Annotated in this window: 52 protein-coding genes (2 of these 52 running past the window's edge); 20 read left to right on the top strand and 32 right to left on the bottom strand. The window is 64.4% G+C overall.

Annotated elements, in window-relative coordinates; translation table 11 throughout:
* A protein-coding gene (locus NPS58_RS05760) for a Zn-dependent hydrolase (RefSeq protein WP_274114334.1) crosses the window boundary here: on the bottom strand, positions 1 to 316 show its 5' portion. The gene continues 968 nt to the left of window position 1, outside the view; the window shows 316 of its 1,284 coding nt (coding positions 1-316); its start codon is at positions 314 to 316; its stop codon lies beyond the left edge, outside the window.
* 42 nt (positions 317 to 358) lie between these two features.
* On the bottom strand, positions 359 to 1,846 hold the full coding sequence (locus tag NPS58_RS05755; RefSeq protein ID WP_274114332.1) for an NCS1 family nucleobase:cation symporter-1: 1,488 nt from the start codon (positions 1,844 to 1,846) through the stop codon (positions 359 to 361).
* Positions 1,847 to 2,192: 346 nt separating this feature from the next.
* Here NPS58_RS05755 and hydA point away from each other — a divergent pair, with 346 nt between their 5' ends.
* The 3 genes from hydA (at position 2,193) to preA (ending at position 6,382) form a co-directional block, all read left to right on the top strand.
* The gene (gene hydA, locus NPS58_RS05750) at positions 2,193 to 3,638 is read left to right on the top strand and encodes a dihydropyrimidinase (RefSeq protein ID WP_274114330.1); all 1,446 of its coding nucleotides are present in this window, start codon (positions 2,193 to 2,195) and stop codon (positions 3,636 to 3,638) included.
* 102 nt (positions 3,639 to 3,740) lie between these two features.
* Entirely contained in the window at positions 3,741 to 5,108 is a 1,368-nt protein-coding gene (locus tag NPS58_RS05745) for an NAD(P)-dependent oxidoreductase (RefSeq protein ID WP_274114328.1), read from the top strand.
* Complete coding sequence (gene preA, locus NPS58_RS05740; protein WP_274115366.1) at positions 5,105 to 6,382, top strand: NAD-dependent dihydropyrimidine dehydrogenase subunit PreA; 1,278 nt, start codon at positions 5,105 to 5,107, stop codon at positions 6,380 to 6,382. The genes NPS58_RS05745 and preA overlap by 4 nt, the downstream gene beginning before the upstream one ends.
* A 66-nt stretch (positions 6,383 to 6,448) precedes the next feature.
* On the opposite strand, the gene NPS58_RS05735 is transcribed toward preA, so the two are convergent.
* Positions 6,449 to 7,078, bottom strand: coding sequence for a LysE family translocator (locus tag NPS58_RS05735; protein ID WP_274114327.1), 630 nt, complete (start codon positions 7,076 to 7,078; stop codon positions 6,449 to 6,451).
* A 142-nt stretch (positions 7,079 to 7,220) separates the two neighbouring features.
* Here NPS58_RS05735 and NPS58_RS05730 point away from each other — a divergent pair, with 142 nt between their 5' ends.
* On the top strand, positions 7,221 to 7,586 hold the full coding sequence (locus NPS58_RS05730; RefSeq protein WP_274114325.1) for a DUF2784 domain-containing protein: 366 nt from the start codon (positions 7,221 to 7,223) through the stop codon (positions 7,584 to 7,586).
* Here NPS58_RS05730 and tam read toward each other — a convergent pair.
* On the bottom strand, positions 7,567 to 8,331 hold the full coding sequence (gene tam, locus NPS58_RS05725; protein ID WP_274114323.1) for a trans-aconitate 2-methyltransferase: 765 nt from the start codon (positions 8,329 to 8,331) through the stop codon (positions 7,567 to 7,569). The two genes, NPS58_RS05730 and tam, sit on opposite strands and share 20 nt — an antisense overlap.
* A 126-nt stretch (positions 8,332 to 8,457) precedes the next feature.
* Between tam and NPS58_RS05720 the strand changes: the two genes are divergently transcribed.
* Entirely contained in the window at positions 8,458 to 8,937 is a 480-nt protein-coding gene (locus NPS58_RS05720; RefSeq protein ID WP_274114321.1) for a GNAT family N-acetyltransferase, read from the top strand.
* A 6-nt stretch (positions 8,938 to 8,943) separates the two neighbouring features.
* Here the strand turns inward: NPS58_RS05720 and NPS58_RS05715 are convergent, their stop codons facing one another.
* Complete coding sequence (locus NPS58_RS05715) at positions 8,944 to 9,564, bottom strand: TetR/AcrR family transcriptional regulator (protein WP_274114319.1); 621 nt, start codon at positions 9,562 to 9,564, stop codon at positions 8,944 to 8,946.
* A gap of 161 nt (positions 9,565 to 9,725) precedes the next feature.
* Between NPS58_RS05715 and dkgB the strand changes: the two genes are divergently transcribed.
* On the top strand, positions 9,726 to 10,529 hold the full coding sequence (dkgB, locus tag NPS58_RS05710; RefSeq protein ID WP_274114317.1) for a 2,5-didehydrogluconate reductase DkgB: 804 nt from the start codon (positions 9,726 to 9,728) through the stop codon (positions 10,527 to 10,529).
* Here dkgB and NPS58_RS05705 read toward each other — a convergent pair.
* Entirely contained in the window at positions 10,526 to 10,780 is a 255-nt protein-coding gene (locus tag NPS58_RS05705) for a DUF2790 domain-containing protein (protein ID WP_274114316.1), read from the bottom strand. The genes dkgB and NPS58_RS05705 overlap by 4 nt on opposite strands.
* Positions 10,781 to 10,947: 167 nt before the next feature.
* On the opposite strand from NPS58_RS05705, the gene NPS58_RS05700 reads away from it, so the two are divergent.
* Both NPS58_RS05700 and NPS58_RS05695 read left to right on the top strand, forming a co-directional pair.
* Complete coding sequence (locus tag NPS58_RS05700; protein WP_274114314.1) at positions 10,948 to 12,390, top strand: PLP-dependent aminotransferase family protein; 1,443 nt, start codon at positions 10,948 to 10,950, stop codon at positions 12,388 to 12,390.
* A gap of 90 nt (positions 12,391 to 12,480) precedes the next feature.
* Positions 12,481 to 12,918, top strand: coding sequence for a carboxymuconolactone decarboxylase family protein (locus tag NPS58_RS05695; RefSeq protein WP_274114312.1), 438 nt, complete (start codon positions 12,481 to 12,483; stop codon positions 12,916 to 12,918).
* A gap of 206 nt (positions 12,919 to 13,124) precedes the next feature.
* Here NPS58_RS05695 and NPS58_RS05690 read toward each other — a convergent pair whose 3' ends face one another.
* Positions 13,125 to 13,781, bottom strand: coding sequence for a CoA transferase subunit B (locus tag NPS58_RS05690; RefSeq protein WP_274114310.1), 657 nt, complete (start codon positions 13,779 to 13,781; stop codon positions 13,125 to 13,127).
* A gap of 36 nt (positions 13,782 to 13,817) precedes the next feature.
* Positions 13,818 to 14,516: a CoA transferase subunit A gene (locus tag NPS58_RS05685; protein WP_045183840.1), complete on the bottom strand. Its 699-nt coding sequence runs from the start codon at positions 14,514 to 14,516 to the stop codon at positions 13,818 to 13,820.
* A gap of 137 nt (positions 14,517 to 14,653) precedes the next feature.
* Between NPS58_RS05685 and NPS58_RS05680 the strand changes: the two genes are divergently transcribed.
* Both NPS58_RS05680 and NPS58_RS05675 read left to right on the top strand, forming a co-directional pair.
* A complete protein-coding gene (locus NPS58_RS05680) occupies positions 14,654 to 15,559 on the top strand; it encodes a LysR family transcriptional regulator (RefSeq protein WP_274114308.1) in 906 nt (301 codons plus the stop codon).
* Positions 15,547 to 16,374, top strand: coding sequence for an aldo/keto reductase (locus NPS58_RS05675; RefSeq protein ID WP_274114306.1), 828 nt, complete (start codon positions 15,547 to 15,549; stop codon positions 16,372 to 16,374). The genes NPS58_RS05680 and NPS58_RS05675 overlap by 13 nt, the downstream gene beginning before the upstream one ends.
* A gap of 16 nt (positions 16,375 to 16,390) precedes the next feature.
* Here the strand turns inward: NPS58_RS05675 and NPS58_RS05670 are convergent, their stop codons facing one another.
* From NPS58_RS05670 to lexA, 4 genes are read right to left on the bottom strand one after another with little or no spacing between them, the layout of a single operon-like run.
* A complete protein-coding gene (locus NPS58_RS05670) occupies positions 16,391 to 19,498 on the bottom strand; it encodes an error-prone DNA polymerase (RefSeq protein ID WP_274114304.1) in 3,108 nt (1,035 codons plus the stop codon).
* The gene (locus NPS58_RS05665; protein WP_274114302.1) at positions 19,474 to 20,886 is read right to left on the bottom strand and encodes a Y-family DNA polymerase; all 1,413 of its coding nucleotides are present in this window, start codon (positions 20,884 to 20,886) and stop codon (positions 19,474 to 19,476) included. The genes NPS58_RS05670 and NPS58_RS05665 overlap by 25 nt, the downstream gene beginning before the upstream one ends.
* Positions 20,887 to 20,892: 6 nt before the next feature.
* Positions 20,893 to 21,510 carry a translesion DNA synthesis-associated protein ImuA gene (imuA, locus tag NPS58_RS05660; RefSeq protein WP_274114300.1) on the bottom strand — a complete coding sequence of 206 codons (618 nt, stop codon included), beginning with the start codon at positions 21,508 to 21,510 and terminating at the stop codon, positions 20,893 to 20,895.
* Positions 21,510 to 22,130, bottom strand: coding sequence for a transcriptional repressor LexA (gene lexA / locus NPS58_RS05655; RefSeq protein ID WP_274114299.1), 621 nt, complete (start codon positions 22,128 to 22,130; stop codon positions 21,510 to 21,512). Before lexA ends, imuA begins: the two co-directional genes overlap by 1 nt.
* A 77-nt stretch (positions 22,131 to 22,207) precedes the next feature.
* Between lexA and NPS58_RS05650 the strand changes: the two genes are divergently transcribed.
* Positions 22,208 to 22,918, top strand: coding sequence for an HAD family hydrolase (locus tag NPS58_RS05650; RefSeq protein ID WP_274114297.1), 711 nt, complete (start codon positions 22,208 to 22,210; stop codon positions 22,916 to 22,918).
* 105 nt (positions 22,919 to 23,023) lie between these two features.
* Complete coding sequence (locus NPS58_RS05645) at positions 23,024 to 23,887, top strand: LysR family transcriptional regulator (RefSeq protein ID WP_274114295.1); 864 nt, start codon at positions 23,024 to 23,026, stop codon at positions 23,885 to 23,887.
* Here NPS58_RS05645 and NPS58_RS05640 read toward each other — a convergent pair.
* Together NPS58_RS05640 and NPS58_RS05635 are read right to left on the bottom strand one after the other, a co-directional pair.
* The gene (locus NPS58_RS05640) at positions 23,861 to 25,012 is read right to left on the bottom strand and encodes an HPP family protein (protein ID WP_274114293.1); all 1,152 of its coding nucleotides are present in this window, start codon (positions 25,010 to 25,012) and stop codon (positions 23,861 to 23,863) included. The two genes, NPS58_RS05645 and NPS58_RS05640, sit on opposite strands and share 27 nt — an antisense overlap.
* Positions 25,013 to 25,221: 209 nt before the next feature.
* Positions 25,222 to 25,608, bottom strand: coding sequence for a GFA family protein (locus tag NPS58_RS05635; protein ID WP_274114292.1), 387 nt, complete (start codon positions 25,606 to 25,608; stop codon positions 25,222 to 25,224).
* 89 nt (positions 25,609 to 25,697) lie between these two features.
* On the opposite strand from NPS58_RS05635, the gene NPS58_RS05630 reads away from it, so the two are divergent.
* Positions 25,698 to 26,366 (top strand): class I SAM-dependent methyltransferase, encoded by a 669-nt coding sequence (locus tag NPS58_RS05630; protein ID WP_274114290.1) that lies wholly within the window; start codon positions 25,698 to 25,700, stop codon positions 26,364 to 26,366.
* Positions 26,367 to 26,527: 161 nt separating this feature from the next.
* On the opposite strand, the gene ttdB is transcribed toward NPS58_RS05630, so the two are convergent.
* From ttdB to NPS58_RS05615, 3 genes are all read right to left on the bottom strand, one after another.
* On the bottom strand, positions 26,528 to 27,136 hold the full coding sequence (gene ttdB / locus NPS58_RS05625; protein ID WP_274114288.1) for a L(+)-tartrate dehydratase subunit beta: 609 nt from the start codon (positions 27,134 to 27,136) through the stop codon (positions 26,528 to 26,530).
* Complete coding sequence (gene ttdA / locus NPS58_RS05620; protein ID WP_274114287.1) at positions 27,133 to 28,032, bottom strand: L(+)-tartrate dehydratase subunit alpha; 900 nt, start codon at positions 28,030 to 28,032, stop codon at positions 27,133 to 27,135. Before ttdA ends, ttdB begins: the two co-directional genes overlap by 4 nt.
* 63 nt (positions 28,033 to 28,095) lie before the next feature.
* Positions 28,096 to 29,448 carry a dicarboxylate/amino acid:cation symporter gene (locus NPS58_RS05615; RefSeq protein WP_274114286.1) on the bottom strand — a complete coding sequence of 451 codons (1,353 nt, stop codon included), beginning with the start codon at positions 29,446 to 29,448 and terminating at the stop codon, positions 28,096 to 28,098.
* 161 nt (positions 29,449 to 29,609) lie between these two features.
* Between NPS58_RS05615 and NPS58_RS05610 the strand changes: the two genes are divergently transcribed.
* Positions 29,610 to 30,521, top strand: a complete 912-nt coding sequence (locus NPS58_RS05610) for a LysR family transcriptional regulator (RefSeq protein ID WP_274114284.1) — start codon at positions 29,610 to 29,612, stop codon at positions 30,519 to 30,521.
* A 131-nt stretch (positions 30,522 to 30,652) separates the two neighbouring features.
* Positions 30,653 to 31,795: a GGDEF domain-containing protein gene (locus NPS58_RS05605; RefSeq protein ID WP_274114283.1), complete on the top strand. Its 1,143-nt coding sequence runs from the start codon at positions 30,653 to 30,655 to the stop codon at positions 31,793 to 31,795.
* A 10-nt stretch (positions 31,796 to 31,805) separates the two neighbouring features.
* Here NPS58_RS05605 and NPS58_RS05600 read toward each other — a convergent pair whose 3' ends face one another.
* Positions 31,806 to 32,285, bottom strand: coding sequence for a VOC family protein (locus tag NPS58_RS05600; protein WP_274114282.1), 480 nt, complete (start codon positions 32,283 to 32,285; stop codon positions 31,806 to 31,808).
* A gap of 16 nt (positions 32,286 to 32,301) precedes the next feature.
* A complete protein-coding gene (locus NPS58_RS05595) occupies positions 32,302 to 33,072 on the bottom strand; it encodes an AraC family transcriptional regulator (RefSeq protein ID WP_274114281.1) in 771 nt (256 codons plus the stop codon).
* 110 nt (positions 33,073 to 33,182) lie between these two features.
* Between NPS58_RS05595 and NPS58_RS05590 the strand changes: the two genes are divergently transcribed.
* Entirely contained in the window at positions 33,183 to 34,400 is a 1,218-nt protein-coding gene (locus NPS58_RS05590; protein ID WP_274114280.1) for an MFS transporter, read from the top strand.
* Between the two features lie 50 nt (positions 34,401 to 34,450).
* Here NPS58_RS05590 and NPS58_RS05585 read toward each other — a convergent pair whose 3' ends face one another.
* Positions 34,451 to 38,626 (bottom strand): autotransporter outer membrane beta-barrel domain-containing protein, encoded by a 4,176-nt coding sequence (locus NPS58_RS05585; protein WP_274114279.1) that lies wholly within the window; start codon positions 38,624 to 38,626, stop codon positions 34,451 to 34,453.
* A 151-nt stretch (positions 38,627 to 38,777) separates the two neighbouring features.
* Here NPS58_RS05585 and NPS58_RS05580 point away from each other — a divergent pair, with 151 nt between their 5' ends.
* From NPS58_RS05580 to NPS58_RS05570, 3 genes are all read left to right on the top strand, one after another.
* The gene (locus tag NPS58_RS05580; RefSeq protein WP_274114278.1) at positions 38,778 to 40,505 is read left to right on the top strand and encodes a response regulator; all 1,728 of its coding nucleotides are present in this window, start codon (positions 38,778 to 38,780) and stop codon (positions 40,503 to 40,505) included.
* 96 nt (positions 40,506 to 40,601) lie between these two features.
* Positions 40,602 to 41,396, top strand: a complete 795-nt coding sequence (locus NPS58_RS05575) for an SDR family NAD(P)-dependent oxidoreductase (RefSeq protein ID WP_274114276.1) — start codon at positions 40,602 to 40,604, stop codon at positions 41,394 to 41,396.
* Positions 41,397 to 41,602: 206 nt separating this feature from the next.
* Positions 41,603 to 42,376 (top strand): ParA family protein, encoded by a 774-nt coding sequence (locus NPS58_RS05570; RefSeq protein ID WP_274114274.1) that lies wholly within the window; start codon positions 41,603 to 41,605, stop codon positions 42,374 to 42,376.
* Positions 42,377 to 42,406: 30 nt separating this feature from the next.
* On the opposite strand, the gene NPS58_RS05565 is transcribed toward NPS58_RS05570, so the two are convergent.
* From NPS58_RS05565 to NPS58_RS05540, 6 genes are all read right to left on the bottom strand, one after another.
* Positions 42,407 to 42,883 (bottom strand): cysteine hydrolase family protein, encoded by a 477-nt coding sequence (locus NPS58_RS05565; protein WP_274114272.1) that lies wholly within the window; start codon positions 42,881 to 42,883, stop codon positions 42,407 to 42,409.
* A gap of 121 nt (positions 42,884 to 43,004) precedes the next feature.
* Complete coding sequence (locus tag NPS58_RS05560; RefSeq protein ID WP_274114270.1) at positions 43,005 to 43,979, bottom strand: biotin-dependent carboxyltransferase family protein; 975 nt, start codon at positions 43,977 to 43,979, stop codon at positions 43,005 to 43,007.
* Positions 43,976 to 44,848, bottom strand: a complete 873-nt coding sequence (locus tag NPS58_RS05555; RefSeq protein ID WP_274114269.1) for a 5-oxoprolinase subunit B family protein — start codon at positions 44,846 to 44,848, stop codon at positions 43,976 to 43,978. The genes NPS58_RS05560 and NPS58_RS05555 overlap by 4 nt, the downstream gene beginning before the upstream one ends.
* Complete coding sequence (locus tag NPS58_RS05550; protein ID WP_274114268.1) at positions 44,845 to 46,218, bottom strand: acetyl-CoA carboxylase biotin carboxylase subunit; 1,374 nt, start codon at positions 46,216 to 46,218, stop codon at positions 44,845 to 44,847. The genes NPS58_RS05555 and NPS58_RS05550 overlap by 4 nt, the downstream gene beginning before the upstream one ends.
* A gap of 10 nt (positions 46,219 to 46,228) precedes the next feature.
* Complete coding sequence (locus tag NPS58_RS05545; RefSeq protein WP_274114266.1) at positions 46,229 to 46,474, bottom strand: acetyl-CoA carboxylase; 246 nt, start codon at positions 46,472 to 46,474, stop codon at positions 46,229 to 46,231.
* Positions 46,475 to 46,567: 93 nt separating this feature from the next.
* A complete protein-coding gene (locus NPS58_RS05540; protein ID WP_274114264.1) occupies positions 46,568 to 47,326 on the bottom strand; it encodes a 5-oxoprolinase subunit PxpA in 759 nt (252 codons plus the stop codon).
* 125 nt (positions 47,327 to 47,451) lie between these two features.
* Here NPS58_RS05540 and NPS58_RS05535 point away from each other — a divergent pair, with 125 nt between their 5' ends.
* The gene (locus NPS58_RS05535; protein ID WP_274114263.1) at positions 47,452 to 48,369 is read left to right on the top strand and encodes a LysR family transcriptional regulator; all 918 of its coding nucleotides are present in this window, start codon (positions 47,452 to 47,454) and stop codon (positions 48,367 to 48,369) included.
* Positions 48,370 to 48,428: 59 nt separating this feature from the next.
* Here NPS58_RS05535 and NPS58_RS05530 read toward each other — a convergent pair whose 3' ends face one another.
* The 6 genes from NPS58_RS05530 to NPS58_RS05505 form a co-directional block, all read right to left on the bottom strand.
* Entirely contained in the window at positions 48,429 to 48,623 is a 195-nt protein-coding gene (locus tag NPS58_RS05530) for a heavy-metal-associated domain-containing protein (RefSeq protein WP_274114262.1), read from the bottom strand.
* 91 nt (positions 48,624 to 48,714) lie between these two features.
* On the bottom strand, positions 48,715 to 48,966 hold the full coding sequence (locus NPS58_RS05525) for a hypothetical protein (protein ID WP_274114260.1): 252 nt from the start codon (positions 48,964 to 48,966) through the stop codon (positions 48,715 to 48,717).
* 1 nt (position 48,967) lies between these two features.
* On the bottom strand, positions 48,968 to 49,987 hold the full coding sequence (locus NPS58_RS05520; protein WP_274114258.1) for a 2Fe-2S iron-sulfur cluster-binding protein: 1,020 nt from the start codon (positions 49,985 to 49,987) through the stop codon (positions 48,968 to 48,970).
* 58 nt (positions 49,988 to 50,045) lie between these two features.
* Complete coding sequence (locus NPS58_RS05515; protein ID WP_274114256.1) at positions 50,046 to 52,601, bottom strand: heavy metal translocating P-type ATPase; 2,556 nt, start codon at positions 52,599 to 52,601, stop codon at positions 50,046 to 50,048.
* 58 nt (positions 52,602 to 52,659) lie between these two features.
* Entirely contained in the window at positions 52,660 to 54,153 is a 1,494-nt protein-coding gene (locus tag NPS58_RS05510) for an efflux transporter outer membrane subunit (RefSeq protein ID WP_274114254.1), read from the bottom strand.
* Positions 54,150 to 56,915, bottom strand: partial view of an efflux RND transporter permease subunit gene (locus NPS58_RS05505; RefSeq protein WP_274114252.1) — the 3' portion only. Its footprint extends 411 nt past the window's final position; only the last 2,766 of its 3,177 coding nucleotides appear in the window; the start codon falls outside the window, past its right edge; it ends in the stop codon at positions 54,150 to 54,152. The genes NPS58_RS05510 and NPS58_RS05505 overlap by 4 nt, the downstream gene beginning before the upstream one ends.

The raw sequence follows: 56,915 nt of genomic DNA, 5'->3' as shown, positions 1-56,915 counted from the left end.
AGCAACCGTCGAACTTGCCGCCGGTGGGCTGGGTGTCGATATGGCTGCCGGTCATCACCGGCGGCAGTTGCGGGTTGCGCCCCGGGCGGCGGGCAAAGATATTGCCCACGCCGTCGATACTCACCGTGCAGCCCGCCTCCTGGGTCCATTTGACAAACAGGTCGCGGGCCTGGCGGTCCAGGTCGGTCAGGGCCAGGCGGCACACACCGCCTTTGACCGTGGCGCCCAGCTGGGCCAGGTCCATCAGTGACTGCCAGAGCCGCTCGCCGTTGATATGCCGCAAGCTCGATTGCAGAACGTCCTGTGTGCTTTGCATGGGTTACCTCCATCAGGTGCCTGGCCTCTGTGGGCCATGGCGTTACACAGTGGGTTTGAAGCTGGCCGTGCGCGCCGCCTTGAGCGTGCCCAGGGCGTAGTAGATCAAGCCCCCAAGGGCCGAGCCGGTGAACCAGCCAAAGTCGTAGAACCAGCTGAAAGCCTGGCTTTGCAGCGACAGCAGGGTCAGCGCCACCGGCACACCGAAGGCGATGAAGCCGGCGACGTTCCAGGCCGGGTAGACGTCGTCCCGGTACAGGCCGGCCAGGTCCAGGGTCTGCCTGCGAATCAGGAAGTAGTCCACCACCATGATCCCGGCAATCGGCCCCAACAGGCTCGAGTACCCCAGCAGCCAGTTGGAATAGACGCTTTCAAGGCTTACATCGCTGACGATCCAGCCGAGCTTTTTCAGCAGCTCGTGACCCATCAGCAGCAAGCCGACCAGGCCGGTCAGCAGCACCGCCGTGGTTCGCCCGATCCACTTGGGTGCCAGGTTCTGGAAGTCATTGGTGGGCGACACGATGTTCGCTGCGGTGTTGGTCGACAGCGTGGCGATGATGATCAGCGCCATGGCCAGGGCCACCCACATCGGGCTCTGGATATGCCCGATCAGGTTGACCGGGTCGGAGACAGTCTCGCCCACCAGCGAGGTGGAAGCTGCGGTGAGCACCACGCCCAGGGCGGCAAACAGGAACATGGTCAGCGGCAGGCCGAATATCTGTCCCAGGATCTGGTCTTTCTGGCTCTTGGCGTAGCGGCTGAAGTCGGGAATGTTCAACGACAGGGTCGCCCAGAACCCCACCATCGCCGTCAGCCCGGCAAAGAAGTAGCCATACACACTGGCGCCTTCGGGGCGTTTGGGCGGCTGCGCCATCAGCTCGCTGATCGACACGTTGGGCAAGGCCCACACCAGCAGGCCGGCGCCCACCAGCACCAGCAAGGGGGCGGACAGGGTCTCGAGCCACTTGATCGACTCCGCGCCCCGTAGCACCACCCAGAGGTTGAGGCACCAGAACAACATGAAACCGATCACCTCGCCGGTTCCGCCCAGGGCTTTCCAGTCCGCTGACAGCGAGCCGAGGAACAAGTGAATGGCAAGCCCGCCGAACATCGTCTGGATACCGAACCAGCCACACGCCACCAGGGCGCGGATCAGGCATGGCACGTTGGAGCCAATGATGCCGAATGAGGAGCGCAGCAATACCGGGAAGGGAATGCCGTACTTGGTGCCGGGAAAGGCATTGAGGGTCAGCGGTATCAGCACCACGGTGTTGGCCAGCAGGATCGCCAGCAAGGCCTCGCCCACCGTCAACCCGAAGTAGGCGGTGAGCACCCCGCCGAGGGTATAGGTCGGCACGCAGATCGACATGCCGACCCACAGTGCGGTGATATGCCATTTGTTCCAGGTGCGGTCGTGCACCTTGGTCGGGGCGATGTCGTGGTTGTAGCGCGGGCTGTCGAGAACGTCGCTGCCGGCCTCGAGTTCATATAAGCCGTCGCGCTCGCTCACTTGCGATCTGGTCTGCTGCATGGCCGCTCCACTGTTGTTGTGTTTTTTGCTCATCCGCAGGATGGCTGGAGTACTTGCACGGGCATTGCGGGCAATCACGGGTGCCCATGTGAAATCTTGACCATTTCCACAACCTGTCAAGAACGACAGGACCACTGGTCGTTTTCCCAGTCGACCAATAAATTGATTAAACCGTTAAAAATCAAATTATTATGATGTTTATAAGCTTATTTATTAATTATTTGCCCTATCCATAATCGCCGACTAGATTCATTTCCTGTCAGCGATGACAGGTTTTTGACCTACGCTGTCATGAGTACAAAACCTAGAACCGGTAACAACCGGTCAAGCCTGCGAGGAGCATCTGATGACGCTTTTGATTCGTGGCGCCACCCTGATTACCCATGAGGAAAGTTATCGCGCCGACGTGCTCTGTGCCGACGGGGTGATCAAGGCCATCGGCACCAACCTCGAGATTCCCACCGGCTGCGAAATACTCGATGGCAGCGGCCAGTACCTGATGCCCGGCGGCATCGACCCCCACACCCATATGCAGTTGCCTTTCATGGGCACCGTGGCCAGCGAGGATTTCTACAGCGGCACCGCGGCAGGCCTTGCCGGCGGTACCACCTCGATCATCGACTTTGTGATCCCCAACCCGCAGCAGTCGCTGCTCGAAGCCTTTCACCAATGGCGCGGCTGGGCCGAGAAGTCGGCCTCCGACTACGGCTTTCATGTCGCCATTACCTGGTGGAGCGAGCAGGTACGCGAGGAAATGGGCGAGCTGGTCAGCCAGCACGGCATCAACAGCTTCAAGCACTTCATGGCCTACAAGAACGCGATCATGGCCGCCGACGACACCCTGGTCGCCAGCTTCGAGCGCTGCCTGGAACTAGGCGCAGTGCCCACCGTGCATGCCGAGAACGGCGAGCTGGTCTATCACCTGCAACGCAAGCTGATGGCCGAGGGCATCACCGGGCCCGAGGCGCATCCGCTGTCGCGCCCCTCGCAAGTGGAAGGCGAAGCGGCCAGCCGCGCCATCCGCATTGCCGAAACCCTGGGCACACCGGTGTACCTGGTGCATGTGTCCACCCGCGAAGCGCTCGACGAAATCAGCTATGCCCGCGCCAAGGGCCAGCCGGTCTACGGTGAAGTGCTGGCCGGGCACCTGCTGCTCGACGACAGTGTCTACCGCCACCCCGACTGGCAGACGGCCGCCGGGTACGTGATGAGCCCGCCGTTCCGGCCGCGCAAGGACGGCCACCAGGAAGCGCTGTGGGGCGGCCTGCAATCGGGCAACCTGCACACCACCGCCACCGACCACTGCTGCTTCTGCGCCGAGCAGAAAGCCGCCGGGCGCGATGACTTCAGTCGCATCCCCAACGGCACCGCCGGCATCGAGGACCGCATGGCCGTGCTCTGGGACGAGGGGGTGAACAGCGGCAAGCTGTCGATGCAGGAATTCGTCGCGCTGACCTCCACCAACACCGCGAAGATCTTCAACCTGTTCCCGCGCAAGGGCGCCCTGCGCGTGGGCGCCGATGCCGACCTGGTGCTCTGGGACCCGCAAGGCACCCGGACCATCTCGGCAGCCACCCACCATCAGCAGGTGGACTTCAACATCTTCGAAGGCAAGACCGTGCGGGGCATCCCCAGCCATACCATCAGCCAGGGCAAGCTGGTCTGGGCCAACGGTGACTTGCGCGCCGAGCGCGGTGCCGGGCGCTACATCGAGCGTCCGGCGTACCCGGCGGTATTCGACCTGCTGAGCAAGCGCGCCGAGCATCTGCGTCCGACTGCCGTGAAACGCTGAAGCTGTAGGAGCGGGCTTGCCCCGCGATGCGATGTGACTGGACGATCGCTATCGCGGGGCAAGCCCGCTCCTACACAGAACAATAAAAAAGAGGAAACCACCGTGATCGATTCCCTCAACCACCTCCCCCGACCAGCCGCCGACAACGCCACCCTGGCCGAGCAGTTCAGCGACCTCGCCCCCCCGCTCAACGCCCGCCAGGCAGCGCTCGAAGCCTCGCGCTGCCTGTACTGCTACGACGCGCCCTGCGTCAATGCGTGCCCCAGCGATATCGACATCCCCTCGTTCATTCGCAACATCCACCAGGAGAACGTCCAGGGCGCGGCGCAGAAAATCCTCGAGGCCAATATCCTCGGCGGCAGCTGCGCGCGGGTGTGCCCCACCGAAATCCTCTGCCAGCAAGCCTGCGTACGTAACCATCACCAGGAATGCGCCCCGGTGCTGATCGGCCAGTTGCAGCGCTACGCCCTGGACCACGCCGAGTTCGCCGAGCATCCGTTCCAGCGCGCGGCCAGTACCGGCAAGCGCATTGCCGTGGTCGGCGCCGGGCCTGCCGGGTTGTCGTGCGCCCATCGCCTGGCCTGGCACGGCCATGACGTGGTGATCTTCGAGGCCCGGCCCAAGGCCGGTGGCCTGAACGAATACGGAATCGCCAAGTACAAGGTGGTCGACGACTTCGCCCAGCGTGAAGTGGACTTCGTGATGCAGATCGGCGGCATCGAGATCCGTCATGACCAGGTGCTGGGCAAGAACCTGAGCCTGGCCGATCTGCAGCAACAGTTCGACGCGGTGTTCCTCGGCCTTGGCCTCAACGCCAGTCGCCAGCTGGGCCTGGCCGACGAAAGTGCCCCGGGCCTGCTGGCCGCCACCGACTACATCCGTGAACTGCGCCAGGCCGACGACCTCGGCGCCCTGCCCCTGGCCGATCGCTGCATTGTGCTCGGTGCCGGCAACACCGCCATCGACATGGCGGTGCAGATGGCCCGTCTCGGTGCCCGCGATGTCAACCTGGTGTACCGCCGTGGCACCGAGGACATGGGCGCCACCGAACACGAACAGCACATCGCCAAGGACAACCAGGTGCGCCTGCTGACCTGGGCCCAGCCCGAACAGGTATTGCTCGACGACCAGGGCCGGGTGCGCGGCATGCGCTTTGCCCGTACGCGGATGGTCGAGGGCCGCCTGCAGACCACCGGGGAAACCTTCGAACTGGCCGCCGATGCGATCTTCAAGGCCATAGGCCAGGCCTTCGACGACCAGGCCTTGAGTGACGCCAGCGCCCAGGCCCTGGCCCGCGATGGCGAACGCATCCGTGTCGACGAACAGATGCGCACCAGCCTGCCCGGGGTGTATGCCGGCGGCGACTGTACCCACCTGGGCCAGGACCTGACCGTCCAGGCCGTGCAGCACGGCAAGCTGGCCGCCGAGGCCATCCATGCCCAACTGATGCTCAATGTGGAGGCTGCATAATGGCTGACCTGTCGATCGAATTCGCTGGCATCAAGGCGCCCAACCCGTTCTGGCTGGCCTCCGCCCCGCCCACCGACAAAGCCTACAACGTGGTCCGTGCCTTCCAGGCCGGCTGGGGTGGCGTGGTCTGGAAAACCCTCGGTGAAGACCCGGCCGCGGTCAACGTGTCGTCACGCTACTCGGCCCACTACGGCGTCAACCGCGAGGTCATGGGCATCAACAACATCGAGCTGATCACCGACCGCTCGCTGGAAATCAACCTGCGCGAAATCACCCAGGTGAAAAAGGACTGGCCCGACCGCGCGCTGATCGTGTCGTTGATGGTGCCGTGCGTCGAGGAGTCCTGGAAAGCCATCCTGCCCCTGGTGGAGGCCACCGGTGCCGACGGCATCGAGTTGAACTTCGGTTGCCCCCACGGCATGCCCGAGCGCGGCATGGGAGCGGCGGTGGGCCAGGTACCGGAGTACGTCGAGCAGGTCACCCGCTGGTGCAAGACGCACTGCTCGCTGCCGGTCATCGTCAAGCTCACCCCCAACATCACCGACATCCGCCAGTCTGCCCGTGCCGCGCACCGTGGCGGCGCCGATGCGGTGTCGCTGATCAATACCATCAACTCGATCACCAGCGTCGACCTCGAGCGCATGGTCGCCCTGCCGATTGTCGGCGACATGAGCACCCACGGCGGCTATTGCGGTTCTGCGGTCAAGCCGATCGCCCTGAACATGGTCGCCGAGATCGCCCGCGACCCGGCCACCCGCGGCCTGCCGATCTGCGGTATCGGCGGCATCGGCAGCTGGCGCGATGCCGCCGAGTTCGTCGCCCTGGGCTGCGGGGCCGTGCAGGTGTGCACCGCCGCCATGCTGCATGGCTTTCGCATCGTCGAAGACATGAAGGACGGGCTCTCGCGCTGGATGGACAGCCAGGGCTACCGCAGCCTGCAGGACTTCAGCGGCCGCGCCGTGGGCCATACCACCGACTGGAAGTACCTGGACATCAACTACCAGGTGATCGCCCGGATCGACCAGGATGCCTGCATCGGCTGCGGCCGTTGCCACATCGCCTGCGAAGACACCTCGCACCAGGCCATCGCCAACCTCAAGCAGGCCGACGGCAGCCACCGCTACGAGGTGATCGACGCCGAGTGCGTGGGCTGCAACCTGTGCCAGATCACCTGCCCGGTGGAGGACTGCATCGAGATGGTGCCGCAGGACACTGGCAAGCCGTTTCTCGACTGGCAGCACGACCCGCGCAACCCCTACCGCGAAGCGTCCTGAAGCGCGGGCATGCAGGTGAGGTAAACGACGAGGGAGGCTCACTGAGCCTCCCTCGTCGTTGTGCTGTCAGTGCAGGTCGTTGCGTCGGTACAGGCTCAGGCCGACCGCCAGGGCCGCGAGCATGCCGGCACAACTGCGGTTGATCCACTGCATGGTGCGCACCGAAAACCGGCGCATGGCATGCCGGCCGCCGTAGGCATACACCGCCATCATCACCCCGTCCAGCGCGGCGCTGGTGATTGCCAGCACCAGGTACTGCTCGGCCACCGGTTGGTCCGGGCGGATGAACTGCGGCAAAAAGGCCGAGAAAAACAGCAGGCCCTTGGGGTTGGACAGGCCCACGAACAAGGCACGCAGGAACGCCGAGCGGCCAGTGGCCCCGGCATTCACCGGCACACGTTCAAGGGCATGGCCCGGCGCCCGCCAGAGTACCCAGGCCAGGTACAGCAGGTACACGGCGCCCACCCACTTGACCAGGCTGAACAGCTGCTCGGAAGCCTGCAACAAGGCCCCCAGGCCGCAACCGACGGCACCGATCAGCAGCAGGTCCGACAGCATCGCCCCGGCCATGCCGAAACCGGCCACGCGCATACCGTGGGAGGCGCCATTGTTGAGGGCCAGGAGCATGGCCGGGCCGGGGGTGATCATCACCGCGCTGGCAGCGATGACGTAGAGCAACAGCGTGGATGCATCCATGGCAGGTTCCGCGGGCAGAAAACCACCAGAATGCCTGCAAGGCGTCGCCATCACAACGCCTGTGATCGAGCGGCACGGCGCCAGCAACGAATACTTCTATGATGGTGCGTAGGCACATTCAACACGCAAGGACCCCCTAGCCATGCTCTACCGCCTGGGCGCCGATGGACTGGTGCTGTTTCATCTGCTGTTCATCGTGTTCGTGCTGCTGGGCGGCCTGCTGCTGCTCAAGTGGCGCGGCGCAATCTGGTGGCACCTGCCGGCGATGTGCTGGGGCATCGCCGTGGAGTTCCTGCACCTGCCCTGCCCCCTCACCGACTGGGAAAACAGCCTGCGCCAGGCAGCCGGCATGGCAGGTTATGCGGGCGGTTTCGTCGAGCACTACATCTGGCCGATCATCTACCCTGCCGGCCTCACCCCGGGCATCCAGTGGGTGCTCGGGGGCGTGGTGGTGCTGGTCAATGCACCGGTCTACCTGTGGGTGTGCTTCAGCGCGTGGCGACGATGAACAGGCGTGGGAATGGCAACAGCACCTTGCCATCGGCTGCCGCCGGGTAGTCGTGTTCCATGGCCTGCAGGTACAGCTGGAGAAAGTCTGCCTGTTCCTGCTCGTCCAATGCAGCCAGGTAAGGGCGCAGGGCCGAGCCCTTGAACCACTCCACCACCGCCTGCGCGCCGCCCATCAACGGGTGGTAGTAGGTGGTACGCCACACATCCACCTGGCTACAGTGCGGGCTGAGCACGTCGTAGTAAAAGGCGGCGCTGTGCCGAGGCGGATGCTTGATCGCGCCGATCTTGTCGGCCCAGGGGCCACGGCTGGCGATCTCCCGCGCCTGGCGGTGGGCCGGCTCGTCGAAGTTGTCGGGAGTCTGGATGGCCAGGCTGCCGCCTTCGGTCAATTGCCTGGCCAGGTGCGGATACAGCAGCGCGTGATCGGGCAACCACTGCAGCGAGGCATTGGCCAGGATCACGTCCATGCCTTCGGGCGCGGTCCAGGTGCCGATATCCCCCAGTTCGAACTCGATGCCCTGCAAGCGCTGGCGGGCGGCGGCGAGCATGTCCCTGGAGCTGTCCAGGCCGGTGACGGCTGCCTCGGGATAACGCTCGGCCAGCACCTGGGTCGAATTGCCCGGGCCGCACCCCAGGTCGATGGCCGTGCGGATCGCCCGTTGCGGCAGTGCGGCCACCAGGTCGCGCACCGGCCGGGTGCGTTCGTTCTCGAAAGTGCTGTATTGCTCGGCTGACCAGGTCATTGCAGGGTCCTTGTAGTAGCGGGCTTGCCCCGCGAAGCCGATCCAACCATCACATCATATCGCCGGTCAAGCCCGCGTCTGTCTTGTTAAGATAAACGCCCTTACCAGCCCCCACGGACGCCTGCCATGACCTTGCACATTCGCCCTGCCCGACGCGAAGACGCTGCCCGGATTCTCGCCTTCATCACTGAACTGGCCGACTACGAACGTGCCCGCCACGAAGTGATCGCCTCGGTGGAGGATGTCGAACGCACCCTGTTCGACGACGGCGCCAAGGCCCTGAGCCTGATCTGCGAACGCGACGGCGTGGCCATTGGTTATGCGGTGTACTTCTACAGCTACTCGACCTGGCTGGGGCGCAACGGCATCTACCTCGAAGACCTGTACATCACCCCGGAACAACGCGGCGGCGGTGCGGGCAAGACCTTGCTGCGCCACATCGCCCGGGAAGCCTGCGACAACGACTGCGGGCGCCTGGAGTGGAGCGTACTGGACTGGAACGAACCGGCGATCCAGTTCTACCGCTCGCTGGGCGCGCAACCGCAGGATGAGTGGGTGCGCTACCGCCTGGAAGGCGAAGGCCTCAAGGCCTTCGCAGGCCGATAACCGCCCCTACGGTTCCAGCCCGATTCCGCGCAGGATCACACTGGTCACCGTCTGCACCGCCCGCTCGAACTGCAGGTCGGAGAGCGGCTGGTGATCGTTGAGCAGCCCTACCTGGTGGCTGAAGTCCGCATAGTGCTGGGTCGACGCCCAGATCATGTACAGCAGCCCCGACGGCTCCACCGCGAGGATCCGGCCATCCTCGATCCACTGGCGGATCTTGGCTTCCTTCATCTTCGCCCATCCATAGAGCGGATCATCCAGCGCCGCGCCAAGGTTCGGCGCACCATGAATGATCTCGTTGGCCCAGACCTTGGAGCCATATGGCCGGGTCCGCGAATGGATCATCTTGGCGCGGATATAGCTGGACAGCACGATACGCGGATCATCGTAGAGTTCGAAGCACAAGGCATCCTGCTTCCACACCTCGAGCAGGCCGAACAACACCGCCTGGTACAGCTCGGCCTTGGTGCTGAAGTAGTAGTGCACATTGCTGCGCGGCAACTGCGCCGCCTCGGCGATATCGGCCATGGCCGTGCCGGCGAAACCTTTTTCGGCAAAGACCTGTTCGGCCGCCAGGAGGATGTTGTCAACATTGCGTTGACGAATGCTGAGCTTGTGCCGGGTCATGACCAGATCCATTGCGACTGACCTGGCAAGGCTACCACCAGGCTTGGCGGATTCGTGCGTCGCAGGCAAAAAAGTTGTGTTGTAACGGGGATTTTTCCCACGCTATACAGTCGCAATACTGCACGCCTCATGTGCAACCGCCCTTTCCAAGGAGCCTCTTTATGTCTATTCCCCTGCTGGGCCTCGGTACTTTCCGCCTCAAGGACCAGGTCGTGATCGACTCGGTCAGTCAGGCCCTGGCCCTGGGTTACCGCGCCATCGATACCGCACAGATCTATGGCAACGAAGCCGAGGTCGGCCAGGCCGTGGCCGCCAGTGGCCTGCCCCGTGACCAGCTGTTCCTGACCAGCAAGATCTGGACGGAAAACCTGGCGGCCGACAAGCTCATCCCGAGCCTCAAGGACAGCCTGAGCAAGCTGCGCACCGACTACCTGGACCTGACCCTGATCCACTGGCCGTCACCCAAGGGCGCGGTGCCGGTCGCCGAGTTCATGGGCGCCCTGGAAGAAACCCGGGCCCAGGGCCTGACCCGCCAGATCGGTGTGTCCAACTTCACTATCGACCTGCTGCGCCAGGCCATCGCGGTGGTCGGCAAGGAAGCCATCGCCACCAACCAGATCGAACTGCACCCCTACCTGCAGAACCGCACCCTGGTCGAATTCATGCGCAACCAGGGCATCGCCGTGACCTCGTACATGACCCTGGGCTACGGCAAGGTCCTGCAAGACCCAGTGATCCAGCAGATCGCCGGGCAGCACAACGCCACCCCGGCGCAGGTGACCCTGGCCTGGGCGATGCAACAGGGCTATGCGGTAATCCCATCCTCGACCCGCCGCGAAAACCTGGCCGGCAACCTCAAGGCCCGCGAACTGACCTTGAGCGACGATGACATGGCACGCATCGCCACGCTGGACAGCGGCCTGCGCTTGACCAACCCCGAAAGCCTGGCACCGGCCTGGGACTAATCGTGGTCGCTGCAGGCCTGCGCCAGCTTCAGGTACTGCAGGGTGTGTTGCTGGCCCGCCGAGTCGACATAGACCATGCGGGCCTGCACCACATCGCAAAGTTCGGTGGCGGGCTCGCTCATGTCGAGCACCTGGGCAATGTCCAGCGGCATGCCGTAGTGGTAGACAGCCGTTGGGGTATCGGCTTGGGCGGTAGCGGTCAGCAACAGGCCAAGGCTCAAGCCCAGGCCCGACAGAGTTCGCAGGTACATGGCGACGCTCCTGTTCGAGTGCAAGAGGTTCACCGGTGTGCCGGAGAACCCCGACCCTTAAAGTGTGGCGTGCCATTGGCCGGGCGTCGGTCCAGGGGATCAACGGCAGGTGCGGGGTAAATCGGTTACTCTCGGCGTCAGTCAACTGCGCGTGGATTCACCCCAGCATGGAACTTCATATCAGCCTGCACGGCAGCAAGGGCCTGGCCGAGCAGCTCTACCGACAACTGCGCGACGGTATCGACAGCGGCCGCCTGGCAGCCGGCACCCAGTTGCCGCCCACACGGCTGCTGGCCGAACAACTGGGGGTATCGCGCAAGACCGTGGCCGAAGCCTATTCACGCCTGACCTACGACAACCTGCTAAGCGGCAAGGTGGGCAAGGGTACCTTCATCACCCCTGCCCCCACCCAGGCACCGACACCCGCACCCTCCATTGCCCTGGCCAGCGCCCAGGCCCTGGAAAAATGGCTGGCCCGGGCCAATCCGCTGGCCGACATGCGCTCGGCCACCCTGCGTTACGACTTCATCGGCGGTGCCTCGAGCAAGGGCCAGTTCCCCTTCGACGACTGGCGCCGTTGCAACCAGTACGCGCTGCGCCAGATCCGCACCAGCAGCGCCCGCTACGCTGCGCACCAGGGCCTGCCGGAGCTGCGCGAAGCCATCGCCCGGCACATCGCCTTCGCCCGTGGCGTGCGTTGCAGCAACACCGACGTGCTGGTGTGCAATGGCGCCCAGCAGGCCCTGGACCTGATCGCCAGGGTACTGATCGAACCTGGCAGCAAGGTAGCCATGGAAGACCCCGGCTACACCCCGGTGCGCCAGTTGTTCCTGGCCCAGGGCGCCGACCTGCAGTATGTGCCGGTCGACAGCGAAGGCCTGTGCGTCGATCAGATCGCCGACGACACCCGCCTGATCTACGTGACCCCCTCGCATCAGTTCCCGCTGGGCATGCCCATGAGCCAGGTACGTCGCGAGGCCTTGCTGGCGCGCGCGGCGGCCTTGGGCGCGATCATCATCGAAGACGACTACGACAGCGAGTTTCGCTATGAAGGCCGGCCCACCGATTCCTTGCAGAGTATGGACCGTCACGGCCTGGTGGCCTATGTCGGGACATTCTCCAAGACCCTGCTGCCGGAGCTTCGCCTGGGCTACACGATCGCACCGCCGGCACTGCGCGAAGCCCTGTGCATCGCCAAGCAACTGACCGACTGGCACACCCCCACCCTCAACCAGTGGGCGCTGGCGCGGTTCATCAGTGAGGGCTCGCTGCTCAAGCACATCCGCCGCGTGCATGAGGTGTACGCCGCGCGTCGCACGCGGATCGTGCAGCGCCTGCAAGGGGACCTGGCGCCCTGGTTCGAGGTGATTCCGGCCACCGCCGGCTATCACCTCAGTGCCTTGGCCAAGGGCGACCTGGACGTGCAGTTCGTCATCGACATGGCCCGCAAGGTCGAGGTCGGGCTTTACTCGCTCGCCCCCTTCCATGCCCAGGCCCCGGTGCGTTCAGGGCTGCTGATCGGTTTTGGCGCCATCGAACTGCTGGACATCGACCCGGCCCTGGACCGGTTGCGCGATACCCTGCAACGCCTCGACGAATTGGCCTCCTGACATTTGCCGCAATTGGCTATTCGAACCCGGCCGGCGCAGCGCTAAGGTAGTGCCATCGCCGCCCGACGCGGACCTGACTGGAGTAGATCAATGAGCAATCGTATCGAATGGGCCAAACACGCACCCGAAGCCTACAAGGCGATGGTCGGCCTGGAAATGGCCCTGGGCAAATCCGGGCTGGAGAATTCGCTGCTGGAGCTGATCCGCCTGCGCGCCTCGCAAATCAACGGCTGCGCCTACTGCGTCAACATGCACGCCAACGATGCGCGCAAGGCCGGGGAAACCGAAGCCCGCCTGCAGACCCTCAGCGTCTGGGAAGAAACCGCCTACTTCACCCCCCGCGAGCGCGCCGCCCTGGCCTGGACCGAGAGCCTGACCCGCCTGCCCGACCTGCGTGCCCCGGAGCATCAGTACCGTGAACTGCTGGAGCACTTCAGCGAAACCGAAGTGGCCAACCTGACCCTGGCCATCGCCACCATCAACGCCTGGAACCGCTTCGGCGTCGGCTTTGCGATGATCCCCGGCTGAGTCGTCCCCACCACGAAAAACGCCCTGCACTGCAGGGCGTTTTTCGTTGCTGGCAATGCCATCAGCCAGCCGGCGTCGGCATCACCGGTGGCGTGTACTGCAAGGGGATTCCCAGAAACCACGGCAGGAACAGCACCAGCGGGTTGTCTGGAACGGCACGAAGCCCGCTCCCACGGTTGCCCCGTGATGGGGCCCTGTCGAACGACTTAGAACGTCATCTCTTTAACATCATCCGGCACGATCAGCTTACCGGCGGTCTTCTCGATGATCTCTTCAACCGTCACCCCCGGTGCGGTTTCGCGCAGGATGAACGCGCCGTCCTCGATCTCCAGGTAAGCAAGGTCGGTCAGCACCTTGCGGATGCAACCGGCACCGGTCAGCGGCAGGCTGCAGCGTGGCAGCAGCTTGGACTCGCCATCCTTGGAGGCGTGGGTCATGGTGACGATGATGTTGTCGGCACCTGCCACCAGGTCCATAGCCCCGCCCATGCCCTTGACCAGCTTGCCAGGGATCATCCAGGAAGCGATGTTGCCTTCCACGTCCACTTCGAAGGCGCCGAGCACGGTGAGGTCGACATGACCACCACGGATCATGGCGAAGGATTCGGCCGAGCTGAAGATCGACGCGCCACGGCGGGCGGTCACGGTTTGCTTGCCGGCGTTGATCATGTCGGCGTCCAGCTGCGCTTCGGTGGGGAATTCACCCATGCCCAGCAGGCCGTTTTCAGATTGCAGCATCACGTCCATATCGGCCGGGACGTAGTTGGCCACCAGGGTCGGGATGCCGATGCCGAGGTTGACGTAGTAGCCGTCCTTGAGTTCGCGGGCGACGCGCTGGGCCATTTGTTCGCGGGTAAGTGCCATGGTCAGGATCTCTTTGTTGTTCTGTTCGGGGATGGGTCAGGCTTTGAGGGTGCGTTTTTCGATACGCTTCTCGAAGGTGCCGACAATCACCCGGTCGACATAGATACCCGGGGTATGGATCTCGGTGGGCAGCAGCACACCCGGCTCGACGATCTCCTCGACCTCGACCACGGTGATCTTGCCGGCGGTGGCGGCCAGCGGGTTGAAGTTCTGCGCGGTGTTGCGGTACACCACGTTGCCGTAGTGGTCGGCCTTCCAGCCCTTGACGATAGCGAAGTCACCGGTGATGGCTTCTTCGAGGATGTACTTGCGACCGTTGAATTCGCGCACTTCCTTGCCTTCGGCAACCGGGGTGCCGTAGCCGGTGGCGGTGAAGAAGGCCGGGATGCCGGCGCCGCCGGCGCGCATTTTTTCGGCCAGGGTGCCTTGGGGGGTCAGCTCCACTTCCAGCTCGCCGCTGAGCAGCTGGCGCTCGAACTCGGCGTTCTCACCCACGTAGGAGGCGACCATCTTGCGGATCTGGTGATCCTCGAGCAGTACGCCCAGGCCGAAGCCGTCGACGCCGCAGTTGTTGGAGACCACGGTCAGGCCCTTGACGCCACGGCGCTTGATCTCGTTGATGAGGTTTTCAGGAATGCCGCACAAGCCGAAACCACCGGCCAGTACAGTCATGTTGTCGGTCAGGCCTTCAAGGGCCTGTTCATAGGTTGCTACGCGCTTGTCCAGTCCGGCCATGCTGATCCGCCTTTTGTAGTTGTTGAACCGACAGGGGTGCCGGTTAGCGTTTGACGCATCTTCACCCCAATAGACTTATTTGTTAATTTTGTTTTTATGATCATTTGATTAATTTTTCAAAAGAATAGACCACCCCCATGAACGTCAAACAGCTGCGCGCCTTCATCACCGTCGCCAAGTACCAGAGCTTTGCCCAGGCCGGTGAGCACCTGCACCTGTCGCAGCCAGCCCTGAGCCTGACCATCAAGGCCCTGGAAGACAACCTCGGCGGCGCCCTGCTCAGCCGCACCACCCGCAGCGTCAGCCTGACCCCCGAGGGCGAGGTGCTGCTGCCGCTGGCCCGGCAACTGCTGGCCGATTGGGACAACACCGAAGAACTGCTGCGCCAGCGCTTTACTCTGCAACTGGGCCGGGTGGCCATCGCCGCCATGCCGGCCTATGCCGGCAACCTGCTGCCGGCAGCGCTGAAGGTGTTTCGCCAGCGCTACCCGCGGGTCAACGTCACCGTGCACGACGTGATCAACGAACAAGTACTGGAACTGGTGCGCCACCGGCGCGTCGAACTGGGCATCGGCTTCGAACCGGACGCCAGCGAACCGTTGATATTCAAACCGCTGTACCTGGACCGCTTCGTCGCCGTGGTGCCGGCTGATTCGCCCCTGGCGCGACAACAGCAAGTGACCTGGCGCGAACTGCTCGCCGAAGACTTCATCGCCCTGCAGCGCCCTTCGGCGGTGCGCCTGTTGCTGGAGCAGCACCTGGCTGCCGAACACGGCAAGCTGGCGGTGGCCTTCGAGAGCCACCAGCTGTCGACCATCGGCCGCATGGTCGCCAACGGGCTGGGGGTCAGCGCGGTACCGGCGTTGTGCATCGGCCAGATGGAAGAACTCGGCGCGCGCTGCGTCACCCTGGTCGAACCGAGTATCGAACGGCGCATTGGCGTCAGCCTGCTGGCCGACCATAAACTCTCGGCAGCGGCCCAGGCGCTGCTTGAGGTGCTGCAGCAACATTCCCGACTCCAGGAGGTGACATGCGTACAGTAAAGCTTGCCGGCCAACAGGTGCCAGCCATTGGCCAGGGCACCTGGTACATGGGCGAAGACCCGGGCCAGCGCAGCCGCGAAGTGGCGGCCCTGCAACAGGGTATCGAACAGGGCCTGACGCTGATCGACACGGCCGAGATGTATGCCGAAGGCGGCGCCGAACAGGTGGTTGGCCAGGCCATCGCCGGGCGCCGCGACCAGGTCTTCGTGGTCAGCAAGGTCTACCCGCACAACGCCAGCCATGCCGGCGTACCCGCTGCCTGCGAACGCAGCCTCAAGCACCTGGGTACCGACTACATCGATCTCTACCTGCTGCACTGGCGCGGCCAGTACCCGCTGGAAGAAACCGTCGAGGCCTTCGAGCGCCTGCGCGAGGCTGGCAAGATCGGCCGGTGGGGGGTGTCGAACTTCGATGTCGACGACCTGCGCGAACTGCATGAATACAGCAGCCACTGCGCCACCAACCAGGTGCTGTACAACCCGGCCCAGCGCGGCATCGAATTCGACCTGCTGCCCTGGAGCCACAAGCGCCAGCTGCCCACCATGGCCTACTGCCCGCTCGCCCAGGCCGGGCGTTTGCTCAAGCACCCGACCCTGGAAGAGATAGCCGAGCGCCATGGTGCGACCCCGGCGCAGGTGAGCCTGGCCTGGGTGACACGCGAGGACGGCGTGATTGCCATCCCCAAGGCCGTGGACCCAGAACATGTGCGCCTGAATGCGGCGGCAGCCCACCTGGTGCTCAACAGCGAAGATTTGCGCGCCATCGACCGCGCCTTCCCGGTACCGACGCGCAAGCAGCACCTGGCGATGGTTTGAGCTCCACCCCGTTGGGTCAATGAAAATCCCGGCTGCGCACCTCCAGCCCCTGCAACAAGGGGCTGAGGTCTTCCAGGCGCTGTGCAATCAGATGCCGCACCCCGCTTTCACTCTCGAGCCTTCCGCTCACCCGCAACAGCCGTGCCCCCACCAGGGCCCGCCGCTGACGCTCGGCCAAGTCGCGCCAGACCACCACGTTGACGTTGCCGAACTCATCTTCCAGGGTCACGAAGGTGACGCCGCTGGCAGTCCCCGGGCGCTGGCGCCCGGTGACCAACCCCGCCACGCTGACCTTGTCGCCGTGCCCGGCCTCCTCCAGCGCCTTCGAACTGCGACAGCCCAACGCATTCAGGCGACCACGCAGCAAGGTCAGCGGATGCGGCCCCAGGGTAGTCCCGACGCTGGCGTAGTCAGCGAACATGTCCTCACTGACCGAGGGCCGTGGCAAGTCCACCGGCACCTCCACGGCAGGCTCCACGGCCGCGAACAACGGCAACTGCGCCTGCACCGCCGCCACCTGCCAGCGAGCCTGGTGGCGGTCGCTGGCAAGGGCGCGCAAGGCGCCGGCATCGGCCAGCAGTTCACGGGCACGGGCATCGAGCTGTGCCCGCAGGCACAGGTCGCTGACATCACGCCAGCCACGCCCGGCACGGGCTTGCTCGATGCGCCGGGCATCGGCCTCACTGAAGCCGCGCACCTGTCGCAGGCCCAGGCGCAGGGCCAGCGCCTGCCCTGCCCCCGGCTCCAGGCTGCAGTCCCAGTCGCTGTGGCACACGTCCACCGGGCGGATCTCGATATGGTGGCGGCGGGCGTCCTGGAGGATCTGGTCAGGGCTGTAGAAGCCCATCGGCCAGCTGTTGATCAGCGCGCAGGCAAAGATCGCCGGTTCATGGCACTTGAGCCAGCAACTGGCATAGGTCAGCAAGGCGAAGCTCGCGGCATGGGACTCGGGAAAGCCATAGCTGCCAAAGCCCTTGATCTGTTCGAAGATGCGTTCGGCAAACTCACTGCTGTAGCCATTGCCACGCATGCCGACGATCAGCCGCTCGCGGTGCGGCTCGAGGCCGCCGTGGCGCTTCCAGGCGGCCATGGCCCGGCGTAGCTGGTCGGCCTCGCCCGCCGAGTAGCCACCGGCAACCATCGCCAGTTCCATGACCTGCTCCTGGAACAGCGGCACCCCCAGGGTGCGCTCGAACACCTTCTTCAACGCAGGCGATGGATAGGTCACTGGTTCCAGGTTCTGGCGCCGCCGCAGGTAGGGGTGGACCATGTCGCCCTGGATCGGCCCGGGGCGCACGATCGCCACCTCGATCACCAGGTCGTAGAAATTCTTCGGCTTGAGCCGCGGCAGCATGGCCATCTGCGCCCGTGACTCGATCTGGAACACCCCGACGGTGTCGGCGCGGCCGATCATTTCATAGGTCGCGGCGCAGTCGGCGGGGACGGTGGCCAGGGTCAGCTCACGGCCACGGTGGCGATACAGCAGGTCGAAACAACGACGCAAGGCCGTGAGCATGCCCAGGGCGAGGATATCGACCTTGAGCAGGCCGACCAGGTCGAGGTCGTCCTTGTCCCACTGGATCACCGTACGCCCGTCCATCGCGGCGTTTTCCACCGGCACCAGGGTGTCCAGGGGCTGCTCGGAAATCACAAAGCCGCCCGGGTGCTGGGACAGGTGCCGGGGAAAGCCGATCAGCTCGCCCGTCAGCGCCAGCACCCGGCGCAGCATCAGGCTGTCGGGATCGAAGCCGGCTTCGCGCAGTTGCTCGGGCGGCGGCAGGCGGTCGCTCCAGCGCCCGCAGCAGTCGGCCAGGGCGTTGATCTGCGCCACCGGCAGGCCCAGCACCCGGGCGATGTCGCGTACCGCGCCGGCGGCATGGTAGGTGCTGGCCACCGCGGTCAAGGCGGCGCGATGGCGACCGTAGCGGCTGAAGACATACTGCAGTACCTCTTCGCGCCGCTCGTGCTCGAAGTCGACGTCGATATCCGGCGGCTCATCACGCTCGCGCGACAGAAAGCGCTCGAACAACAAATGGCTCTTCATCGGGTCCAGCTCGGTGATGCCCAGCACGTAGCACACCACCGAGTTGGCCGCCGAGCCTCGCCCCTGGCAGAGAATGCCCTGGCCACGGGCGAACGTGACGATGTCATGCACGGTGAGGAAGTAGCTTTCGTAGTTCAGCTCGGCGATCAGTTCGAGCTCATGCTCCAGGGTCGCGCGAGCCTGCTCTTCGATGCCCCTCGGCCAGCGCCGGCGCTGCCCCTGCTCGCACTGGTGGCGCAGCCAGCTGCTGGCCGTCTGGCCAGCCGGGACCAGCTCGCGGGGGTATTGGTAGCACAGCTGGCTCAGGTCGAAACGGCAGCGCTCGGCAATGCGCTGGGTTTCGTCGAGCAAGGCCTGTGGGTAGAGCTCGGCCAGTTGCGCCAGCGGGCGCAGGTGACGCTCGCCATTGGCGAACAGGCGTTGCCCGGCCTCGGCCACGGTGCAGTGGTGACGGATGGCCGTCATGCTGTCTTGCAGGGCGCGGCGCCCCCGGGCGTGCATGTGCACATCCCCTGCCGCCACGACGCGGATCTGCAACGCCTCGGCCAGGGCCTGCATCTGCTGCAGGCGCAGCCCATCGTCGGCGCCACGGTGCAGCTCGACCGCCAGCCACAGGCGCTCGGCGAAACGCTCGCGCAACCAGTGCCCGGTGGCCCTGTCATCGGCGTGACCATCCGGCACCCACAGGGCCAGCAGCCCCTCAAGCGGCGCCTCGAAATCGTCGCGCAGCAACTGGTACGTGCCCTTTTGCGCCCGCCGCCGGCCCAGGGTGATCAACCGGCACAGGTGCTGGTAACCGGTCAGGTTCTCGGCCAGCAGCACCAGCTTGGGCCCCTGGTGCAGGCGCACTTCGCTGCCGACGATCAGGGCCAGGTCGACGGCCCTGGCCGCCTGCCAGGCCCGCACGATTCCCGCCAGGGTGCATTCGTCGGTGATGGCCAGGGCCTGGTAGCCGTGCTGGCGGGCGCGCTCGAACAACTCCCGGGCGCTGGAGGCGCCACGCTGGAAGCTGAAATTCGACAGGCAGTGCAGTTCGGCGTAGCCCTGGAGCGCGCTCATGCAAACCAGCCCTGCAGCCACAGCGGACCATCCTCACCCAGGTTGCGGTAGGCCCAGGCATACAGCCCGGTCGGGGTCTGTACCCGGTAGTAGTCGCGGCGTATGTCACCGCCATCCCACCAGCCGGACTCGATCCGCTCGGCCCCCGTCAGCAGCTGCACCCCCACCCCCGGCAAGGCCTGGGGCTCGGCCAGCAGCCAGCCCGGGCGCGGCGCACTGGGCGCTGGCGGCAGCTTGGCGGCGCTGTCCAGGCGCCAGGCGCACTCGGGGCGATGATCGTCCTGGGCCGCGAGGTTGCGTACCGCGCTGTCACCCAGGCGTGCGCGCAGGCGTTCGCGCAACTGCTCCCAGGGCTGATTCTGCTGCGGGCGCGGGTCGAACAGTTCGCTGTGTTGCGGCACAAAGGCCGGCAGGTCTTCGGCCAGCAGGCGCAGGTTGCGCACCGGCGCGCCCAGTTGCAGTTGCTCCAGGCGCCCACGGGCCAGTTCGAAGAGCATCTGCGGGTCACGCTCGGCAGCCAGCAGGCCGACGGCCACACAGGTGTCGGGACCTTCGCCGTGCTCCAGGTGCAGGGTGAAGCGCTGCACGCCACTGTCGCGCCCGGCCAGGAAAGCGGCCAGGTCGTTGATCAGGCGGCGCATCGGAAAGAGCAGGGCCTGGTGCGACTCCACATCAAAATTCAGCTCCAGGCGGGCATCGAAACGATCCGGCGGTAGGTAGAACGCCAAGGCCATGGGCCGCACCCCGAGCAAGCGGTCCAGGTGCAACTGCACCGGGGCGGCGAAACGCCGGGCCAGGGCCTGGCGCGGCAACGCCATGACCTGGCCGAGCCGGCGCAGGCCCATGCGCGCAAAGGCGCTGGCCGCCTGTTCAGGCAAGCCGACCCGCTCGATGGGCAGTTGCTCGAGGGCGGCGCGGGTCTGTTCGGGATCGGTGAGCGCCAGGCCGTCATGACAGTTGGCAAGCATGCGCGCGGCCACCGGGTTGCTGGCCAGCACGATACGGTGGCGAAACCCCAGGGCACCGAGCTCGGCCCGCAGGCGCGCCTCGAATGCCGGCCAGGGCCCGAACAGCCCCAGGCTGGACTCGACCTCGAGCAGCAGCACCCGCGGGTAATGCAGGCTGACCTGGGAGCTGAAGCGATAGGCCCAGGCGGCGAGCAGTTGCTGTAGCGGCTCGATGGCGGCCGGGTCGTGGTCAACGCAGGTGAAATGCCCCGCCAGCGCCTGGGCGGTGGTCAACGGCTGGCCGGCGCGCAAGCCCAGGGCGGCGGCGGCCGCGTTGACCGCCTGCAGCACCCGGCGCTGGGGCGGCCCGCTGAGCAGCACCAGCGGCGTGTCGGGATCGTCGCGCCCGCGCAGCACGGCGTCGAGTGCCAGCTGCGGCAGCAGGATACAGGCCCAGAGCATGATCCATCAGCCTCGCCCGGGGCAGGCAATGGGCATGGCCGGAGCCAGCCCGCCCCGGCACTTGAGCACCCGCCACTGGGCCGGGCGGGCATCGACGGCAATGCGCAACGCCGCCGGCGAAGGGTTGAGCGCAGCCTGCATCGGACGCAGGGCAAAGGCCAGGGCCTGGCCGCTTTCGGCCGCTACCTGCAAGCGGCGCAAGGCGCGGTCGTCGGCCTTGTGCGGCCAGCACAGTACCGCGCCGCAACTGCCCGAGCGCAGGCACTGCTCGGCGGCCCAGAGCACCTCGCCCGGGTGCGCCTGGACCAGGGCAATGTACTGCAGGTCGACCCCGGCGGCCTGCCAGGCAGGTGCGTAGGGCACGAAGGGCGGTGCAACCAGCACTACCCGTTCGCCACCGGCGGTCAACCGCGCCAGGCTTGGCCACAGCAGGTGCAGCTCGCCACAGCCCTCGGCGGCCAGCAGCACCTCGGTGAGCGCACCTGCTGGCCAGCCGCCACCCGGCAGCGCCGCATCCAGCACCGCATGGCCGGTGGGCTGCAGCCCCGGGGGCTGCGCCTGGGGGCGGCCCTTCCAGACGCGCTGCTGGTCGAGCAGCCCGTCGAGGCTGACCACGGCGCCCATCAGCCGCGCCTCACCAGGCCGCAGAACACGCCTTCGATGACGAAGTCCTGGCCTGGGCCAATGTCGATCGGTGCATAGGCCGGGTTGCGTGGCAGCAGGCGGTAATGCCGGGCGCTGACCCGCTCGAAGCGCTTGATGGTCACCTCACCCTCCAGGCGCGCGACGATGATCTGCCCGTCGCGGGCCTCGGCCTGTTGCTTGATGCCGACCAGGTCGCCGTCGAGGATGCCGTCGTCGAGCATCGAGTCGCCACGCACCTTGAGCAGGTAGTCGGGCGAGCGGCTGAACAGGTGGGCATCGAGCATGAGTTGCTCGTGGATGTCGACGTCGGGACCGATCGGCCGCCCCGCCGCCACCTGGCCCAATACCGGGATCTCCAGCACCTCGGGGCGGCGCAAGGCACCGGCCAGGCGAATGCCCCGGGCCTGGTTGGGCGTGACCTCGATGAAACCGGCCTCGCACAGGGCCTGGATGTGCTTGCGCGCCACGCTGCGCGAGGCAAAGCCGAAGGCCGTGGCGATATCGGCCAGGCTCGGCGGCTGGCCGTGATCGGCGATGCGGTCGCGGATGAACGTGAGGATAGCGCTGCGTTTGGGCGATAAAGTATTCATGGAGTACATTTGTACTCTTTTCGTCTCCCGCTGACCAGCCCCCTTGATCGGGTTATGCTGGACAGCCTTTGCAGCGGACCCCCGACATGCTTGAAGCCCTGTTGTTCGACCTCGACGGCACCCTGACCGATACCGACAACCTCCACCTGCTGGCCCTGCAACAGCTGTTGCGTGAAGAAGGCCGGGAGCTGACCGAAGCCGAATTCGACGCCCACGTCAGCGGCCGGGCCAACGCCGACCTGTGCCGCTACCTGTTCCCCGACCGGCCGCTGGCCGCGCACCAGGCCTTCGCCGATCTCAAGGAGGCACGCTTTCGTGCCCTGTCGCCGACCCTGCAACCCACCGCCGGCCTGCTGCGCCTGCTTGAACATGCCGAACGGCACGGCATCGGCATGGCCGTAGTCACCAATGCGCCGCGGGCCAATGCCGAGCACATGCTCGAGGCGATGGCTCTGGGTGGGCGTTTCGAACATGTGCTGGTGGCTGAAGAACTGGCCCGTGCCAAGCCGGATCCGCTGCCCTACCTCACCGGCCTTGAGCGGCTTGGCACGCGCGCGGCGCATGCCCTGGCGTTCGAGGATTCGGTACCGGGAGTGACTGCTGCCAGCGCTGCGGGGATCTTCACGGTGGGAATCTCTACCAGCCAGTCTGCCGAGGCCCTGCAGGCGGCCGGAGCACAACTGGTGGTGGCCGATTTTGAAGACGCGCGGCTGTGGGAATTGATCCAGGCCCGCCGTGTGGGAGCCGGGCTTGCCGGCGATCGGCCGCACAGCGGCCGTAATCCAGACGACGCTTGATGTGCAGGCTGTAGTGGCCTCATCGCGGGGCGAAGACAATTGCCCCCTGCCCCATTTCGGTGCCAACACACTAGAATGGGCAACCTTCCCCACCCGGCAACCTCCATGGATATCGAGCTGGCCCGCACTTTTCTTGAAATCGTCCGCAGCGGCAGCCTGGTCTCCGCCGCCGAACGCTTGCACGTCACCCAGACCGCCATTACCGCCCGGGTGCAGAAACTCGAACAACAATTGGCCTGCCAGTTGTTCATCCGCAGCCGCAGCGGCGCCAGCCTCACGGCCGATGGCGAAGCCTTCGTGGTGTATGCCAATCAGCTGGTTCAAACCTGGGAAGCAGCCCGCCGCGACCTGCCGTTGCCCCAGGGCTGCCACCAGGTGCTGCACATCGGCGGCGAAGTGAGCCTGGGCAATCCGATGGTGCTGGGTTGGGTCAGTGCCCTGCACCGGGCGATGCCCAGCCATGCCATTCGCAGTGAAGTCAGCGACGGCGAATCGCTGCTGCGCAAGGTAGAAATGGGCGTGCTCGACGCCGTGCTGGTCTACCAGCCCACCTATGGCCCCGGCCTGCAAGTGGAGCAACTGATGGAAGAAAAGCTGATTCGCGTGCGCCGCAAGGACAAGCCCGAACCCTACATCTACATCGACTGGGGCCAGGCCTTTCGCCGCCAGCACGATGCCGCCCTGCCCGAGTGCGCGCGCCCGGCCCTGAGTTTCAACCTCGGCCCGCTGGCGCTGCAGTACATTCTCGAACATGGCGGCAGCGGCTACTTCCGTACCCGGGTGGTCCAGGCCTACCTGGACAGCGGCGTGTTCGAACGCGTGCCGCAAGCCCCGGAATTCACCTACCCCACCTACCTGGTCTACGCCCGCGAGCGCGACAGCCAGGCCCTGCAACAGGCGATCAGCGTGCTGCAGCAGGTGGTGGCCAGTGAAAGCGACTGGTCACAACGCTGGGACCCGGTCATCTGAACGCACCGGCGAGCTGAGCACATGCCGCTTGAGCCCGGCGATCAGGTCGGTCTGGGTGATCACGCCGACCAACTGCTCACCGTCCATTACCGGCAAGCAATGCAGCCCCTGTTCACTGAGCAGCGGAATCAGCGCCACGGCGGGCTCATCGCTGCGCACGGTGACCACCGGCCGGCTCATGATCTGCTCGAGCACGACCTTCGGTTGCCGACCGAACAGCCCGCGCCAGCTGAAACGTGCCTGGGACATCGCCGGTCCGACCAGGTCGCTCAAGCTGACAATCCCCACCAACCGACGCGTGTCATCCAGCACCGGCAGGGTCTTCAAATGGTGGCTCGACAGCTGCTGCCACGCCTCCTGCAAGGTGGTTCTCGGCGTGGCCTGCTGCACATCGCGCGACATCACCGACGCGGCGGTAATCCCGCCCAGACTGCGCTGCAAGGCATGCTGCTCGGTGGCCAGGATGATCCGCTCAAGCTCGTCGCGGGTCACATCGACAAACTCGCCCAGTTCTTCCAGGGCATGGTCCAGGTCTGCCCCGCTGACCCCCACCCGCTCGGCGGGCACGGTATCGGCGGTGTGGTGCAGGTCTTTGCGCGGCACCGCCGTTTTCGGATAGCGCACCCCCGTCAGGCGGTTGTAGATCACCGCTACGGCCACCAGCACCAGGGCGTTGAGCATGATCGGCTCGAACACCTGATTGCCCATCGACGCCAGGGACGAGTCGGCCAGCACCACGCTCACTGCCACCCCACCGCCAGGCGGATGCAGGCAGCGCAGCAGGCACATCACCCCGATCGCCAGCCCCAGCGCCAATGCCGCCACCCACAGCGCCGAGCCAAACCAGTGGTGCAGCACCAGGCCGACCACCGTGGCGCAGGCATAACTGCCGACAAAGGGCCAAGGCTGTGCCAGGGCGCCGGAATGCACGGCAAACAACAGCACGGCCGAAGCGGCCAGGGGGCCGAGCAAGTGCAGCGCCACCGTGGCACCAAATGCCTGGCTGCAGGCCAGGCCCGCGAGCAACAGGCCGAGCAATGCGCCAATACTTGCGCGAACGCATTCTTTGAAGGGGATGTTCAGTGGGGCCGGCAGCAGCCGGTGGAGCAGACCGCGGGTAAACATGGGGAACGAGGTACCTGGCAGTAAAAAAAGCCCGGCCAAAGCGGCTGGGCTGAGTATCGCGGGGGCAATACCTAATGGGCTCCGTCCGTGGAGATGGAATCTTGAAGGGTTCCAGCGTGGCAGGGATTCTGCCGGGGATGCGCCTGGCGGTGGTAATTCAAAAAAATGCAGGCTGGCTGCATTTTTTTGAGGTGTAGGTCACCCCAAGCCTACGACCGCCCCTTGTCGTCACGATCACGCGGGTATCGCCGAGCCAGCGCGAACGCCGGCAACCAGGACTCGCGCCGGATAACCCAGCTTTCATAGGTGGGCACCAGTTGGTCCGGGGAATCCAGCGACCCCAGGTTCACCTCGACTTCGTCGGCGCTGCGGGCATAAACGGACGACCCGCAGCGCGGGCAGAAAAACCGCCCGGCATAGTCGCGTGTTTCGCCCTCGATGGTTACCGCATCCTCCGGGAAAATCGCGCTGGCATGAAACAGCGCGCCATGATGCTTGCGACAATCCAGGCAGTGGCAGATGCCCACCCGGTAAGGATGCCCGGTTGCCACGAGGCGTACGTTGCCGCATAGGCACCCTGCGGTGTAGTGGTCCATGCTGACCTCCCGAACGGTGGTTATCGGAATTTGTAAAAATAGCAGCCTATGCTTGAACCCATCCCACCTTCCCTATTTCGGACACTCGAATGCCCAGCCCCGAAACCACCCTCCTGCAAAGCTGGCACCACAACGCCCTGCCCTGGATCGACGCGGTGCGCAGCGGCGCCATCGAAAGCCGTCGCCAGGTCACCGACCAGGCCATCCTGCTGGCGGTGCTGAGCCGCCAGCCTGAGCGCGTACTCGACCTGGGCTGCGGTGAAGGCTGGCTATTGCGCGCGCTGGCTGACCGGGGCATCGAAGCGGTCGGCGTGGATGGCGATGCGACCCTGGTCAAGGCGGCGCAAGCGGCAGGCTCCCGGCAGGTGCAGGTGGCCAGCTACGAGGCACTGGCCGCCGCCACGGTGGACATCGGTCGCGACTACGACCTGGTCTGCGCCAACTTCGCCCTGCTGCACCAGGACATCATCCCGCTGCTGAGCGCCCTGCATGCCCTGCTCGCCCCGACTGGCATGCTGCTGATCCAGACCCTGCACCCCTGGGCTGTCGCGGCGGGTGACTACCAGGATGGCTGGCGCGAAGAGACTTTTGCCGGGTTCCCGGGGCAGTGGCAGCCCATGCCGTGGTACATGCGCACCCTGTCCAGCTGGATCAACGCGCTGGACATGGCCGGCTTCTCGCTGGCCAGCCTGCAGGAGCCACAACATCCACAAAGCCCGGTGCCGCAATCACTGCTGATGGTCGCCGAGCGCCGCTAGCCCAGCGCGGCCCCCGCGATGATCAACGGCGGATCGACGATCACCCTATGCTCGGGTTCGACCCGGCACCCCTTGGCCGATATCACCCAGGCGGCGGGCTACCGGCATTTGCAGTGACCCAGAAGCGGCCACGTCGTCCCTGGCATGGCCGCCGCGACGGGCTATTTGATGAAGCGAACCTGGCTGTTGATCTTCTCGATCACCGCGCCCTTGCGTTCGTTGAAGCGCAGCTTGTTCTGTTCGAACAGGTTGTTGCCCTTGGTATCGATGGAAATGATCAGCGGGCCGAACTCTCGCACCCGGTTGACCCACAGCGTTTCCGGCATGCCCAGGTCCTGCCACTCGGCCCGCTCGATTTCCTCGACCTGGGTGGCGGCCAGCACTGCGCAGCCGCCTGGGAACACGGCGTGTACGGCTTTGTTCTCCAGGCAGCCGGTGGTGGTCTCCGGGCCCATGCCGCCCTTGCCGACGATCAGCTTGACGCCGGTTTCCTCGATGAATTGCTTCTCGAACTTCTCCATGCGCATGCTGGTGGTCGGCCCGATGGAGACCATCTCGAAGCTGCCGTCATCCTTTTTGCGCACAATGGGCCCGGCGTGGAAGATCGCGCCACCGCGCAAGTCCACCGGCAGTTCGCGCTTGAGTTCGATCAGCCGGCGGTGGGCTACGTCGCGGCAGGTCACCAACTGGCCGGTCAGGTACACCACATCACCGACGTTGAGGGCCGCCAGGTCTTCGTCCTTGATCGGCGTGGTCAGGATCTTTTTCACAGAACTACTCCTTCGTGGGAGAGGATGTCGTAGGTCAGGTCGGCATTGATGCGGATCTTGCCGCGGCGGTGCGCCCAGCATCCGGTCGATACCGCCACTCCGATGGTCGAGGGGTGACGGGCGGAGGACTCGATGTTCACCCCCATCACGCTGCTGTTACCGGTCAACCCCTGCGGACCGATGCCGATTTCGTTGAGGCCGTCTTCCAGCAAGCGCTCCATCATTGCCGCGCTCTCGTTGGGGTGGCTGGAATCCACCGGACGCAGGATGGCGCGCTTGGAGAGACGCGCCGCCGTCTCCACCGAGGTCGAGACCCCGACCCCCACCAACAGGGGTGGGCAGGCGTTGACACCGCGCGAGGTGATGACGTCGAAGACGAACTCGGTGACCCCTTCATAGCCCTGGCCCGGCATCAGTACCTTTGCCGAACCTGGCAGGGTGCAGCCCCCACCGGCCATGTACACGTCGATCAGTGCATAGTCGGCATCGGGGATGATTTCCCAGTCCAGCCAGGGAATCTTCGAGCCGGTGTTGGTCCCGGTGTTCTTCTCGATGAAGGTTTCTACCGCGTTGTGACGCAGCGGGCCCTTGATGGTCGCTTCCAGGGTAGCGTTTTCGAGGATGCCTTCCAGCTCGCTGAGCAGCGGAAACCTGGCGCCCGCCGAGATGAAGTACTGGATGACTCCGGTGTCCTGGCAGCTCGGACGGTCCAGCTTGTCGGCATATTCCTGGTTATCGGCCATCGAGTCGTACACGGCGATGGCCAGCGGGTTGGTTTCTGCGGCCCGCAACTTTGCGGTTTTTTCCTTGACGTCCTTTGGCAGGCGTTTGCCGATGTAGGCGGTAAATTTCGCCATCGTATCGGTGAGCGAAAGCACAGCTGATTCTTTGTCCACGGTTATTCTCCTTACGGCATTACAAGGCGGGTCATTGCAGGTATCGAAAGCACACCGCGCGGTTCAGGCGCTGGTGGCTGTGGTGACCGGTTTCACGGTCGGGTTCAACGTTTGCGATTCTTGGGACTGGGACTGGGGCTGGGCTTGCTCTGGTACGGTCCGGCCATCGAGCACCTGGCCCATGCGCGCCGTGTCGAGTGCACCCACCCACTTGGCGATGGCCAGGGTGCCGACCGCGTTGCCGATGGTGTTGGTGATGGCCCGGGCCTCGGACATGAAGCGGTCGACGCCCAGCAGCAAGACCATGCCGGCGACCGGAATGTTGTCGAGCGATGCCAGGGTGGCGGCCAGGGTGATGAAGCCAGAGCCGGTTACCCCCGCCGAACCCTTGGAGGTCAGCAACAACACGCCGAGCACGATCAACTGGTCGGTCAGGGTCAACGGGGTGTTGGTGGCCTGGGCGATGAAAATCGCTGCCATGGTGTAGTAGATGCATTGGCCGTCAGGGTTGAAGGTCAGCCCTGATGGAATCACCAGCCCCACTACCGGCTTGGCAACACCGACCTTCTCCAGCTTGTTCATCAGTTGCGGAACCACCGATTCCGACGAACTGGTGCCCAGTACGGTAAACAGCTCTTCCTTGATGTACTTGAGGAACTTCCACAGGCTGAAACCGGACAGGCGGGCAATGAAGCCGAGGATGAACACCACGAACAGGAAGCAGGTCACATACATGGTGGCCATCAACTTGCCGAGCGAAACGATCGACCCCAGCCCGTATTTACCCACGGTGAACGCCATTGCACCGCACGCGGCCAGCGGAGCGACTCGCATCACCATGCCAACGATGTGGAACATGCCGTGGGAAAAGGCTTCCAGCACATCGACCATGGGTTTGCCACGCGGCCCCAGGTGCGACAGTGCGATACCGAACAGGGTCGAGAACAGCAGGATCGGCAGGATTTCGTTCTTGGCGAACGCCTCCGTCACGCTTGCCGGAATGACCTTCAGCAGAAAGTCGATGAAGCCACCGGAGTCACTGGCCGCCGCCGAGGTGTAGTTGGCAATGCTCTGGGTATCGAGGGTGGCGGGATCGACGTTCATGCCTTGGCCTGGCTGCACGAAGTTGACCACGATCAGGCCCAGGATCAGGGCAAAGGTCGAAAGCACCTCGAAATAGATCAGCGCCCTGATGCCGACCCGGCCAAGCTCCTTCATGTTCTCCATCTTGGCGATGCCGAGCACGACGGTGGCAAAAATGATGGGGGCGAAGACCATGTTGATCAGTTTGATGAAGGCATCGCCCAGGGGTTTGAGGTCGACGCCGACCTGAGGCCAGAACACGCCGAGCAGGATGCCGACGGTCACGCCGATCAGCACCTGGACATACAACTTGCCGATGAATCGCTTGGCCATTGTCTTCTCCGCATTATTGTTGTGAGTCGGATTTTGAGTGGCGGCGGGGCCCGGTAACGGCCCCAGATTATTTGTGGGTAATCACGGGGGCCAAAGGTAATGGTTTTTTTTAAATGCAGTAATACAATGAAATTCACTTCATTATTTACCTGAGGTTAAGTATGAATCCGGTCTCGGAACTGGCCTTTTTCGCCTTGCTGGTAAGGGTCGGGAGCCTGGCTGCAACTGCACGCGAACTGAACCTCACGCCGCCGGCGGTAACCAAGCGCCTGGCCCAGCTGGAGCAGCGCCTGGGCGTACGCCTGCTCAATCGCACCACGCGCAGCATCAGCCTCACCGCCGAGGGCGAGACCTACCTGATCAATGCGCAGCGGATTCTGGGTGAGATCGAAGAAATGGAACGCCAGGTGTCCAGCAGCCGGGCCGAACCCAAGGGGCTGCTGCGGGTGAATGCCCCCTTGGGGTTTGGTCGCACCCACGTCGGCCCGGCGGTGTCTTCGTTTGCCAGGCGCTACCCGGACGTCGAGGTGCAGCTGCAACTGACCGACCGCCCCATCAACCTGCCGGACGATGCCATCGACGTGGCCATCCGCTTCGGCGAACTGCCCGACTCGCGATTGATCGCGCGCAAGATCGCGGCCAACCGTCGGCGGCTGTGCGCGGCACCTGCTTATCTGCAGGCTCATGGACACCCGCAGACTCCCAGGGACCTGGTGCAGCACAACTGCATCGTGCTACGCCAGAACGACGCAGCCTTTGGCAGTTGGCGGTTGAGCCGGGGCAAGCAGACCGAGTCGGTCAAGGTACGAGGCAGCCTGAGTACCAACGACGGCGAGGTGGCGTTGAACTGGGCACTCGATGGCCACGGGATCTTGATGCGCGCCGAGTGGAATCTCGCCGGCCACCTGCGCTCGGGCCGCCTGGTGGAGGTGCTGGGGGACTATGAAACTCCGCCTGCGGATATCTATGCGGTGTACCTGGAGCGGCTGAACCTGTCGGCCAAGGTGTCGCTGTTCATTGAGCACCTGCGGGATTTCTTCCACCGCAACGCCGACGAATCGGCATGGCGGTAGGAGCGGGCTTGCCCTACGATAGCAACCAAGTGGCATATTGCTATCTAGCGGCAATCCCGCGCCTACACCAGGCCCCTTCAAACGCTTACAATCAGCCGCCTCGCCCACCCATTTGACCGTCCCGTGAAGCCATGACGCTCGATCCCTCCACCCTGTTGACGCTTTCCGTCGCCCTGGCAGCGGCCGCGGCCCTGTACCTGGCGATCGAGTGGCGCAGCATTCGCGAGCCCTCGCTGCTGTTCTGGAGCGCAGGCTTTGCCACCATAGCCGTGGGCTCGACATTGGCCCTGCTGCGCGGCAGCGGCCTGATTCTGATCGGCATCTGGTTCGCCAACGGCCTGCTGGTCACCGCGCACTGGTTGTTTCTGCTGGGCGTCGCGCGCTTCACCCAGACGCAACTGTCGCGTGCCTGGTACCTGATCTTCGTCGCCTGGCTGGCACTGTTGCTATTGCCCGGCGAGCAACCTTGGTCGAAGGTCACGCTGGTGGTCAACTCGTTGCTGGTGGCCGTGGTGACCCTCAGGGCCAGCTTCCTGCTGCGCCCCCATGGCAAGTCATTGAGCGTGGGCGCCGTTCAATTGCGCTATGTGCTGCTGGCCCACGGGCTGTTCTACCTGGCCAAGACCATACCCGCCATCGTCCCCGGAACGCTGATCGACCTCACGGCCTTTCGCGGCGAGATCATCCAGATTTCCCTGGTCGAAGGCGCGATGGCGATCATGCTCATCGCATTGTCGATGACCGGCACCGAGCGGCACCGCCGTGAGCAGCAAATCGAGCGCCTGGCTGCGCGCGATCCATTGACCGCGCTGTACAACCGCCGCGCCCTGGACAAACGCGCACCTGGCCTGCTCAAAAGCGTTTCCAGCACCCGGCCCGGTGCGTTGTTGCTGATCGATATCGACAACTTCAAGCTGGTCAACGACCACTATGGGCATACCGCGGGTGACCGCCTGCTGGTGACGTTGAGCGAGATGATCCGCGCGGTGCTGCCCGAAGACGCCCTGGCGGCCCGGCTTGGGGGCGATGAGTTCATCATCGTGCTGGGCAATGCCTCGAACGAGCGCATCGAAGAGCTGGGCAGCCTGTTGCGCGACCGGTTTCATGCCGCCACTTCCGGGTTCATGACGCCTGCGCCGGTAACCTTGAGCATTGGCGCCAACCTGTTCGAGCAGCCACCGGAGCGACTGGAAGCCTTGATCGAACAGAGTGATGCGGCGCTGTATGCCTCCAAGCGTGGCGGACGCAACAGCATCCGGGTAAACCGCAGCTGAGCGCTGCCGCTCACCCCCTGACCGCTGCCTCGATGGCCGCAATGTCGATCTTGGTCATGGTCATCATCGCCTCGAACGCACGCTTGGCGGCGGCACGGTCTGGCTGGGTGTAGGCCTCGGTCAACACCCGCGGAGTGATCTGCCACGACAGTCCCCATTTGTCCCGGCACCAGCCGCAGGCGCTCTCTTCGCCGCCGTTATCGACGATCGCGTGCCACAGGCGGTCGGTCTCTGCCTGGTCGTCGGTGGCCACCTGGAACGAGAACGCCTCGCTGTGCTTGAACATCGGCCCGCCATTGAGGCCCAGGCAAGGGATGCCCATCACCGTGAATTCGACGGTCAGCACATCGCCCTGCTGGCCGGCCGGATAGTCGCCTGGGGCCAGGTGGACGGCGCCCACGGCGCTGTCGGGGAAGGTCTTGGCGTAGAACGTTGCTGCCTCCAGTGCGTCGCCTTCGTACCAGAGACAAATAGTATTTTTGCTGATCATCCGGGTTCTCCATTCTCTACTTGAAGAAGTGGCTGGGGGTCGTGCCGAACTGCTTCTTGAACATGGTAGTGAACGCGCTGGGGCTGTCGTAGCCAAGCTCGGTGGCCACATCGATGATCTTGCCGCCCACCGCAATCCGCTCAAGGGCCAGCAGCAAGCGCGCTTGCTGGCGCCACTGGCCGAAGGTCATGCCGGTCTCCTTGCGAAATAGCCGCTGGATGGTTTTCTCGTCAAGGTTCAACCACACGCTCCATTGCGACAAGGTCGATCCGTCGCCTGGGTCAGTTTGCAGGGTAGAACAGATGCGCTGCAGGCGCGGGTCACTCGGCTGCGGCAGGTGCAGGGGCAAGGTCGGCAAGACTTGCAGTTCATCGAGGATCAGGCGCAGAACCCGCGCCTCTCGCGAGTCGGCCGCACAGGGCTGGGCGATGCCGACCGAGGCTTTGATCAGCTCGCTGAGCAGCGGTGAAATACTCACTGTACGGGTTTCGTCGGGCAACTGGAGCCGCTCATCGGGCTGCACGAAAACACTGCGCATCTTTACCTCGCCAATGCAGCGGATCCAGTGCACGTGCCCCTTGGGCATCCAGATGCCCCGGCTGGGCGGGACGGTCCACTGATGCAGGGCCGAATGCACGACCATGACGCCCTCGATGGCATAGATCAGTTGATGCTTGCGGTGGGAATGGGGCGCGATGAAGCGGTTTTCCGGATAGTCGGTGGCTCTGCTGCGCACCGCCCAGGGGCCGTCGTCGATTTCTTGCAGGATTACAGCCAACGGCTTCATCGTCATGCCCTTTTTGCGAGAGTAATTGCCCGAATAGCGTGAGACAGGCAATTCTGCCGCCCCTAGGATAACGCTGCAACCTTGAATCCCTTGCCTGCGGAAGCCTCAGCATGTCATCCACCAGCCTCAACCCAGCCTTGGCCAGCGCCTCGGTTGCCCGCCAAGCCAGCCCATTGGTCATACGGGTCATCGGTGCCTGTGCCCTCGCCCACCTGATCAACGACTTGATCCAGGCGGTACTGCCGTCGATCTACCCGATCCTCAAGGCCAACTATGGCCTGAGCTTCACCCAGATCGGCCTGATCACCCTGACCTTCCAGCTCACCGCCTCGCTGCTACAACCCTGGGTGGGTTATCACACCGACCGCCACCCCAAGCCCTGGCTGCTGCCCACCGGCATGGTGTGCACCCTGGTCGGCATTTTGATGCTGGCCTTCGTGGGCAGTTTTCCCGCGATCCTGCTCGCCTCGGCGCTGGTAGGCATCGGCTCTTCGACCTTCCACCCGGAAGCTTCGCGCGTGGCGCGCCTGGCCTCCGGGGGGCGATACGGGCTGGCACAGTCGACCTTCCAGGTGGGTGGTAATGCCGGCAGTGCGTTCGGCCCGTTGCTGGCAGCGGCCATCGTCATCCCCTATGGCCAGGGCCATGTCGCCTGGTTCGGCCTGTTCGCCGTGTTCGCCATAGCCGTGCTGTATGGCCTGAGCCGCTGGTACCGCCACCACCTGGACCTGTTCAAGCTCAAGCAGGGCAGCCAGGCGACCCACGGGTTGTCCAAGGGGCGGGTGACCTTTGCCCTGGTGGTGCTGGCACTGCTGGTGTTCTCCAAGTATTTCTACATGACCAGCCTGACCAGCTACTTCACCTTCTACCTGATCGAGAAATTCGACGTATCGATCGCCAACTCGCAGTTGTACCTGTTCCTGTTCCTGGGCGCTGTGGCGGCAGGCACCTTCTTTGGCGGCCCTATCGGCGACAGGATCGGGCGCAAGGCGGTGATCTGGTTCTCGATCCTGGGGGCTGCGCCCTTCACCCTGGCGCTGCCTTACGTAGACCTGTTCTGGACCGGTGTACTGAGCATGATCATCGGCTTCATCCTGGCGTCGGCCTTTTCGGCGATCGTGGTGTTTGCCCAGGAGTTGGTGCCGGGGAACGTCGGCATGATTGCGGGGGTATTTTTTGGCCTGATGTTCGGCTTTGGCGGGATTGGAGCGGCGCTGCTGGGGCATCTTGCGGACAGTCACGGGATCGAGGCGGTGTACCGGTTGTGTTCCTATCTGCCATTGCTGGGGATTCTGACGGTGCTGTTGCCTTCGGTCAAAAAGGCCTGAAACCATCGCGGGGCCCACTCCATCTGTAGGAGCGGGCCCCGCGATGCCTGTCAGAACTTGACCTTGATCCCGATCATGCCTTCATAGCTCCTGCTGTCTTCGCCAAACGCCTTCTGGTAACCCAGCGAACCCGTCACCGTCGTGCGTTCGTTGACTTGGTAGTCCACGCCCATGTTCATCTCACCCCATGTGCCGCTCATGTCCGTACCGAAGGGAATGTAGCCATCGGCCGACGAGAACTCAGTCTTGGCCTTGCCCTTGAACTCGTGCCACACACTTGGACGGACCCAGGCATTGGTGCGGTGGATCTTGCCTTTGTCGTCTTCGCGGAACCAGTCCTTGTCGATGCGTACACCAATGCGGCCGGTCAGCGAGTCGACGTCGTCGAAGCGTACATCCGAGGCTTCGTCATGGGTGTCGTCGACCTTGATCTTGCTGACGATCACCTGGGCTTGCGGCTCCACGTGCAGGTCCTTGTCTTTCTCGGCATGGAACGGGTAGCCGGCTTCCAGCGAGGCGGTCACACCACGAGCGCGGGTTTTAAGACCGTCCAGGTCGTTGGGGCTGGTCTTGAGGTCGAACTGGTTGAACTGCAGCACACCATCGAGGTACCAGCCTTCAGGGCCGAAGTGGGTCCAGTAGCCACCCACACCGTAGGCGCGCAGCAGGTCATCACCGGCATTGGCGCCATCGTTGTGTTCGACGCTGCCGGCAATGCGACCGATGCTCAGCGACAGGCCGGCCTGGTCGGTGCTGCCATCGATGTCGTCGTTGCGGTACAGGTCGGCACCCACCTGGAAGGCGTGGATGCGATAGTCGGCGCTGGCGCCGTCGCCCAGGTCCTGCTCACCCTTGCGGTAGATCAGGCGACCCCAGCCCAGGCTCGGGCCGTAGGTATCGACGGCCTCGCCAGGCAGTGGATCGGTGGCCAGGCGACGCTCTTCGCCAACCCGCTCGTGCAGGGTATCGACCATCGCGTGGCTGTAGTGCAGCAGCATCGAGGGCAGCGCACGGTACAGCGAGGTTTCTGCACGGTAATTGGGCACCTGTGGACGTACCGGGGTGTCGGGAACCGGGTTGACCACAGGGTCGAGCGGATCTACCGGGTTGACTGGGTTGACTGGATTCACCGGGTCTACTGGTTTTACCGGATCCACAGGGTCGGCATCCTTGGTGGAACGCAGGTACCAGGCTTCACCGTTGCTGTCGTCCTGGCTCGCGCGATGCAAGGTGTATTCATAGGGGCCGGCCTTGACCCGGTTGAGCAGGCGAAAGGCCTCGGTATCGGTAGTGGCGCCGTTGACTGCATCGACCACCATGATGCCATTGCCCTGGGTCAGGGCGCCGGGGCCGCCGGCGTTCTTGATCATCAGGTTGCTGCTGCCATCGGCCGTGCCGCCATCCACCACCAGTTTGTCCGAAGGCGAGTTGTCGGTGTACAGGTAGGTGTTCAGGGCAATGGTGCCGTTGTCGCCGTGGTAGTTGTTGACGGTCAGGTTCTTGAAACTGCCGCCTACCGGGGCGCTGAAATCGATCAGGCTGGCTTCGTTGCGCAGGCTGCCCAGATTCGATTCACCGGTCAGGTTCCAGATGCTGGTGTCGCTCAGGCTGACCGTGGAGTCGCTGCCTGCAGCAGTGCGTGCCGAGCCGTTGAGCACCGAACCCGATACATCGATCCGCGCATTGCCGGCGCTGGCCAGGGTACTGCCCACGCCCTGCCACTGGCCGGTGCCCATGTCGGGCATGGTGCTGCCGTCGCTGGCCACTGCGCTGTCGACATTCAGCCATTGGCCGCTGCCGCCAACGATGGAGTCGATCAGGCTGATGTCGGCCACCCCGGCCACCCCGACGGTGGCGCCGTCACGGTTGTGCAGCACGCTGTTGTCGATGGTTGCCTTGCCCGTGAGGGTATCGGTGCCCTGGGCGTACAGTGCGGCGGCCTCCTGGCCGGAGGCGTTGATCACGCTGGCGCTGGCGGCCAGTACGCCCCCGTTCTTGGCTACGGCGCCGTGGGCCAGGTCACCGCTGGTGTTCACCCCGACCTGGTCGAGATCGACATGGGCGGTGTTGTTGGCGAGGGCGCCGAGGGCACTGACACCGGTGGTGCTGGCCGAGGTGTTGCTGGCGCTCAGTTGCGCCCCGGACTCCGCCTGCAGGCCGTGGGATCGCAGGCCGTGGGTGCTGACGGTCGAATCGAACAGCTCCAGCTTGGCTTCATCGGCCTGGTACTGGCGGCTGACCAGCGCACCGGGGGCCTGGTCGCCATGGGTTTCGACGCTGACGTTGCGGGCAATCAGGCTCACCGCAGAGGGCTTGAGCTTGCCGATGCCGGCGTACAGGCCTACCGAATACTGGCCTTCGGTCTGCACCGAAAGGCCATCGAGCAACATGCTGCCGCCGTCGTCCACCGCCGCGCCGTACGCCTGGGTGCCGGTGGTGCGCACGCTGGTGCCATAGGCGTTGAGTTGCGCGCCGGGGTTGCGGGAGGCCAGGGCATGGGGAAAGGTCAGGTTGGACGAGATCGGCGAGCCGTTGCCGGTGGTGGTCACCGAGCCGCCGTACAGGGTAATGGTGGAAGCGGTATCGGCGACGACGCCCATGGCGTTGTCGTTACCCGAGGTGGTGATGGTGAGGTTGCGGGCCACCACAGTCGAGCTGGCGGCGGTCAGGCCGGTCGAGTAATTGCCCTGGGTGTCGATCAGGCCGTTGTTGATCTCCAGGTTGGCACCTGCCAGGGCACGTGCGCCATAGCTGGTTTTCTGGGTGGTGCGCACTTCACTGTCGTCCAGGCGCAGGGATGAACCAGTGCCTTCGACCAACGCGCCGAGGCCCCAGGGGCCGGCATTGCCGGGAACAGTATCGAGGCTGATCTTACTGCTGTTCACCGCGGCACTGGCGCCATCCTTGACGTAGATACCGTGTGAGCGAGCACCGTCCACATTAATGCTGCTGTTCGAGACATCGGCCCGGGAGCCACTGCCTTCCACCGAGACGCCATGGCTGAAAGTGCCCTGGGTCGACACCGTGCTGTCCTGCAGGACAACCGCGCCACCGTTCATGGCGCGGGCGCCCGAGGCATAGTCAGCGGCGCTGCCGGAACCCTTGATCGACAGGCTGCTGCCGTTTTTCACCGTGACACTGCTGCCGGCGCCGTCGGCGCGTACACCGCCGAGGTAGTTGCCGGTTGCACTGACCTGAGACCTGTCGGCCTCGATCGAGGCACCGCCGAGCGCATGCAGGATGGCCGTACTGCTGGTGCTGGAGGCCGCCGAAGTGCTGAGCAGGGTGCTGTCCTTGAGCTGAATGTGCGCGCCGTCCTCGGCGCGGACAGCACTTGCCCCCGCAGCACCGACGTTGACCGCTACATCGCTTGCATCGATCCGGCTGCCAGCGCCAGTGGCTTTGAGGCCATGGCTGGCGGTGGTCGGGCTGGGCGCACCGGTGGTGCTGATCACACTGCCCTCGCTCAGGCGGATGCTGCCACCGTCTTGCGCCACGACAGCGACCGAACCTTTCGACAGGGTGCTGACGCTGCCGCCGGCAAAATCGATGTGGCTGCCGCTACCGCTGGCCACCAGGCCCTGGTTGTTCAGGCCGCTGACGTTGCCGCCCATGCTGACGTTGCTGTCACGCAGCGATACCTGGCCAGCGCTTTTGGCGCTGACGCCGGTCATGTTGCTGACGGTGAGTACAACGCCATTGGAGGCCTTGGGCGCCAGGTTGACGGTCACGCCGTTCCCGCTGAGCTGGCCGCCATTGCTTGCCAGCAGGCCGGTCTGGCCGGCAGCGTTGGCGGCGATGAGTGCGCTGCTGTTGACGGTGCCGCCGTTGAAGCCGACGCTGCTGGCGCCCTGGGCCAGTACACCCACGGTACGCGCGGCAGCCAGGTTGACGGTGGCATCGTCGTGGGCGCCGGCAGTGGCAATGCCAATGCCGTCGGCAACGGTGACGTTGATCGGTGCCGGGGCGCCAAGCAGGCGTGCGGCAAACACCCGGGGGGCGTCTTCACTGGCCTGCAGGGCGAGCTGCAGGTAGGACGGGCTGGCCATGACGCCGGCGGCCGAGGGTGGGTCGACGTCCCGGGCCGGTGCTTCGATGGCGTTGTCCTCGGCTTCGGCTTCAATCACGTTGAGGCTGAACAGTCCCGCCAGTACCAGGCCGATGGCCTGGCCCAGGCAGCTGCGCTGGAACTTCGGAGGGCGTGGATGACGGGTGAAGGTTTTCATGGCAGCCTCGCGGGCGCTGGAAATGGGGTGCGTGCAGTCTGCGCGAGTGCCGGGGAGGCTTATGTCGGAGCAACATCCACGCCCTTGTAGGAGTGACTCTCGACCGTACTGAACTATGCTTGGGCGGGAACCGCCTCGGAGGTAACTGCGCATGAGCACAGTGCTGCTCGTGGACCACCTGCCCATCGTTCGCGACGGGCTGCGGGCCTTGCTTGCGCGCACGGGCCACCAGGTGCTGGCCGAGGTCGACAACGGCCAGGATGCCCTGGACAAATGCCGCCAACTGCACCCGGAGCTGGTGATTCTCGAACTGCTGGTGCCGCGCCTGGGCGGGTTGGACCTGCTGCGCCGCCTGCGCGCCAGCCATGAGGGCATCAAGCTGCTGGTGTACAGCGTCCAGGAGGCCAGCCTGTACGCTGCCCGCTCGCTACAGGCCGGGGCCGACGCATATGTGAGCAAGACCGAGGCGCTGACCGAGCTGGAACATGCCCTGCAGGCGGTCAGCCACGGGCGCAGCTACTTCCCCCGCGAGGCAACCCGCACCGAGGCGCCGCGCCAGGAGGGCGAAAGCGAACTGGAGCAGCTCTCCGGCCGTGAACTGACCGTACTGCAGATGCTCAGCCAGGGCCTGAACAACAAGGACATCGCCGGGCAACTGAGCCTGAGCTACAAGACCGTCAGCACCTACAAGGCGCGCCTGCACCAGAAGCTCAAGGTCGACAATGACTTCCAACTGCTGGAAGTCGCCCGCAACCATGGCCTGGTGGCCGGCGATGACACCGGGCGGGTACAGGGTTCGCTGGTCGACCCGCGACAGCTGCGCGAATACGGCCTGTTGCGGGGCCTGCTCGACTCGGCGCCCTACCCCATGTTCGTGCGCGACCTGGAAGGCCACCTGCTGATGTGCAATCGCCGCTACCTGACCTACACCGGCGAAAGTTTCGAGATGATCCGCGGCACAACCATCGACCGGGCGCTGTGGCTCGCGGCGCCTATGCGCGAGCGCTCATGGCTGCGCTTTCGCGAGGCGGTGATCCGTGAAGAACCCTTCATGACCGAGGCTGTGGTCGACATCTCCGGGGTGCCAACCGCCCTGCATATCTGGTGCACGCCGTTTCGTGACGAGGCCGGCAAACTGATCGCCATGCTCGGCGGCATGCGCGACCTGACCGAGCGCGACAAGCTACTCACCACCCTGCGCCACGAAGGGGCCGAGGCGCGGTTTGAAAGCCACCTCAAGAGCGCCACGCTGGTGGCCGTCAGCCACGAGCTGCAGGCCCTGCTGCAGAGCATGCAAGAGAACCTCAACCAGGCCTTGCAACCCGGCACCGACAACCCGCAGCCCAGCCTGAACGCGCTGGCCAGGCAACTGGACGACATGCGCCAGAGCCTGGCCCGGGTCGATGAAGTGATGGCGCTGGATGCCCACGAACAGGAGGCACACACCGAAGCCCACAACCTGGGCTTATTGACCGATGAACTCCTCGCCCCCTGGCGCCAGCGACTCGCCGCCCAAGCTTGCCAGCTGGACATTGGTCCCGGCCTGCGCGCCCTGCAATGCGCCTGGATCGACGCCCGCCACTACCGACAGTTGCTCGACAGCCTGTTCGGCTACCTGCAACGGGTAGCGTTGCCGGCGCGGATCGACCTGCACCTGACCACCACTATCCAGCCACGAGGCTTGCTGCGCCTGAGCCTTGTGCTGTCGCCCTGGGTCGAGCCGCCCCCCGAGGACACCCGCGCCCTGCTGGCCCATGCGAGCATCCAGCGCCTGCTGTTGCGCTTGCAGGCCAAGGCCCAGGTTATTACCCCGGGCGACGGCGGACCACTGCGCTGGGCGCTGGAACTGGACCTGCCACAAGCCTTGCCCTTCCTGTGAATGCCACCTGCCGCAAGCCGGGCCCGTGCGCGGCGATGATCGTCGCCAGGCAATACTGCTAGATTTCAGACACCCCCTCGCTACGAGATACAGGCCATGAAAATCGATTTGAGCGGCAAGATCGCCCTGGTAACGGGCTCCACTACGGGTATCGGATTCGCCATCGCCAAGGGCCTTGCCGAGGCTGGCGCCGAGGTCATCGTCAATGGCCGAGGCCAGTCAGCGGTAGACGCTGCGGTGGCTTCCATCAAGCAGTCATTCGCTGCTGCCAAGGTAGGCGGCGTGAGCGCCGATGTCGGCAATGCCGACGGCTGCACGCAGCTGGTTGCGCAGGTGCCACGGGTGGACATCCTGATCAACAACGTCGGCATCTACGGCCCGCAAGACTTCTTCGACACGCCGGACGACACCTGGCAACAGTTCTTCGATGTCAACGTGATGTCCGGGGTACGGTTGTCGCGGGCCTATGCCGAGGCCATGGTCGAGCGCAAATGGGGCCGCATCGTGTTCATTTCCTCGGAATCGGCACTGAACATCCCGGCCGACATGATCCACTACGGCTTCACCAAGACCGCCAACCTCTCGGTTTCCCGCGGGCTGGCCAAACGACTGGCGGGGACCGGCGTAACGGTCAACGCGGTACTGCCCGGCCCGACCTTGTCCGAGGGGGTGGCGCACATGCTCAAGGACGAGGTCGCCGAGAGCGGAAGATCACTGGAAGAATGCGCCGCCGCCTTCGTCATGGAGCACCGCCCAAGCTCGATCATTCAGCGGGCGTCGACGGTCGATGAAGTGGCCAGCCTGGTGGTCTATGTGGCCTCCCGGCAGGCATCGGCGACAACGGGTGCAGCCTTGCGTGTGGATGGAGGTGTGGTGGACACATTGGCCTGACGCCTTGCACCGAACTTGGTGGGAGCGGGTTTGCCCAGCGATTTGCGTGGGCGGCATCTGCCTTATCGCGGGGCAAGCCCGCTCCTACAGACGAGGTCAGGAGGATTCTGGATAAGTGACTTAATTCTGAAACATCTTGGTAATAAATTAAGGACTGCTCCTGATTTTTCATTCAGTCGTAGCCTTACTCAAGGATCAAGCGCCTCATGCGTCGAGTTGTATTCAATCAGAAAGGTGGAGTGGGTAAATCCAGCATTGCGTGCAACCTCGCCGCAGTCAGTGCCGCCGAGGGATACCGGACACTGTTGGTCGACCTCGACCCTCAGGCAAACTCAACGCATTACCTCACGGGTCTTCTCGACAACGACATCCCGTCCGGTATCACCGACTTTTTCAAGCAGACCTTGTCCAGCGGACCTGCGAGCAAGAAATCCCGCGTGACCATCACCGAAACGGCGTACGACAACCTCCACCTGGTGACCGCCAGCCCAGACCTGACAGACATCCAGCCCAAGCTTGAGAGCAAGTTCAAAGTCAACAAGCTACGCCGGTTGCTGGTCGAGCTTTCGCAAGACTACGAACGCATCTATATCGATACCCCGCCCTCGCTGAACTTCTATACGTTCAGTGCCCTGGTGGCGGCCGACAGGCTGCTCATTCCCTTCGATTGCGACAGCTTTTCCCGCCAGGCGCTGTATAGCGTGATCGCCCAGGTCGAGGACCTGCGCTTCGACCACAACGAGTCGCTGCTTCTCGAGGGGATCGTGGTGAACCAGTTCTCCGGTCGGACCACCCTTCATCAAACCCTGATCGACCAGTTGCTCGCCGAAGGCCTGCCCGTTCTGCCGACTTACCTGAGCAGCTCGGTGAAGATGCGCGAATCCCACGAAGCGTCCATCCCGCTGGTCCGCCTGGCGCCGCGCAACAAACTCTCGATGGAGTTCGTGGACCTGTTGGGCGCCCTGGAGCGTGCTGCGTAACCGTCCTGCAGGCGCGGGCTGGCCCCGCGACTACGACAGTTCGGCGATGACCTCGGCACCGGTGGTGACCTGGCGGAAGTGATGCTTCCACAGGTCGATCCCCAGCTGGCCAGACCTGTCCAGGGACGAGCCGACGGTCAAGTCGGTGATCAGCGTCGGGTTGAGCCCTGCATCGAACAGCGCAAAGCCGGCGGCCAGCACACAGGTTTCGGTCTGGATACCGCAGACCAGCACCCGCTCGACGCCCAACTGCTTCAAGTACGCAATGGCCTCTGCACTCTGGCCATAGCCGTGCTTGATAAACACCTGGTCGGCCTCGACCAGGCTTTCGTCCTCGGCCGCCGGGTGCCAGCCAAGCTGCTGCTGGAAAGGCGTTACCTGCTCATCATGCAACTCGACCGACGCCACCGCAGGTATCCTCGCAGACAACGCCCGCACGCCGTCGACCAGCCACTCGGGTGGGCTGAATGTGGATTGGACGTCAACGATAAGCAAAACCTGGCGCATGAACTTCTCCCCCGGCGCTTGATATGGCCGCGGAGTATACGCCGGTAGGAGCGGGCTTGCCCTGCGATGACGTGATCAGCCACACCACCGCCTCGCGATTCAAGCCCGCGCCTACCAGGGATCAGGAGGGAAACAGTTTGCTCAGGCAGGCCAGTTTTTTCTTGTAGGAACGCCGTGCTTCCAGCGCTTCTTCAAGGGTGACGGCAACAAACCGGGCCTTCTGGTTGGGTTGCATCTGGCCGATCAGGTCGAGGTCGGCGCTGATCACCGTGCCAATCATGGCGTAGCCGCCACCCGACACCGCATCCCGGTGCAGCACGATAGGTTCGAGGCCGGCCGGGACCTGGATCGAGCCAATCGGGTAGCAGCTGTCGACGATGTTCGACGGATCGGAACCGGCACCGAACGGTTGCTCGCGCGGCTGAAAGTTCAGCGCACTGCCGCCCTTGAAGCGGTAGCCGATACGGTCGGCTTCCGAGCCCACGGTCCAGGCTTCGGCGAAAAAGCTGTCGGCCGCGGCGGCAGTCAGGCGCTCGTAATACAAGCCCGGCACCACGCGCAGGGTGATTTCGCCACCCAATGACTGACGCAAAGCCATGGGCAGGCTCGCCCCGGCCCGGCTCTTGCCACTGGCGACCCCCACCGGCAACTCGTCCCCGGCAATCAGCCGGCGGCCGTGAAAGCCACCCAGCGCACCCAGGGCATAGGTCGAACGGCTACCGAGCACCACCGGCACATCGATGCCACCGGCGACCGCCAGGTAGGCCCGCGCGCCGGCTTTGGGAAAATCAAAACGCAGCACTTGCCCAGCCTTTACCGTGAAGGCGGTGTCGGGGTGCATGTCGATGCCATCGACCTTCGGCATCATGTGCGCCCCGCACACTGCCACCAGGGCATCCTGCTGGAACTCAAGCTCGGGGCCGAGCAGCGTGCATTCCAGCCCCGCCGCACCGGCCGGGTTGCCGACCAACTGGTTGGCCGCGCTCAAGGCGTACTGATCGAGCGCGCCGGAAGGCGGGATCCCCAGGTGGTAGTAGCCCTCGCGCCCCAGGTCTTGCACCGAGGTGGCGAGGCCGGGTTTGAGTACCTTGATCATGCCAGCACCTCCTGCAACAACTTGGGATAGCCGACTGGGTCGGCCAGAAATGCATCCAGCGAGAATTCCACCGGGCGAATCCGCAGATCAAAGCGTCCCGCCTCCACTTCGGCGACGGCCTGGTCGTAGGCCTCACGATCCATCGGCTTGAACTGCACGATGTCGCCCGGGCGGAAGAACACCATGTGCTCCTTGAGGTACGCCAGGTTCTGCTGCGGGTCGTAGATCGGTGCCGGCGTGACACCGAACATCTGGTAGCCACCGGCGCCGCGCACCGAGTAGATGCAGCCGAAACAGCCGCCGTGGCCCAGGGTCAACTTCGGCGTATCGGTACGTGGGCTCAGGTACTTGGGCACCTGCAACTGGCGCTCGCGCTCGACCATCTGGAACATGAACGGCAGCCCTGCGACGAAGCCGACCATCGACACGAACCACGGTGCACCGCTGTGGGCGGCGATGAACGCGTCGACATCCGCCAGGCCATTGACCCGTGCGGCGTACTCCAGGTCGGTCACGCTCGGGTCCTGGTGGCGGTCGCGAAAGCGCATCAGGGTTTCGTGGGTCCAGGGGTCGTTGTACAGCACCGGAATCTCGATGATCCGCGTGTGCAGGCTGCGTTGCGCGACGGCCTCGGCTTCGGCGGTCTTGACCGCTTCGAGCAGTGCCTGAGGGGCAATGCGGTCCGGGTCGAAACGGATCTGGAACGACGCATTGGCCAGGCACACATCCAGTACGCCATCGAGGGCCAGGCGCTCCACCGCGCGCGTCACCGCCATGCCCTTGAAGAAGGCTTCAAGCGACATGCTGTCGCTGACTTCGGCAAACAAATGCTCGTCTGCGCCAAAGCTGTAACGGATCGGGGTGCTCATGCGTTACCTCCGCTGCGGCGCTCGGCCAGCCAGGTTTCGAGGGTGCCGGTATGAAAATCGGCGCTGTGCAACCAGGGTTGCTGCAGCAGTTCGCCGTGCAGCGACAAGGTGCTGGCCATGCCGGTGAGCGTGGTCTGCTCCACCGCCAGGCGCGCACGGGCCAATGCCTGGGCACGGTCGCTGCCATGGACGATCAACTTGGCCAACAGGGAGTCATAGTAAGGCGGCACGCGGTAACCCTGATAGAGATGGCTATCGACCCGGACGCCCTCCCCTTGCGGCCAGATCAGCGTGTCTACCTGCCCGGGGCTGGGGAAGAAGTCCCGGGATGGGTCTTCGGCGTTCAGGCGCATCTGCAGGGCGGCGCCGTTCAACTGGATGTCACTTTGCCTCAATCCCAGCGGTTCGCCACCGGCAATGCGCAGCATCGCCTGGACCAGGTCGATACCGGTGATCAACTCGCTGACCGGGTGCTCGACCTGAATCCGCGTGTTCATCTCGATGAAGAAGAACTCGCCGGTGACGTCGTCATACAAGTATTCCAGCGTCCCGGCACCGGTGTAGCCGAGGGCTTCGGTCAGGCGCACCGCACTGGCGCAGAGCGTTTCGCGCTGCTGCTGATTCAGCGCCGGCGACGGCGCCTCTTCAAAGATCTTCTGCCGCCGACGCTGCAGTGAACACTCACGTTCGAACAGGTGCACGGCGTTCTTGCCATCGCCCAACACCTGGACTTCGATGTGCCGCGCCTTGCTGATAAAGCGTTCCAGGTACACCGCGCCATTGCCGAATGCAGCCTGGGCCTCGCGTTGGGAGCGAGGAAACTCTTCACTCAATTGCTGGGCGTTTTCCGCCAGGCGAATACCACGCCCGCCGCCACCGGCCGAGGCTTTGATCAGCAACGGGTAGCCAACGGACTCGGCAGCCTCAAGAGCCGAATCGACGTCGAACAGCTCACCGGGCGAGCCCGGCACCACGGGTACACCAGCCTCTTGTGCCGTGCGCCGCGCCTCGGCCTTGTCGCCCATGCGCCGGATAGTCTGCGGGCTGGGGCCGACAAAAATCGCGCCGGCGGCGAGCACCGCCTCGGCAAAGTCGGCATTCTCCGAAAGAAAGCCATACCCGGGATGTACCGCATTGGCACCGGTGACCTGCAAGGCGCCGAGCAAGGCCTCGACATTGAGGTAGCTCTTGTCGGCACGGGACGGGCCGAGGATATGCACTTCGTCCGCCAGGCGCGCGGCCTGGGAGTCGATATCCGCCTCGCTGCAGGCGGCCACGGTGGGAATGCCCAGGGCCTTGGCGGCATGGATGATCCGCACGGCAATTTCGCCACGGTTGGCGACCAGTAACTTACGAATGGCTTGCGTCATGATCACGCCCTCACGCTGGGTCGAGCGTTGCGATGACCTGACCCGGTTCCACCGGGTCGCCGTCTTCCACCAGGAAGGCGCCGAGCCGCCCTGCCGCCCCCGCGGTCAGTTCGGAAAACTGCTTCATGACTTCGATCAGGCCAATCACGGTGTCGGCGCTGACCTGCGCCCCTTCCTCGACGTAGACCGCCGAATCAGGGGTGGCCTTGCGGTAGAAGGTGCCGGGCAATGGAGTGATAACAGTGTGTTCGGCCATGTCTGTTCCTCTTGGAATTAGTTGTAGAAAGGCAGGCAAAAAAAATGGGTGGGCAGCCCCCGGCGACGTTGGCACTGGGTGCTTGCCCCGGATTCAGCGCGGCGCGCGCACGATGATCCCCGCGCTGTCGAGCGCCTTGCGCGTGGCTTCGACCAGCGCCAGGGCACCGGGCGTGTCGCTGTGCAAGCAGATGGAGTCGAACTCGATCGCCAGGTCTTCCCCCTCGACCGTGCGCACCACGCCTTCCTGGCAGGCACGCAACACCCGCGCCGCCACCTGGGCGGGGTCGTAGGCACGCACGTTCCGGGTAAAGACGATGGAGCCGCTGAGATCGTATTCGCGGTCGGCGTAGAACTCGCGGATCACCGGTTGGCCGAGCTCGTTGGCAACCCGCCAGATCACCGAGCCGGGCATGCAGTACAGCAACAGCTCAGGCTCCAGGCGCTGCAGGTTCTCCACCAGCAAGCGCGCCGCTTCTTCGTCCCGGGCCAGGTGCATGTACAGCGCGCCGTGGGGCTTGATGTGCTGCAGCGCAACGCCCTGGACCCGGGCGAGTTCGCGCAGGGCACCCAACTGATACAACATGTCGTCGACCAGCTCCTGGGCCGGCGCGTTGATGTGCCGGCGGCCGAAACCGACCAGGTCGCGAAAGCCCGGATGCGCGCCGACCGCCACGCCCAGGCGCTTGGCCTGCTCGACCGTGCGGCGCATGGTGCCGGGGTCGCCGGCATGAAAACCGGTGGCGATGTTGGCCGAACTGATGAAGCCCATCAGCTCATTGTCGACGCCATCGCCGATGGTCCACGGACCAAAGCCTTCGCCCATGTCCGAATTGAAATCTACTGCCTGCATGGTGCTCGCTCCTGACACTTGTCACTACCTGCAGGCCACGTTAGATTCCTCCCCACCCCTTGGGAAGATCTATTAACAGATAGGGCATCTTCTGAAAAACAGATACCTGCCCGGCCGGAGCCTTCATGTCACTGACCTTGCGCCAGGTGCGCTACTTCGTTGCCACTGCCGAGATCGGCCAGATCTCGCAAGCGGCGATCCACCTGAACATCTCCCAATCGGCGGTAACCACCGCCATCAAGGAGCTGGAAGCCATGCTGGGCACCCTGCTGTTCCAGCGCTCGGCCCAGGGCATGAGCCTGACCGATGCCGGCCGGCACTTTCTGAATCGGGCCTACGTGATCCTGCGCAGCGTCGACGACGCCCTCAACAGCCCGCTGCCCGACGTGCGTGCCAGCGGCTTGCTGCGCCTGGCCGCCAGCTACACGGTGATCGGCTACTTCCTGCCCCACCACTTGCAACGCCTGGGGCATTGGCACCCGGACGTGGCCATCGAAGTGCATGAGCAGGAGAGGGAATCCATCGAACAAGGCCTGCTGCAGGGCCAGTTCGACATGGCCGTGGTACTCACCGCCAACCTCACCCACCCGGACATCGTCTCCGAAACCCTGTTCAACTCCGAACGCCGCCTATGGCTGCCCAGCCACCACCCTCTGTGCGAACAGTCCGCCGTCAGCCTGGCCGACGTGGCCAGGGAACCCTACATCCTGCTGACCGTCGATGAAGCCGAACAAAGCGCCATGCGCTACTGGGAACACGCGCACCAACGCCCTAACGTGCGCGTGCGCACCAGCTCGGTGGAAGCGGTGCGCAGCATGGTGGCCAACGGCAGTGGCGTGGCGATACTCTCGGACCTGGTGCACCGGCCCTGGTCGCTGGAAGGCAAACGGATCGAAACCCTGACGATTACCGACAAGGTGACGCCGATGAGTGTGGGATTGGCCTGGCACCGGGAGCGGGAGTTCAGCCCGGCGATGAGTGCGTTTCGAAACTACTTCCATGATGCATTTCTAGCGCCGCAGCAGCTTTCAGCCCGCCGCTGACAAGCCTGCAGGAACTGGCTTGCCAGCGATGAGGCCAGGTGCGGCCTGCAAACCACGGGTTACTGCTTGACGGGATAGCCGGCTTCGCCAAGCACTTGGACGAAAGCGTCCCTGTCCAGCGAACTTTCGACCTTCACTTCGCGAGCTGACGGGTTAGTTTCAACTTTCGCGTCCGAATCAATACTTTTAAGTGCATTGGTAACCGATTTTGCGCAGCCACCGCAGGTCATATTGGGAACATGGAAACTATGCATCTGTATCTCCTGATTATTGACGACGTTCAAAAAGTCTAGTGCTTGCCCGTGGGGCAAGGTCAATCACTTTGAAGCGAAATAAACCAACGAGTCATTCGTCTTGCATGCCTTCTTCGCTGGCGCGGGAGGCTTGCCTAGACTGGTCCTGGGCGTTGCTGCGCTCGATTGCGTACGCTGGGTTTTTCACCAACTTTCCATTTCGCCACACCAGCAGCGGCGTAGTGTCTATCTTCTTTAAATCATAATTGCCATTGTTATGCGGGTTACCGCCTTTTGCCATGATCGCAGGGGAAGCCAGTGCAATAGTGGCAACTATCAGGGCAGTAACAACTAACTTGTTCACATCATGTCTCCTCATTTTCTCCCGCAGGCGTGAAGAACACGTCGGCATGCAGGTCTTCGGTACGTAGTGCGCGGGCCTGGGTGATCTGCATAGCCGCCTCCACCATCAATGGCGGCCCTGCCACATAGGCTTTCCAGCCATCGAGATCGGCCAGGTCGTGGGCTATCGCATCGGTGACGTAGCCGGTACGCCAATGCCCCGTAACGGCGACGTCCGAGAGCACAGGGATAAACCTCAGGTTGGCGTACTGTCGCGCCAGCGCCTGGAAGTGCTCGACCAGATAGAGGTCACGCTCGCTGCGCGCCCCAAAATAAACGTGGATCGGTTGCTTCATGCCCTGGGCAACGGCTGCCTCGACGATCGCCTTGATAGGCGCAAGGCCCGAGCCACCGGCGATGCACAAGATCGGCCCGGTGTGTTGCTCGCGCAGGCAGGCAGAGCCGAACGGCCCTTCGAGCGCTACCGGGTCGCCGGGCTGCAACAGCTGGTGAACGCGCCCGGTGGTGGCGCCGTCCGGCACCCGTCGTATGTGAAACTCCAGCACTCGCTCGCCAGGCCGGTTCGCCATCGAGTAATCGCGGCCAGGCGCACCCGGGAAGGTAAGCTGCGCATATTGGCCTGCGGTGAACGCCAGCGGCTCGGCCTCGCCGATATCGAGCTGGATACGCTTGATATCGTGGGTGGCATTGTCGATGGCTTTGACCCGGCAGTTGAGCTGACGACGGGGATGGACCGGCAGCTGCTCGTCGCCGCCAAGCCAGGCGACGATCGCATCGGTTCGCGGGAGGGCCCGACAGGCAAGGACCAGCCCCAGGCACTTCTCCTCCTGCGAGAGCGCGAAGCGGCTGTGTTCCAGCAGCTCCACTTCGCCACTGATCAGCCGTGACTTGCACGACCCGCAGCGCCCGGACCGGCAGCCATGGGGGTAGGCGATACCGTCGGCGAGGGCCGCTTCCAGGATCGTCATACCGTCTGGCACAACGATGGTCCGTCCGGCCTGGCGTATCTCGATCTGTTTCATCAGGACGCTCTTCTCAAGGGGCTGGATCAACCGGCCCGCAGGCCGGGTTGATCAAGGGTCAATTCGCCGGTACGGCGGCGTTGCTGCTTGCGGCGCTCTCGGCGCGCGATTCAACCGACAGCGGAGCCTGCAGGCGTTTGAGCCGCAGCGCGTTGCCGAGCACGAATACGCTGGAAAGCGCCATCGCCGCTGCGGCGAAAATCGGCGAGAGCAAGCTGCCGTTCACCGGGTACAACACCCCCGCCGCGACCGGGATCAGCACCGCGTTGTAGGCGAAGGCCCAGAACAGGTTCTGCTTGATGTTACGAATGGTCGCCTGGCTGAGGGCGATGGCATTCGGCACGCCGCGCAGGTCACCCGACATCAGCACCACGTCGGCCGCTTCGATCGCCACGTCAGTGCCGGTACCGATGGCCAGGCCGACGTCGGCTTCGGCCAGTGCCGGCGCATCGTTGATGCCGTCACCGACGAACGCTACCCGCGCACCCTCGCTGCGGAATTTCTTCAGTGCCGCAACCTTGCCGTCGGGCAGGACTTCGGCGGCCACCTCATCGATACCCAGCTGCTTGGCAATCGCCGCTGCGGTTGCCGCGTTGTCGCCGGTGATCATCGCGACCTTCAGGCCAAGCGCATGCAGCGCCTTGATGGCCTCGGGCGTCGACTCCTTGATTGGGTCGGCGACCGCAATCACCGCTGCCAGTTGGCCGTCGATCGCTGCATACAGCGGACTCTTGCCTTGCTCGCCGAGGCGCTTGGCAGTGGCCAGGAAACCGGACACATCAAGACCAAGCTGGGTCATGAAGCGATCCGCGCCCACGGCGACGGTGCGGCCAGCGACGGTGGCAGACACACCGAAGCCTGGTGTGGCATCGAATCGCTCGACCGCAGCGACTGTGAGGCCGCGCTGTTCTGCCGCCACCACAATAGCTTCGGCTATCGGGTGTTCGGAGCGGGTCTCGACCGCTGCAACCAGGGCGAGCACTTCGTCGTACTCAAAGCCTTCGGCGGTGATCAGGTCGGTCAGTTCCGGGCGGCCTTTGGTCAAGGTGCCGGTCTTGTCGACTGCAACGACGGTCACATCACGCAGCGCTTGCAAGGCTTCGCCCTTGCGGAACAGTACGCCGAGCTCGGCCGCCCGCCCGGTACCGACCATGATCGAGGTCGGTGTGGCAAGGCCCATGGCGCATGGGCAGGCGATAATCAGCACCGCCACGGCGTTGACCAGGGCGAAGGTCAGCGCCGGTTCCGGACCGAACACCAGCCAGACCAGGAAAGTCAGCGTGGCGGCGAGCATCACTGCTGGCACGAACCACATGGTCACCTTGTCGACCAGTGCCTGGATCGGCAGCTTGGAGCCCTGTGCTTCCTCCACCAGGCGGATGATCTGGGCCAGCACAGTGTTGGCGCCGACCTTGGTGACGCGGAAACTGAACGCCCCGGTCTTGTTGATCGTACCGCCGACCACTTCGGCGCCCACGCCTTTGGACACGGGCACCGGTTCGCCACTGATCATGCTCTCGTCAACGTAGGAGGAGCCCTCGATGACTTCGCCATCGACCGGCACCTTCTCGCCCGGACGCACGAATACAATATCGCCAGTGGTGACCTCGTCGAGAGCAACCTCGAGGGTCTTGCCATTGCGCTCGACGCGCGCGGTCTTGGCTTGCAGCCCGACCAGGCGCTTGATGGCTTGCGAGGTCTTGCCCTTGGCGCGTGCCTCAAGCGTGCGCCCCAGCAGGATCAGGGTAACGATGACCACCGCGGCTTCGAAATAAACGTTGGCGGTGCCTGGCGGCAGCACCTTGGGGACGAAGGTGGCTACCACCGAATAGCCATAGGCTGCAGCGGTACCGACCGAGACCAGCGAGTTCATGTCTGGAGCGCCGCGCAACAACGCGGGCACGCCCTTGTGGAAGAAGCGCAGCCCCGGACCGAACAGCACCAGGGTAGCGAGGACAAACTGCATGTACCAGTTAGTCTGCTGCCCGATGTTTTCCATCACCCAATGGTGCATGCCGGGTATCAGGTGCGAGCCCATCTCCAGGATGAACACCGGCAAGGTGAGGACCGCCGCAATCAGCAAGGAGCGCCGCAATCCGCGGGCTTCGCGTTCACGGCGGTCGCCGTCGGCATCGCCTGCCTGTTGGGTTTCAGCAGACAAACGGCGGGCGCTGTACCCGGCGTGTTTGATTGCCGCTTCCAGGTCGGCGGCCGACACCACTCCGGCCAGGTGGCGCACCCGAGCGCGCTCGGTCGCCAGGTTGACGTTGGCTTCGAGCACACCCGGGACTTTCTTCAGCGCTTTCTCGACACGGCCAACACAGGAGGCGCACGTCATGCCTTCGATCGCCAGCTCAAGGGTCTCTTCGCGCACGGCATAGCCTGCGCGCTCGATGGCAGTGACCGCCGCCTGTGGGTCGGCCTGGCCGTTGAAGGTGATATCGGCGCGCTCGGTGGCAAGGTTGACTGCAGCCAAATCGACGCCGGGTACCGCCTTGAGCGCACGCTCGACCCGACCTACGCAAGAGGCGCAGGTCATGCCATCGACCGGCAGACTCAGACGACTGGAAGACACGGGTGATTTGGAGCCTGGTTGAACCTCGACAGAAGCCATTGGATTACTCCTCTAATGTGCTGTTGACGAAAGCTTGAAGCCTCCCAACGGGGGAAGGTCAAGGCCTGGCGCTGATCTGTCGCACAAATGACAAGCTTTTGCTTTCACCCGCGCCGCTGCAGTCCTGGTCCGGCTGCGTGCAAACCTCCCAGCCACCCCCCAGCGCCTTGTAGATGCTGACCACCGCCAGGCGCTGATTGGTACGGGCGACCGCCAGCGCACGCCGACTGTTCAAGTCGGATCGCTCGGCCTCCAGCACCTCCAGGTAAAGCCCCTCGCCTGCTGAAAAACGCTCCCGCGCAAGACGCGCTGCCTCGCGACTTGCCGCTGACTCCAGCAGCTGGAGCGCCAGGGTGCTACCTGCGGCACCATAGCCTTTGAAGGCATCATCGGTTTCCTGCAAGGCGCGCAACAGCGTCTGCTCGTAGAGGAGCAACGCTTGCTGGCTGCGGGCCTCGCTGGCGGCAATCCGCGCGCGCACCCGCCCACGATCGAGCAGCGACCAGCGAATCACCGGGGCAATGAAGTTCGAGGGGGCTCCGGCGTCGTTCAACGCATCAAGGCTGCCGGCAACCAGGCCGAGCGAACCCCGCACCTGCACCTCGGGATACAGGCCGGCGGTCTCCACGCCGATCTGCGCCGTCGCGGCGGCAAGGTTGCGTTCGGCTGCGACGATATCGGCACGCCGAGCCAGGAGCCCGGCGGGGTCGCCTATCCCGATCGTTCGAATGGCCAGGGTGTGTAGCTCGGCTGAAGCAGCAGGCAACCCGAAGGTCTGCGGCGCCTCACCGAGAAGCACCGCCAAGGCATTGCTGGACGCTGCGCGGCGCCGTTCAAGGTCCGGGGCGGTAGCCTCTACAGCGTGCAGGAACGCCTCGGCACGCAGCCGGTCGACTTCGTGGGCGGAACCCGCTTGGACAAGGCGCTCGACCATGTGCAGGCTTTCGCGCTGGCTTTTACTGATGTCGTCAACGACTGCCCGTTCGACTTGCAGACCACGCAGTTCGAACCAGGTGGCCGCCACCGCCGCAGCGACGCTGGCTTGCACATCGCGCAGCAGCGCCTCGCGCGAGCCCGCTTGGGCCTGGGCCGCCTCCACGGATCGCCGCACGCGACCGAACAGGTCGATTTCCCACGAGGCATCGACTGAAGCGCGATAGGTCTCGATATGCCGCGCCTGCCCGGAGGGTGTTTCAGCATCGCTGCGCTTGAAACTTTCATAACCGAAGGCAGGCCCGCCGCTCGGCAGGAAGCTTTGGCGGTTCTCGCGCAGAATGGCCTTGGCTTCTTCAAGGCGCATGGCTGCGATGGCGATGTCATGGTTGGCGGCGAGTGCGCGCTGAATCAAGCTCACCAGCACCGGCTCATCAAAGGCGCGCCACCACTGGACCTCGACATTTCCCGGGCCGAGCCCCTGCGAGCCCTCCCCGAAACTGACCGGATAGCGCGCCGTCGCCGATGGCGCAGAATAGTCGGGGCCTACCGCCGCACACCCGCCCAGCAGCAAGGCCGCGCCAAGGGGTAGCAGCAGGTTCTGGACAAGGTTTTTCATGAGCTGCTCTCCTCCAGCTGCGGCTGCAATTTTTCCCTGTACCGCTCCCAGCGAACCGTCAGGGCGCGGATCAGCACATAGAAAACCGGTGTCAGGAACAAGCCGAACAAGGTCACCCCGAGCATCCCGGCAAACACCGCGACGCCCATCGCCTGGCGCATCTCGGCCCCGGCGCCGCTCGCCAGCACCAGCGGCACGACACCGGCTATGAAGGCAAGCGAGGTCATCAGGATTGGCCGCAGCCGCAATCGGCACGCCTCGACCACCGCGTCCAGCGTGCTCGATCCCTGGGCTTCCAGCGTTCGTGCAAACTCGACAATGAGAATGGCGTTCTTCGCGGCCAGGCCCACAAGCACGACCAGGCCAATCTGCACGAAGACGTTGTTGTCGCCATCCACGATCCACACGCCGATGATTGCGCTCAACAGGCACATCGGCACGATCAGCAGCACCGCCAGCGGCAGCAACCAGCTGTTGTACTGCGCCGCGAGGATCAGGTAGGCGAGCAGTACGCACAGCGGGAAGATGAACAACGCGCTATCACCGGCCAGTTTCTGCTGGTAGGTCAGGTCGGTCCACTCAACGCTCATGCCTTCTGGCAACACCTCCTTGGCGAGACGCTCCATGACCGCCACCGCTTGCCCCGAACTGACCCCGGGCATCGCGCCGCCGGTGATATCGGCCGAGGGGTAGCCGTTGTAGCGGATCACCCGGTCCGGGCCGGAGCTCGGCGAGACCGTTACAAACGAAGACAACGGCAACATCGCCCCCGCCTCGTTGCGAACCTGCAGGCGGCCGATGGCTTCGGCCTGCATGCGATGGTCGGCATCGGCTTGGGCGGTCACCTTGTAGGTGCGGCCAAAGCGGTTGAAGTCATTGATGTAGAGCGAGCCCAGGTAGACCTGCAGCGACTCGAACACATCCGCAAGCTTCACCCCCTGGCTTTTCGCCTGGGTACGATCGATGACCACGTCGAGCTGCGGCGCATTGATGTCGAAGCTGGTCATCAGCCCTGCCAGCTGGCCAGACTCGTTGGCCTTCATCATCAGGATCCGGGTCTGCTGGACCAGGGCTTCAAGGCCAGCACCGCCACGGTCCTCGACCTGCATCTTGAAACCACCGGTAGCCCCCAGGCCAGGCACCGGCGGTGGCGGGAACACGCCGAGAAAGCCGTCGGGAATCGTGGCGAATTGCGCTTGCAGGCGCCCGGCAATCGCGGCCGCCCCGAGCTCAGGCGTCGCGCGGTCCTTGAACGGGTCGAGCATGATGAAAATCACTGCGGCGTTCGGGACATTGACGAAGCCATTGATCGACAGCCCGGGGAACGCAACGACGCTTTCAACACCGGGTTCGGCCAGCGCAACCTTGGACATCTGCTTGACCACGCCTTCGGTGCGATCCAGCGATGCCGCGTTCGGCAATTGGGCGATGCCGACCAGGTAGTACTTGTCCTGCATCGGCACGAAGCCCGGCGCAACGGCCTGGAAGCCGAAGAAGGTCAGGCCCAGGAGCCCAACGTACACCAGTAGTGCCACCCCGCTGACCCGCACGACCTTGCGCACGGTGTTGCCATAAATACCCGGGACACGCTGCAATGGCCGCCCTAGCGCTTGCAGCACAGCCGCAACGCGCCCCTGCAGGCTGTGCGGATCACGGGCGATCCCGGCCTTGCGCGGACGCAACAGCATGCCGGCGAGTGCCGGGCTCAGGGTCAGCGAGTTGACCGCCGAGAGAATGGTCGAGATGGCGATGGTGAGCGCGAACTGGCGATAGAACTCGCCCTGCAAGCCGCTCAGGAACGCGGTCGGGATGAATACCGCAGCGAGTACCGAGGTAATCGCAATGATCGGACCGGTCACCTCGTCCATGGCACGCCGTGCCGCCTGGAGAGGCGGCTCGCCATTCTCGATATGTCGCTCGACGTTCTCGACCACCACGATCGCATCGTCGACGACGATACCGATTGAAAGTACCAGGCCGAACAACGACAAGGTGTTGAGGGAAAAGCCCATCAGGTGCATCACGGCGAAAGTACCGACCAGGGACACCGGCACGGCCATCAGCGGGATCAGCGAAGCCCGCCAGTTGCGCAGGAACACCACGACCACTATGACCACCAGCAGGATCGCTTCGAGCAACGTGGTCGCCACCGTCTCCAGCGAAGCGCGAACGAACACCGTCGGGTCATAGGCAATGCGCGAACTGAGTCCTGCAGGGAAGTTACCTTCAAGCCGCTGTACGGTTTCACGCACCGCCTGGGCAACATCCAGAGCATTCGCACCGGGGCTCTGGATGATCTGCAAGGCAACCGCCGGTTCGCCATCGAGCAAACTGCGCAGTGCATAGGCATCGCCACCCATCTCGACCCGTGCGACATCGCGCAGCCGGGTCACCTGGCCGTTGTCGCCGGTGTGAATGATGATGTCAGCGAACTGCTGTTCGTCGCTCAAGCGGCCGAGGGTGTTCACCGTGATCTGGAATGCAGCGGTGGAATCGGGCGCTTGGCCCACCGAGCCGGCCGCCACCTGTACGTTCTGTTCACGTACTGCGCCAATCACGTCGCCAGCGGTCAGCCCGCGCGCGGCAATCAGGTCCGGGTCGAGCCAGAGGCGCATGCTGTACTCGCCAGCGCCCCACACCAGGACATCGCTGACACCCTGGATGCGGGACAACTCGTCGCGCACCTGGAGGTAGGCGTAGTTCGAGATGTACAGGGGGTCGTAGCGTTTGTCGGGCGACAGCAGGTGAACCACCATCAGAAT

Origin of the sequence: Pseudomonas putida (assembly GCF_028682455.1) — a bacterium.
Taxonomy (GTDB): Bacteria; Pseudomonadota; Gammaproteobacteria; order Pseudomonadales; family Pseudomonadaceae; genus Aquipseudomonas; species Aquipseudomonas putida_AA.
This window is presented reverse-complemented; position numbering and strand designations above follow the sequence as displayed.

Coding starts and splice junctions, on each gene's coding strand:
- NPS58_RS05755 (WP_274114332.1), bottom strand. CDS start 1,846: ATGCAGCAGACCAGATCGCAAGTGAGCGAGCGCGACGGCTTATATGAA.
- NPS58_RS05565 (WP_274114272.1), bottom strand. CDS start 42,883: ATGCGCCAGGTTTTGCTTATCGTTGACGTCCAATCCACATTCAGCCCA.
- NPS58_RS05580 (WP_274114278.1), top strand. CDS start 38,778: ATGAGCACAGTGCTGCTCGTGGACCACCTGCCCATCGTTCGCGACGGG.
- NPS58_RS05630 (WP_274114290.1), top strand. CDS start 25,698: ATGCCCAGCCCCGAAACCACCCTCCTGCAAAGCTGGCACCACAACGCC.
- NPS58_RS05715 (WP_274114319.1), bottom strand. CDS start 9,564: ATGACCCGGCACAAGCTCAGCATTCGTCAACGCAATGTTGACAACATC.
- NPS58_RS05705 (WP_274114316.1), bottom strand. CDS start 10,780: ATGTACCTGCGAACTCTGTCGGGCCTGGGCTTGAGCCTTGGCCTGTTG.
- NPS58_RS05575 (WP_274114276.1), top strand. CDS start 40,602: ATGAAAATCGATTTGAGCGGCAAGATCGCCCTGGTAACGGGCTCCACT.
- NPS58_RS05700 (WP_274114314.1), top strand. CDS start 10,948: ATGGAACTTCATATCAGCCTGCACGGCAGCAAGGGCCTGGCCGAGCAG.
- lexA (WP_274114299.1), bottom strand. CDS start 22,130: ATGTACTCCATGAATACTTTATCGCCCAAACGCAGCGCTATCCTCACG.
- NPS58_RS05685 (WP_045183840.1), bottom strand. CDS start 14,516: ATGGCCGGACTGGACAAGCGCGTAGCAACCTATGAACAGGCCCTTGAA.
- NPS58_RS05720 (WP_274114321.1), top strand. CDS start 8,458: ATGACCTTGCACATTCGCCCTGCCCGACGCGAAGACGCTGCCCGGATT.
- NPS58_RS05590 (WP_274114280.1), top strand. CDS start 33,183: ATGTCATCCACCAGCCTCAACCCAGCCTTGGCCAGCGCCTCGGTTGCC.
- tam (WP_274114323.1), bottom strand. CDS start 8,331: ATGACCTGGTCAGCCGAGCAATACAGCACTTTCGAGAACGAACGCACC.
- NPS58_RS05510 (WP_274114254.1), bottom strand. CDS start 54,153: ATGAAAAACCTTGTCCAGAACCTGCTGCTACCCCTTGGCGCGGCCTTG.
- NPS58_RS05535 (WP_274114263.1), top strand. CDS start 47,452: ATGTCACTGACCTTGCGCCAGGTGCGCTACTTCGTTGCCACTGCCGAG.
- NPS58_RS05550 (WP_274114268.1), bottom strand. CDS start 46,218: ATGACGCAAGCCATTCGTAAGTTACTGGTCGCCAACCGTGGCGAAATT.
- NPS58_RS05585 (WP_274114279.1), bottom strand. CDS start 38,626: ATGAAAACCTTCACCCGTCATCCACGCCCTCCGAAGTTCCAGCGCAGC.
- NPS58_RS05605 (WP_274114283.1), top strand. CDS start 30,653: ATGACGCTCGATCCCTCCACCCTGTTGACGCTTTCCGTCGCCCTGGCA.
- hydA (WP_274114330.1), top strand. CDS start 2,193: ATGACGCTTTTGATTCGTGGCGCCACCCTGATTACCCATGAGGAAAGT.
- NPS58_RS05555 (WP_274114269.1), bottom strand. CDS start 44,848: ATGAGCACCCCGATCCGTTACAGCTTTGGCGCAGACGAGCATTTGTTT.
- NPS58_RS05560 (WP_274114270.1), bottom strand. CDS start 43,979: ATGATCAAGGTACTCAAACCCGGCCTCGCCACCTCGGTGCAAGACCTG.
- NPS58_RS05675 (WP_274114306.1), top strand. CDS start 15,547: ATGCGTACAGTAAAGCTTGCCGGCCAACAGGTGCCAGCCATTGGCCAG.
- NPS58_RS05595 (WP_274114281.1), bottom strand. CDS start 33,072: ATGAAGCCGTTGGCTGTAATCCTGCAAGAAATCGACGACGGCCCCTGG.
- dkgB (WP_274114317.1), top strand. CDS start 9,726: ATGTCTATTCCCCTGCTGGGCCTCGGTACTTTCCGCCTCAAGGACCAG.
- NPS58_RS05680 (WP_274114308.1), top strand. CDS start 14,654: ATGAACGTCAAACAGCTGCGCGCCTTCATCACCGTCGCCAAGTACCAG.
- NPS58_RS05635 (WP_274114292.1), bottom strand. CDS start 25,608: ATGGACCACTACACCGCAGGGTGCCTATGCGGCAACGTACGCCTCGTG.
- NPS58_RS05540 (WP_274114264.1), bottom strand. CDS start 47,326: ATGCAGGCAGTAGATTTCAATTCGGACATGGGCGAAGGCTTTGGTCCG.
- NPS58_RS05515 (WP_274114256.1), bottom strand. CDS start 52,601: ATGGCTTCTGTCGAGGTTCAACCAGGCTCCAAATCACCCGTGTCTTCC.
- NPS58_RS05695 (WP_274114312.1), top strand. CDS start 12,481: ATGAGCAATCGTATCGAATGGGCCAAACACGCACCCGAAGCCTACAAG.
- NPS58_RS05640 (WP_274114293.1), bottom strand. CDS start 25,012: ATGTTTACCCGCGGTCTGCTCCACCGGCTGCTGCCGGCCCCACTGAAC.
- NPS58_RS05615 (WP_274114286.1), bottom strand. CDS start 29,448: ATGGCCAAGCGATTCATCGGCAAGTTGTATGTCCAGGTGCTGATCGGC.
- NPS58_RS05730 (WP_274114325.1), top strand. CDS start 7,221: ATGCTCTACCGCCTGGGCGCCGATGGACTGGTGCTGTTTCATCTGCTG.
- NPS58_RS05530 (WP_274114262.1), bottom strand. CDS start 48,623: ATGCATAGTTTCCATGTTCCCAATATGACCTGCGGTGGCTGCGCAAAA.
- NPS58_RS05520 (WP_274114258.1), bottom strand. CDS start 49,987: ATGAAACAGATCGAGATACGCCAGGCCGGACGGACCATCGTTGTGCCA.
- NPS58_RS05650 (WP_274114297.1), top strand. CDS start 22,208: ATGCTTGAAGCCCTGTTGTTCGACCTCGACGGCACCCTGACCGATACC.
- NPS58_RS05645 (WP_274114295.1), top strand. CDS start 23,024: ATGGATATCGAGCTGGCCCGCACTTTTCTTGAAATCGTCCGCAGCGGC.
- NPS58_RS05690 (WP_274114310.1), bottom strand. CDS start 13,781: ATGGCACTTACCCGCGAACAAATGGCCCAGCGCGTCGCCCGCGAACTC.
- imuA (WP_274114300.1), bottom strand. CDS start 21,510: ATGGGCGCCGTGGTCAGCCTCGACGGGCTGCTCGACCAGCAGCGCGTC.
- NPS58_RS05665 (WP_274114302.1), bottom strand. CDS start 20,886: ATGCTCTGGGCCTGTATCCTGCTGCCGCAGCTGGCACTCGACGCCGTG.
- NPS58_RS05600 (WP_274114282.1), bottom strand. CDS start 32,285: ATGATCAGCAAAAATACTATTTGTCTCTGGTACGAAGGCGACGCACTG.
- NPS58_RS05545 (WP_274114266.1), bottom strand. CDS start 46,474: ATGGCCGAACACACTGTTATCACTCCATTGCCCGGCACCTTCTACCGC.
- NPS58_RS05735 (WP_274114327.1), bottom strand. CDS start 7,078: ATGGATGCATCCACGCTGTTGCTCTACGTCATCGCTGCCAGCGCGGTG.
- NPS58_RS05610 (WP_274114284.1), top strand. CDS start 29,610: ATGAATCCGGTCTCGGAACTGGCCTTTTTCGCCTTGCTGGTAAGGGTC.
- NPS58_RS05570 (WP_274114274.1), top strand. CDS start 41,603: ATGCGTCGAGTTGTATTCAATCAGAAAGGTGGAGTGGGTAAATCCAGC.